Genomic DNA, 57,671 nt, shown 5'->3' with positions numbered 1-57,671 from the left:
TGCTGAGAAATTGAAGGATCTTACGACATGCAGGCAAGTTGAAGCTGAAGCCATGAAGGTGATTAATCATGCTCGGAACTTAACTGTGAGCCGTGGTGAGCTGGTCCAGAATGCACAAACTGCTTTTGCAGATCTGAATACTGAAACTGGAAGTGAATCACTCTTTCATATTCATGATGCTGCATCCAATACATTTCTTGAGATGCACCGTAAGATTGAAGCTGCACTTGCTGGCAATTCGATGATTAAAGGAATCCAGACCGGTATATATGACTTAGACAAAAAGTTAGGCGATGTCGAACCTGGATGTCTAATGGTGGTGGCTGCACGGCCCGCGATGGGTAAAACTACGATGCTCCAGCTCATCGCAAACAATGTAGCAGTCGTACAGAAAAAGCCTACCCTCATCATGTCTGGCGAAATGCCTAAAGAGCAGATTGCCATGCGTCTCTGTTGCGCGATTGCACCGGCAGATATTGGAGTAGTACGCAATTCCCCTCATCTACTACCTAAAGAGGAATTTACAGCATATACAAACGCCGTTGCGATGCTTCAAAAAGTACCGATGTATATCAATGATATGTCTCGTCCCTCGATAGCGAATATCAGGGAATCTATCCGTAAAGTAAAACATCAGTACGGTACCGTTGGTGTGGTACTGGTGGATTACCTTCAGATCATGAAGACTACAAAACAGTTTGCCCGAGAAGATTTAAAAATCGCCTACTTCACTGGTGAACTTAAAGCCATGGCCAAAGAATTTAATTGCGTCATAGTCCTGTTATCTCAGCTCAACCGTGAACTAGAGAAGCGACCAAACAAAAGACCAATGATGTCGGATCTACGCGAATCAGGTGCAATTGAACAAGATGCCGACCAAATTATTTTCTTGTACAGAGACGAAGTTTATAACAAGGAATCTCAATACCGGGGTATTGCTGAGGCTATTGTAGGAAAGAACCGCCACGGCGAAGCTGGTACCGCGTACATGCATGCTCAATTGAAGTACTGCCAATTTACTAATTTAGATCATGAAGCACTTAATCAAATCCAAGGAGCAACAATATGATGTTTGTGGATAACAGTTGTATAGACTCGACTGTATTTAAGAATTCACCTGCTGAAAGATTTAAAAATCTGAAAACCCAAAAAAAAGTAAAAGAGTTCTTCATTAAGCGCCGAGGATATAAGCGCCCAGACTTCAACAGAATGATTGTAGATTTGCGTAACCTTGGATGGTCACATGAGAAAATAGCCTTTGTATTACCAATATCAGGTGCATCTACTGTTAGCGAATGGGCACGTGGTGGAGTACCTAACTATGAAAATGGTGAAGCATTTATTGAACTTTGGAAGAATGAAACCGGGATTGATAGATTCCCACGCGAAGGTGAATGGCAAACATATAAATACGATATTGGTCAATTAGGGTTACTTTAAATATCATTTAAAAGCCCTAAATAGGGCTTTTAAAAATGTTAGTAAGTAGTCATTATTCAGTATTTTTATCGTGTAACAGACAGTAGACTATCATGTAACACACCTTTTTTTATCGTGTAACACCTCAAACAATTATCATGTAACACCCTTAAATTGTCCATTTTTTATCGTGTAACAGTAGATTTTTATATTTTTTGACCAATTTAATAATAATCTCTCATATCTTTGAGGAGAGAAATTGTTAGGCCTGTATTCTGAATTTTTCTTTCATTAGAAATATATTTATTTTTCTCATTTTTATAAGAGTACTGCATCTTTTTTGAATCGATCATTTTGGCTAAGAATTTCTTAACTTCGACCTTATCAACAATACGGTAAGTTGCCTCAAAACTAGGCTCCTTATCAAATGCCACTATATAGCGTCCCCCACCTCTTGGCTTATTTTCCATTTCAATAATATATCCTAACGAGCCCAACAAAATTTTGAATTCCCCTCTCTGTGCTCCGCATATAACTGCATTCATATTATAATTATCTTTGTAAGAGTTACAGCTTAAAAACCAGTAATTATCACCGCTCTTGTTTGGAATCGACTCACTATCAAATAGGGCTAAAGTTAGTAATCCATTCTCTTTAGCTGAAATAAATTTAACTCCATTGATAGATCCTTCTTTAGGTGTCCCATCAGAGTTAAAGATATCAGCTATATCAAATTCTGAAGCTGCCACAGCGATACAATTAAATGCACTAAAGCATGCTAAAGACATTAATACCTTAAGTAAAAATTTATTCATTTCTTTCATTTTTAAAGTGTGATAGTTAATACCATATTATAAAAAAGGAGCTGAAGCTCCTAATTTTATTCTGATAAATCCCACCAGTAACTATTACCCAAGTTCTCAAGCCGTTGCTGTGTTCTTGGTAAATAATCAGGATCAATCATATTCTGCATTTTAGAAAACAGCATACGATCAACTACCAACTTACTGTACCAAAGGTTCTGCAATGGAATATTACTCTTCAATGTATTTGCCACTTCCATCATCCGAGTAGACTCTTTGCCCTCAATTATGTTGTTCCCCATACCTGTGAGCAACATACCCAGCTTCATACTCTGGCCTAATAATGGACCGCTGATAAAGTCTGAGGCACTTCGACCAGTTGGATCTGAAAGCGCAGACATGATGTCACCTAGGAATGAAAGTCCTCCACCTTTAAGAAGTGACTTACCAAAGAAATCTATCGTGAATACAGGCTCCGGATTCTTACCATTGGCCAAGTTCTGAGTCTGGACGATCAATGCACCTGCTAAAGTTTGATAAGCCAGTAGCGAAGCTAGGAACGTCACTCTGCTCTTAATGTCTCCCTGGGCAAAGGCACGATGACCAATACGGAACATATAAGCCAATGGGAAGCCTTTGAACTGGAATAAGGTTCGGCCCAATTCCCCTTGGATAGTTCCGGCTTCACCTAAGTTAATGATGCTGCGCTCACGTACACCGGCCTCAATGATAGCTACGGATTCCTCATTGAAGATATGAGTCTGATACTTCATTGCAGCCTTATAGCGGAAGTCAGCAATGGCGTTCGCACTATCCTGCTTGTCCAATGGCAAAAACTGCTTAATCACATCATCTGGTGCATTAAAAAAATCATTCTGCGAAAGTACCGCCGTCCCATCTTCACGCTTACTTGGCTCCAGCTGCTGCCACAACTGCCAGTCACGTTCGGTAATACCGTTCCCCTGCAGGATCTTAAGATCATCTGCACCAAGATCCTTCCAATCCGTTTTACGGGTCATTTCAGCAAGCTTATTCATATGCACCAGATTAAGCGCTCGTTTCGCTCCTGCGGTGACGGCGTTCAGTCCTGATAGTTTCATAGTTGTTGCAGCAAAAGCCTGCATACGTGCATTAAAGCGGCCTGACTTGGTAGCACTACTGACAATATCAGCATCACCGAAACGGGTCATTGAACCGGCCATTTCGTTAATCCCAAGGCCAAACCGCAATGCTTCATCACGTGTGGCACCCTGTTTCAATTGCTTCATGTATTCAGGGAGGATCGATTTGGTATAGGACAGGCCCAGCATAGGCTAATGGTGCCATCTTGATTAACTTGGCGCTGGAATGTCGTATTAGAAGTACTATTGTGTAGCTCTTGAATAACTCCCCCATCATCCATTGACCGCTCTCGTTTAAGGTAGTTTTGCGATCTGGTTGGAGTCCAATTATCTACCCCTGCGATAATTGAGTTTTGCTGAATATTTGAATCTGATGTTCTGGTATTGATATCTAAAGTGTTCGATTCTGGACCTGGAAGAATAACGCGTTGTTGTTCTGGCTCAAGCTGGTAAAGATCAGAGTCCAATGTATCCAAATTACGGTTAGCGCTATTACCGGGACCAGATAAATCGACTTGAGGTTCAACATACGGCGTTCGGTAAGCACCACCTTCAGAATACTGATAATGCGCCGTAGCCTTGAGGTATTCCAGATCCTCCTTGGTCAATGGAGAAGATAGGGCTTCAAACTCTTCCTGGAGTGACTTCACACTATGCTCATCTGCACTGAGTACAAAAGGCATTGCTTCAATTTCAGCATCAGATTGGGACTTGTAAGCAGGTGGCGCAGTTATATCAGACTCAAACTGTGGGAACTCTGATTCGCTCCCTCGGACTTCAGTAGATCTTACTGAAGCATCTGGACTAACATCACTATAAAGACTTGCGATTTCGTTCCAGCGCTTTTCGTATTTGGCCTTTACTTGTCCTACGGTCATACCATTGAATTGATGACTTGAAGTGATACCTTCTGCAATCTGTCTTGCAGTCTTTTTCTGATTGCCTTTACTCCAGCGTGTGGCCACATCAACAAAAAGCTCATTATCCTTAGCCTTTAAAAATGCTGGTCCACCACCCTCACCAAAGAAATGCAGGTAGTAAAGCTCTAGGCCATTCGGATCTCGATTAAAGTGAGTACGAAAAACCTTGGAGTTATGTTCGTAGTAGTTCAGGCCCGCTTTAATTTGATCATTGCCATCAAACTTGTTCTTACCTCCCATACGGGCAAAGGTGCTATCCAAAGTCTGGAATAAGCCGGTAGCGGAAGATAGTAACTTACCGTTTCTGTCCTTTGGCTGGATTGAAGTGCTGAAGGTGCCACCAGTTTCCAAATGGGAAATGATTAAGGCATCCACTGGATTGATACCCCGTTTAGAGGCTTCCTGGACAATCGTTTTTGTCCACGGTTTTTTATCAAATACAGGGTTAGTCAAGACATCGGCTATTACTGGCGCTTTATGTTCATCAGTATTGATAGCGCTTGGTCTTACAATAGCCTTCGGTGTACCTGTTATTGGTACCACTGGTGTACTGGTTACTACTGCTTTAGGTGTGCCTGTCACTGGTGCTTTTAAGCTGACCAGCTCATCATTCAATGCACTCTCCATTGCACTATCCAATGCATCAAAGTGTGAATTGGCCTCTTTTGCATTAGTTGGGCTAAATGGATTCGTACCCTCTGCATGCTCGATGTTGGCCTGAATATGAGCCGCATCATTCATAGTATCTACATTACTATGGTCTTTAATCTGCTCTGGTCGTAAACGCCCTTTGTTCGCCCACAAGTTGAGTAATAAGGCCATCCCGCCGTTTGCTGCTAATGTGGATGGACTTAAAGCATTTTCCTTTAATGCCTCACCGTATTGAGCGACCTTTTTATTTTCATTGGTTTTAAGAAACGAACCTTCTAAATAATCACCAGCGACCCCTGCCCCAGTAGCCAGCGCAGTAGTGGCCACAGCATCAGCGACCACTGATTTAGCAACGCCGTGGGTAGGAATCGCAAAACTTGCTGCATCTGCAAGCCCTTTAATGGCGCCACCAGTGCGAGCAGTTTTTACATCTGCTCCTTTATTCAATAAATCTGATTTCTCTGCTTCAAAGGTCTGGTATCCAAATAGCCCAGAATTTAATGCTAAACCGGGTACACCGCCTGTACCTAATGTTGTGACGGCGTTCCAACCAATACGAGTGAAGTCTTTAGTCAGGCCATAGGTAAACTCACCTACTCCCCCTAAGTCATCAGGTTTAAAGATCTCAAGGTTTTGCGCTCTTAGTGCCGCTGCTTTCTTATCACCACGTATCAAGGCATCTGGTGCAGTAGCTGCCTCAACAGTACCCATGGCAACACCAGAAACAATACCTAAAGCTCCATCACTAAATCCACCACGCTCACTCTTAGGTTTGAAGCGAGGATCATCCTGATTTAACGTTAATTCGTCATCTGCTAAAAAATCCATATCTACCTCATCGAACCGTAAAAGCTAAACGTTTTTGTCTTTTTTTGTCAGTGGCATCCATGATGTATTTGGTGCCATTCTTGAAGTAATAGACGTATGGATTCTTAGGGTCTTGCTCTAAAGGCAGATCCAAAAAGAAGTCTTTGTCAGATCCACCATAGTTACGGGCATTACGAGAGTTAAAGCTCTCCAGCTGCTCACGGAAAGATTTTTCGCCTACAGTATGAGGTCGCAACACTACCGATTTACTTCCGAAGAATCCCCCTGAAGTGAACTTGCCCCCTGTGACATTCTTAGCTGCTTTATTAAAAAGCTCTTCATCAATGGTCTTGTTTAGAATATTTCCCTTTGAATCGGTGACCTTTTCGGATTTCTGAACCAAATAAGCATAGTTGGCTTTTATTGAATCCAGATAGATTTGAAAGTCTGGTTTACCTGGTGAGGTGATACCGGCTAAATACGCTTCTGTATGCTTTGTTAAGCCACTTTCATCGACCTTGACCAACCCCTTTTCAATCAGATCCTGCCCAGTAACGATCTGGCCAGCAATATCTTGCAGACCTCTGTTATTGAGCGAAGCAGATAAACGATATGCACCACTATCACCAGCAATTCCTTTAATCATGTCTCTGGATGCATTGGCATTGCCTGCGCTGGATTTATAAAGACTGGTAAGCAAACTTAATTTGTCACCTGGTTTGGCTTTTTCCCAGAACTGCTTTAATTCAGATTGTTGCTGTGTCGAGAATGGATTTAAGGATCCTACCGTGCCATTCAATACGTTATTTGCGTGAATAGATTTAATATTCTTAGACAAAGCTGCAATGGCTTCAGGGTTACCACTTAAAATTGCATTGGTAGGTACTACTGTTAGATCCTGACCTGTCTTAATCGAGTAGGCCAAAGTGGAGTTATTTTTCTCATAATTGAGCATGTTCTCATGAGTCTTCGACAGAAGATTCAATTTCCAACTGACATCTTTTGGATTGTCCTGCGCCGTATTTTGAGCTTCTACCCGTCTCTTGCTCAGATAGGCTTCACGTTCATCTGGCCCTAATCTCATGAACTGCTGGACTTCAACCAAAGCTCCACTGTATTGGACAAACTCAGACTCTTTTTCCGTACCCTTAACACGTGCCAAACGAGATTTGATGACGTCTTCACTTGGGATTAAGCCTGTTTCGATGTCTGCTTTCATCTCATTAACAGCATCTTTGGCATCATCATCCAACTGTTTTTGCTGCAATGCAGCCGCACGGTTATTCTGATCCATTTGAGTGAGTGCACGACCACTCCAGTAAACAGCCTGCTCTTGGGTTAAATTGGGATGTTTTGCTATTACAGCTTCAGGAGTCGTTAGTTCAGTAAGCTTTGCATTGTCCGACTTATTTCCTAAATAGAATGCAGCTACATCATTGCTGGAGCGATTATTTTTGTACTCATTAAAAGTATCCTGAACATGAGCCAGAGGTAAGCCTTTAGATTGCGCATACAAAGCTAATCCATTCCAGACCTCTTTTTCAGAAGCATTGGGATTCTTAAGGTAGTTTTCTCGCATGTCCTTGAGCTGGACAATGGCCTGTTGCTGTTCTGACTTCTGTGCGATCGGCAAATACTTGGATGCGCTCTGGTAAGAATGCTGTTCAAAGTAATTATTAAAGCTTTGCTCGAATTGTTTTGGTACGGCAGTCTTATACTGAGTCTTGATTGATTCCAGGCTTTGCTGCCGCTGCTTTACTGCTTCTTCATAAGGAAGCTCACCAGTCTGGATTTTAAGAGTAAGGTCACTGTCTACAACATTGATATCAGCACCAATTTTAGAGGACTGTAAAGCGAAGTCAGCTTTCTCTTTTTTATCTTTTTCCTCTTTACGCGCTTCAAGCACATCATCAACAGCTTTACCAATGCTTCCGAGTCCGGTTATAGGCGTATGTTGTTGCAATGTAGGTCGCGGCATGTTTCGGCCTGATGAACGTGGAATTAATACCATTTTATTCTCAAAGTAGTTTACTCAATACTTCAAAATTAATGGGTTATAACTCCCTAAAAAATGGGTATATACAGCACTAAAAAAAGGAGGTTTTAAAGCCTCCTATTTACTCATTTATATAAAATCAAAAATTCATGTATTCAATGAATTCTCCTATTAACGGGATCTCCCTTACTTATACGTTCTAAAATTTGTTTTACAGAGTCCACTTTCTTTAAAATTAAATTTATTTCAAAACCAAACGAATGCTTGTTCAATAGACGCTTATATTTATTCTCAGGATCGAGATAATACCCCGTAATAATTAAAGCATTCGATATATTGTTGATCCAAGCTAATGCTGTCCTTAAAGAGGAATAATATATATCTTTTGGCTTCGCCATAATTAATAGCAACTGATTTAATTCTTCAAGGTCATTTACTATAACTAATAACTGATGAATAAATTGCTTCTGAAAAAGCTGATTAGAATCTAGATAACGAATATCTTCCTGAAATTTTTTCAATTTTTCTGGAGTGCTTTTACATAGATCAATAGCCCGGTTAATATTGGTTCCTGTAATCGGTTCAAAAAACTTCTTTTTAGATCCCATGTGTAATCCTCCTAAGCTATAAGGTAACGATTAATTCGAGGTATTTCTTTTTCTGTTTTATTAGTCAAATGCATCCAAAGTTCAACAAAGGCAGCGCCGTTGTCATATTTCATGACACTTCCACAGATCCATTCTCTGACTGAGGAAGCCCCTGATATTGGTAATACAAAGGCTATTTTCTCAAGTGTCCACCCCAGATTTTTCAAATCTACAATCATTCTGTTGAGGTCTGGAGCTAAATAGTTTAGCAATCTCTTATTAAAAAAAAGATTTTTAGGTGTGGAGAAGCAGCATAACTCAGCAAATATATTCATAGTTCAGCCCTATCAATTTATCTAATTAGGACTTGGATTAGGTCCACAAAAAATGGGTATATTTTCAATAAAACGCGCGCGTGCGCGAGGGAGACTGTGAAACACCTCTTTTACTCCACTAATTTCACTAAAACTGAATCTTTTTTTAGCTGGCAGCTTGTATATCATTTGCATAATTTTGAGCTTCCACATATCGCTCAGATTTGCGTTCTAAGCGTGAAATAATTTTTAATGTACCTTTAGTTGTTTTTCTAAAGAAAAGCTCACTGTGCTTAAACCAGTAAGAAATTTGACTATATCCATAATCAATCTTTGGGCTAGAAATCAAATCCATTCATAAATTGTGTTTTACCTGTACCTATCATCAAAATAATTCGCCGGCAAGAAATAGATCCAGATAGCTCTCAGAAAGTGATAGATTCTATGGTTAATTCATTGATAGGTTCTGCATCCCAAAAACGGGTACATTCAAAACCCCAAAAACGGGTACATTCAAAACCCCAAAAACGGGTATATTCAAAACCCCAAAAACGGGTATATTCAAAACCCCAATATTGGGAATATTACCGTTTTCGGAATGATCCCAATATTGGGTAGATTTAAATTTTATAAACTTAAGCCAATTCTAAAAACCTTCCCCTCTCTTTAATTTTTTGAACCATATTTTTCTATTTCTATAATCCTCAATTGTAACAAAACCATCAAAAGTGAAATTACCTTCAAAAATATCACTTTTAAAGTGCAAATGCTTATGCCATAAGGATTGTAGAGAAATTAGCCAGCTACGATTGATGCGTGGAATATCGTAAAAGAGAAAGATTGTTTTTTAAGTTTTTTTGTAACAGGAATCCGGTATTTTTAATCGATTTCAGTGACTGCTGTGGAATGTCGTAATTAAGAGTTCCAGTACATCAGAAAAAGAATTCAATCCAGGTTCCAAATCATAGCAAAGTGAAAAGAAGTCACTTTCAAAGTGATAAAAAGTGTAATTTCAAAATTATGATTAAGCCCAGTGCAAAATAAGAAAAGGAGGAATCGAGCACAGCAATACTCCAGATCAGGAGGCCGTGCAGTACTTACCCTCCAACAGCTATCAACTTCTCAATTAAGCCAGGTCAACAATCATGTTTAAACAGAAATATATCATCACTGTAGAAAGTGAGTTACCACCTAGAATATGTCTTGGAGATTCAATCTACGGCGCTACAGTTATTGCATTAGAAAAAAGAGCAATATCCAGATCTTGTAGATTTAGCCTGGTTAACAAAACGCTTCCCGCTTTCTAGACACACCCTCTTAGAAAAATTAGAGCTATTTAATTTAGGTGGAGAAGGTAAGAAATTATATGACACCAATGTTGTTATTCCTTTTCTTAAAACCGATTTTAAAAGTCGACGCGGACGACCAAGGAAGAATTAATGAAACATATAGATCCAAAGCTTAATACCTACACAATGCTATGCATGCGTTATGTATCACCAGTAGTTCACCTAGACACCATTGTCCAAGATTATTTCAAGCATATGGATGTCAAAACGGCGCGTAAGAAAGCTAACTTCCATGAATTGCCATTTCCAGCATTTAAAATCGAGCAATCTGCAAAAGCGCCGTGGATGGTCAGGCTTGAAGATTTTGCTATCTATTTAGATCAACAATACGCCCTGCATCGCCATGATTATGATGCTATGAGTAGGTAGTTGCTCGCATTTTTACAAACCAGAAATAAAATTTCGAATATTTTCAGAATATATAGCTAAATATGCCAAAATATAGTTGTTGGAAAAATCATCCATTAACGGTATAAATACCTCTACAAGATAATTTCATTGGGGTCTTGTATGTCATTCATAATTAAATTGATCTCAGAAAACTGCTCTCTCATTCTAGATGATGGGGATGACTGATAGTTTTCAGGTTATATAGAGATGTTTAAGAAACAATTTAGCAGTGAATTGAATGTAATGTTATGAACCGTTGGATTTGTAGATCTGGAATTTGCGAATTAATTCTAACCAGACTGTTAATACATTTTATTAGAAATCTTTATCTAAATTTATTGAGGTTATACTTTGAAATTAACACATTTTATTATTCATGAAATTGATAAGAAAAATGACAAGCAAGATCCTAGTGATTTGCAGCCAAAGCTTATTCTAGATTCAGACCAGGAATTCCCATTAGATAAATCTGCTTCTATTACATTTTCAACAGGTCTCAGAAAAAAATATACTAATTCAATTAGTGGTTATGGCTGTATAGATAAATCAGAGAATTCAATCTTTCAACTACAATTGCAAGAATATCGTGATGGTAAAATAGACTTTATTAAGCTATCAAAACTACTTGTTGAAAGGTTAATGACCTCATTGGCTGAAGGTCAACAGTTAAAGTGGGCTACAGGTGGTTTAATCGTTTTTTTAGAGTACTTAGAAGATGATAGAACCTATCTACTAATTTCTATGATCAAAGAAAAAAAAGCGATTACATTTGATAGAGCAAATCTTAATTTAGAAGAGTTTTTATCAATTGATTTGGATAAACTTCATGAAGGTGCCCGAATTGATCTAAAAAAATGGGAAGAAGATAAACAGCCTTATGTCTCATTTATTAAAAAGTCTAGTACTAATGTTTCTGATTATTTTAAAGACTCAATCAACTGCGTGAATTATACAGATTCAAAAGTTTATACCGATGCTGTATTTGAAGCCTTAAAAGAATACGCTCCAACTCAAAGCTGGAATACAGAAACAGTTAAAGAGAAAAAAGAAATATTAAAGCAACATCTTATTGATGCTGTTAATAAAAATACAAAAAATGGTGAGCCTGTTGTTTATTTAAAAGAAATATCAGTACTTCTGAACCAAGAAGAACCAGATAGTTTTTATAATTTTTTACGTGAAGAAAGTTTTGAAGTGAGTGATTCATTTCAGCCTGATAGAGGCACAGTTCGTCGCTGGATGAGAGTCACAGTGAAAACAGGCACTATCAATGTAACTTTTAATGTGGCAGACTTCGAGCAAGGAAACATTGTTCTTTCACCAGAAGGTAATTTCATTATTACCAATGTGAGCGAAAAGGCAAAAGAAGAGTTTAATAAAGCTATTAATCAGTAACTTATATGGTACTAAATGGGTCATGACTCAAACAATAAAAGTAGAAAGAAAGTTTGACTTCGTCATTAATTTATTGACGTCGTTAGACAATATTTGCTTTGAAATGGAGTCAAATTCAATCACTGGTTATCTCAGTAAAAGATCTGACCTATCTTTTGAAAACATTCAAGAGCAACTTGAGTCTTTTGGTTTAGATACTTCAGATAATGAGCGAAAGACTGGAAAAATAATAGTACCTTTGACTGGCACAAATATTTTTTATGATTTAGAGCATTATTTAAAAAAGGATAGTCGTAGACTTGACGCTAATCCAACAAAATCTTTTTATATTTATGATCACTCAGTAAAATATACACCAGGCACAACTTGTATTAATAAAGAATTAAATAATATTTTTTTAATTGCTGAGTTATTTTCAAATCTTAAATTGATTTCAGATTTGCATGGTGATGCTGGTAATAGATCTTTTATTATATTTGTTGGAAAGAAAAATTTAAAAATCTATTCAGACTATCATGCGGATGACTTAGCAAGAGATCTTAATCTTATTAAAAACTTCATTCGTGAGTATATACAAAATGATTTTCATCAAGAAGATAGACATTTAGCAGTTATAAATGGCCTGCACGAGTCGTATAAAGAAAATGAAATTTCATTATCAGTATTTCTAAAAGGTTTTGATACTCTTTATAGAATGGTTAAAAGTAACTTCCAGCTTTACATGGATAAGTTTTCTTTTAATGATTTTAAAAATAAGGTAGAAGAGGATCGTAGAGAGTATACCATTAAAATTAATAAAGTTTTTTCCGATATGCAGAACCAATTACTAACATTACCTATTGCTACTGTTTTGGCAGCAGGACAAATGGATAGTATAAACTCTGCAAGTGGCTTTATTAAAAATACTTTAATTATGATAGGCATAATTATTTTTTGCGTATTTGTTTTAATGCAAATTGCGAATCAAAAAATAACACTTAAAGCATTAGATGAAGAAATAAAATTAAGGAAGTTGGCAATGGAGGAAAAAGATGACTCCGATTATAAAACAGATTATTTAAAAGTATATTCAAGCTTAGATAGTCGAGTCATAAAGTTGGATGACAATCTTTCCTTAGTTAAGCAGATAACAATATCCGCTACTGCTTTAGTCCTTCTTGTATTTATTGCCAGATTCTTTATTTGAAAGCCAGTCCAAAAGTTACAGATACTATTCAATTTGAAGTAGCAGATCAGAAGATTGGCTTCTTCCTGGATAAATTAGACAATACTAAAAAATCGTTGGAAGAACGGAAGTAAATTATCTGCAAAGACTATCCCGATGTGTATGCAAAAGAATATGTTCCTGCTCTTCTGAAGCGTTCACCACAATACACTCGAAGATTTGGAGAGCGATCTTAAAAAGGTATTAGACTTTTATAAAGTGAGGGACGACATAAAATGTTAGCAGGCTTACACCTGCCAATATCAGTTCAATTTCCCTTTGACAGAGTAGTCAGTTCTTCCAGGGTTACTAGCTTATAACCGCCTTCGAAATCATTCTGTGCTGGCAACGAATCATCTTTAAACCCCATCCAAGATTCAAGTGTACGGTCATCAGGATGAGTGTAGATCGCCGTAGCACCGTTGCGGTCTATGAACTTCTGGCTACCTTCAATTTCCATTTCAAAGCCATTCCACTCATAGCCAAGTTTAAATAGAAGCTCTTGGGCCTGGTCAAAAATTTCATTAGATGGAGTCTCAATACATAATCTAATCATTTAAGTCTACTCTTCAAAGTTCGCCCAAACTGGTTGAATAAAATACTGTTTATCGGACTCAAAGAGCAAACATATAAGTATTCTATGCTTGGTGATCTCCTCAGCCACTTCTACGGCGCTTTCTATAGACTGGAAGACTTTAGCCAGATCCGGGATTTTTGCATAAGCAGTGTTTACCATGGCTTCTGTTTCCTCAAATACGCTTAAAAATTCATCTGTATCCGGCAAATGAATCACATATCCTTTAAACTCACTACCCTCAGGAAGATTAAGATGTTTCTTTGCTTCCTCAATTGTAATTCTCTCACCTTCTAACTTACGTTCTTGTGCCTGCTTGATGCGCACTTCACGTGAGCCTCTTTGTTTTGCCTGGCCCATTAATATCCCCTTCTACTATTCTGAAATGATTTTACAGTCTTTGGTACTGTCCAATTTTAAAATGTTATAAAGCGCTGTATTGTCTTGAGGCAGTTTAAATTTTACATCCACATTTTTATCGCCAGTGGTTATGTATCTAACAGTTAGAGTATCCGAATTAATCATATTACCTACGATCCCGCATTGAGGGCTTGATTGACCGTGGAAAGCAACTGTTTCAACCTTATTCGTCAAACCACCAATACTTGAAGAGGGAGTTAGATTAAAAACTCTCCCTTGAGTGGCTTTGTAAACAATCTGTTTGCGTGCTTCAATCTGGTCTAGGCTATTAGTTGAAAACTCAAATACAGCTCGTTCTGTAGGTGCCACTTTTAATGCAGGTATACCAATTTTTTTCTTATAAACTTTTAACTTACTGTCACCAGATTCACTACTGATTTCCACAGCTGGAACTTCACCATCAATATCCTTCACAGATGACTCTTTCCACTCTTGAGCAAACGTTAATGATGGAACCAACAAAGACCCAATAACAATAAATTTATTCATCTTATTTATCACAAAAAATTTTATTAGAAATTTAAATATACACGTTCAAGTATATGGCCGAAAGAAAATTTAAGAAGGAGTGCTCAAATTTGACTTTTTTTGCAATCCTTACTTAAACGATGTCTATAATAAAAAACTATATTTATTTTAGACACTTCGGGGAGTAGTTGTGGCCAATTTAACAGATATGGAAGAACTTCTGCAAAGAATTGATAATGAGCAGATCAGAGATTATATGAGAGAAGCTTTAACATGTTATATGACAAAAGCATATCGAGGATGTATTGTCTTAAGTTTTATTGCCTTATTTGATGATATTACTAATAAATTAGAAGTACTAACCCCTATTAATAAAGTAGCACGAGAAATTTATAGTGAGATAAAAAAAAGAAAAGAAGAGCAACAAGTCTATGAAAACTATTTAATTGAACAATTAACAGCAAATAAACTATTGCCTGAGATTGATGCTGTTTTTGCAGGTATTTTAAGAGAATTGAGAAATAAATCGGCTCACCCATCCGGTCACCGCCCAAGCGCAGAAGAAGCTAGATATGTTTTTTTTGAAGTTATAGATAGATTTTTATCAAAACCAATTTTTTCGACAACACATTTAGTTGATGAAATTTTAGAAAGATTAAAAAATACCAACTTCTTTGTAGATGTAAAAATAGATCAAATCGCAGAAGTTGTTAAAGAAGAAGTTTCATCCTTACATGTTCAAGCGTTCCCCGTATTAATCAATAAACTAATAAATCAATTAGAAAAGCAAGAAGATGAAACTCTGCTTAAAAATGTCAGATACTTTATTAACGGATTAGCTAAACTCAACCAAAATGAAGTTAATAATAATCTTAAAAATATTATTGTAAAAGCTAAAAGCGACAATACAGATTTCAATGACTTAATATTAGAAATCATATCCTTACAGCCAGTTATTTTTTTAAATTCAGATAAAACCCCTAAAGCCAGAATTAAAAAAGTGCTTTTAGAAAAATTTGAACTTTCGAATTTATCATTACATCAACAACAGGTTAGACATCCAGCTAATGTTTTAGTAAATCTTTCGAGCGTATACTCAGATAAAGACTTCAAAGATAATTTCTCTGAGATATTAGAAAAATTGTTCAGAAAATCCCCAAATTTAAAATTGTACTCCCCTGTTTTTAAAGACAAGCCTCAAGTTTTTGCAATGTATTTAAAAGAGGTTAAATCTCGATTAGGTTCCAATACATTCGATATAGCAAACGAATGGTGTGAAATGATCCGGGATATTGAAGAGGTTTATCTAAATTATATTGATGATAGACAAGCTTTTGAGATTATTACAGCTATTTCCTACTCTGCCAAAACGGGTGCTTTTAAGGCAGAAAATATTGTGAGAGGTCAGTTTTCTTCAATTTTAGCTACAAAAGACAAAGCTATGAAATACATAAAACTTCATCTGGATGATGCTCAAGCACATTTTAAATCACAAGTTGAAAAAGATTTGCCTAGCTTCCTTAAATCTCAACAAGCTCTCAATTGAGAGCTCCTTTCAGAATGATTGCTTTTCAAGCAAATGGAATTTCTAGAAACAAATAAGTACATTTGAAAATAAGGATACAAATGAGGATACAATTCAATATAGAAAACACATAAACCCATACAAAATAAGGTTTATATAGCTTTGTTCTATCCCCGCAGGGCGCACATATTGAATAACTTAATCCTTCACTTCAGCCAACAATGTTTCAGCTGCAAGCTTGCCCAAATTATTAGAAGCAAGCGGACTATCGCCTGTTAGCAATTTACGATCTCTATGACATTGTCCGGTAATACCAGTGTTCAAAATCTTCACACCGAGTTTTTCAAGGTTCTCACCGACTAACCACGGTAAAGCTCCCGGCATATAACCGATATCAATATTTGCCCCCTTATCTAATGAATCAGGGAATACACAAATTTGATAATCTTTAAAAATATAATTCTCAGGTTGTTCCTCTACTGCCGCAGCCAATAACGAAGCTGGACCATGACATAAAGTAATAATAAATTTGTCTTGTTCAACTGCCCATTTCAGAACTTTTTTGACATCCAAGCTATGTGGAATCTTAGCTAAAACACCATGCCCACCTGGAATAAATACAGCTGCATATGGTGAGTTTTCCCCTACTACATTTTCTAAAATGTCAGCAAGTTTTAGTGGATTTTTTAGTTTATCTGCATATTTATGGAAAGTATCTAATACCACCTGCTCTTGCTTTGGCATTGCCCACATTTCAAGTTTGGCTGGATTACCGGAAAGTGTCGCAACGTCAATTTCAAAACCAGCATTATCTAAATGGAACATTGGCAAAAGCATTTCTACTGGATGGTTTCCTGTAGAAAAGAACTTACCGTTTTGCATCTGGATATAACGCTCATCAGTTGCAATCATTAAGACCTTTTTATTGCCCGTATACGGCGCTGGGTAGGTCGTACCGTCATAATCTGTTTTAGGAGATGTATATTGGCTCAGTGAGTACGGTGATGGGAAGAATGCATTATCTTCTGCCAAATCTGGAGTCGGATTTTTATCATTTGATGCTGGAGTATTCATTGTTACCATCCTTTAGAATTGAAGAACGAAATAACAGCTTTAAGCCGGTTATTATTTCTTAGTAAATGTATATTCAGATCAAGAAACTGATGCAACACGCCAATAGAATTTGGCAATTTTTATATAGAAATAGGCACAATTAATAATTATAAATTTCAGTTTAGGCAAACATGCCGTTCACCTAAACTGTCACAGATTAAATTAAGTATTGATTTCTAAAACGATCTTTCCAATATGGTCACCTTGCTCCATACATGCATGGGCACTTTGTACATCTGAAAAATCATAGGTTTTATAGATTTGCGGTAAACACTTGCCTTGAGCTAAGAGCGGCCATACATGTTCATATAAGGACTGAGCAATCTGTGCTTTTTCTTGGCTATTACGCGCTCGCATCGTTGAGCCAGTAATCGTTGCACGTTTTAAAATCAGTTTTTGTAAATCAAATTCTTTTGCAATTCGCCCTCCCATAAAACCAATAATGACCAGTCGACCATCACGCTTTAATAGATTTAAGTTTTTCGAGAAATACGAACCACCCACAATATCCAAAATCACATCAACACCTTGGTCTTGGGTGTGTTTCAAAATTTCTTGCTCAAAATCTTGGGTTTTATAGTTAATTGCAGTCGTTAAATTAGAGAGTGCTTCAACTTTATCTTCACTTCCAACTGTAGCAAAAGTTTTAATCCCTAAAGCATGGCAAATCGCTAAAGCGGTGGTCCCAATACCACTTGCCCCACCATGAATCAGTGCTGTTTCATTTTCTTTTAAACGGCCGATATCAAACAGATTTGCCCAAACTGTAAAGAATGTTTCCGGAATTGCAGCAGCTTGAGTAAATGTTAGATTTTCAGGTATGGGAAGTACTTGCGTTGCTGTGACAGTACAATACTCTGCATAACCACCACCGTTGGTTAAAGCACAAACCTTGTCTCCAACTTTGAAGTGTTGCACTTGATCACCTACAGCAACTACGACCCCAGCGACTTCAAGACCCGGAATTTGCGTAACACCTTTTGGCATTGGGTATAAGCCCATACGCTGCAATACGTCTGGGCGGTTAATTCCAGCAGCTTTTACCTCAATTAACACTTCATCTGCTTGAGGAACTGGAACATCTGAATCTTGAAGTTTTAAGACCTCAGGTCCGCCAGGAACCGTAATTTCAACAATTTTCATGGTTGTTGGAAGACTCATTGATATGCTCCATGTTTGGTTTATATTTTAAATGTATTGATTTACTTTAATTCATTGAAGATTTAGGTGGAACTCCAAACAGCCGTTTGAACTCTCGACTAAACTGTGAGGCACTTACATACCCTACCTGATAGGCAGCTTCCGCAACACCCATTTGATTATTTAAGATTAAATCACGTGCTTTATGTAATCGAGTAATCTTAATGTACTGTAATGGAGAATAGTTCGTGACTTTCTTAAACACTTGATGAAAAAGAGAGACACTCATTCCTGCTTGTTTAGCAAGTTCCTGAACCGTTAAATTATGATAGTAATCTCTTTGAATAATTTCACAAATTGTATAAATCACACTATTTCGACTTATCATAGCCGAAAGATTTTCGATTAAATCACGGCTACCCGCCTGCAAAACCCTATAAATAAGCTCTCGTTTTATCTGCTCTCCCAATATCGCGGTATCTTGTTTAGAACGAAGTAAATTCAATAAGCGTAAAGCAACCTCAGATATTGCCGCGTTCATGTCTATAATATTTAAACCACAACTGAGCTTTATATCTCTTTTTTCAAGTTCGTCTATAGATAACTGCTGCTCTTTGTTCATTTTAGTGGCTAAATCAGCCATCATTTGTGCTTCAAATTTAATCGCAATTGCCAGCATCGGTTCATTTTCAACCCATGTATCGCAGTCAAAAGGAATAGCAATCGAGATGAGTAAACACTGGCCTTGTTGAAACTGAAAAGTATCTTTCCCGATATAACCACGCTTTACGCCTTGTATCACTAAAACAATTGAAGGCTCTTGTAATACGGCGACAGGCTGTGTGGAATGATCTACCCTCATAAGAGTGATATTTGGAATATAGGTGGGATACAGCCCTTCTTGAGGAGCCAAATATAAAAAAGCCTCTACCAAACTTTTCATCAGATCATTCTGTTGCATTGCTTTATTTTTTACAGGCTATTTAAGATTTACTATATCAATCAAACTAAAAGGAAAAAGCGTTTCTTGGTAGTACTTTGTATAAATAAGCAAGTTAAAACTATTTTTAGGCATAAAAAAACCTAGAAGATTCTAGGTTTTTTCACTTAGTCTGACTATTAAGCAGATAAGTTAAAGAACATTGCTGCAATCAAAATAATGACACCGAGCACAATACGGTACCAAGCAAATACGCGTAGCGTATGGCGCTCAACAAAAAGTACCAGTGCCTTTACTACAAATAAAGCTGCAATAAATGCTGCAACAAAACCAACACCAATATTAATCATATTGTCTGAGGTCAACACATCAGCATTTTTAATTAAGTCAAATGTCGCTGCACCTAACATGGTCGGCATTGCAAGGAAGAACGAAAATTCTGTTGCGGCTTTACGTGATAAACCTGCAAACATCCCGCCTACAATTGTCGCACCTGAACGAGAAGTTCCGGGAATCATCGCAACACATTGAGCAAGACCGACTAAAAGTGCCTGCTTAAACGTGATTTTTGTCGCATCTAGTGTTTTATGCTCAAACTGTTTAGATTCAACCCAGAAAATAATCAGTGCACCAACAATGAGGGCAATCGCAACCACAATTGGGCTAAACAAAACGCTTTTAATAAAATCGACGGCTAAAACACCAATAATCACTGCTGGGAAAAAAGCAATTAATACACTAAAAGCAAAATGACGCGACTCTACATCGCCACTAAAGAAGCCTTTAATCAAGTTAATAATTTTTTGTCGATATAACCAGCATACTGCCAAAATAGCACCTAACTGGATCACTACTTCGAATACACGACCACCATCTGAATGGAAATCGATAATATGACCAAATAAAATCAAATGGCCAGTACTGGAAATTGGTAAAAATTCAGTTAAACCTTCAACAAACCCTAGAAATAGTGCTTTTATAACTTCAAAATTTTCCATCACTTGCTCAAAAAGTTAATCACTAGAAAGGTCTAAAAATTTGTTTTATATCATGAACGAACCAACATTTTGGCCAAGCTCATGTTCAATATCAGATCATTTCTAGCATTTTGGTTATTGCCTTTAATTAAAGACCGATTATTTAAAGTGCAATAATGTATCACATCATTATGACAAACTTAGGTTAACTATCGTAAAAAGATAAAATCTAATCAAAAACAAATCGTCTTCTAGTTATAAATAAAAGCTCTTAAACTTAAGCAAGCCAAGAAACCATCTTAAAACATCAAACAAACATGATATTATTTCAAGCATATGTCATTTATATTTAAAATTTAAACAGAATGAAAAATACTAAAATCAACGCACGTCATCTGATTATCGATCTCTTTCTTTCCTCTGCTTATCCTCAACTTACGATTAAACAAATTTTGGTGGCTGCCAAACTGTTTAACTTAAGTGAAAATGGTATTCGAGTTGCGACAACCCGTTTATTAAATGAAGGTATGATTGAAAGCGTAGAACGCGGAATTTATCAACTTTCACCTTCTACGAAAGATTGGGCAAAAGTAATACTCAATCGTAAAAATGGTATTAAACAAACTAAAGAATGGCAGCAACATTATCTTGCTGTATTTACAGGCACACTGGGCCGTATAGACCGAACTGCTCTTAAAAAGCGTGAACGTGTACTGCGTCAATTTGGTTTTAAAGAATTAGAAACTGGTATTTACATCCGCCCAGACAATTTAGCTTATAGTTTTGAAAAAACCTGTGAGGAGCTTGTTTTAGCTGGGCTAGAGAAAGAAGCAAAAATTTGTATTATTCAGCATTTCGAACCCTCAACGCTTAAGCAAATTTTTTCTTTATGGGATACCAAACAACTCGAAAAAAATTATGAAATGTATAGTCGAGATATCACACACTGGCTTTAAAACTATACTCATCTCTCCTTGAATGATGCCGCAGTTAAAGCCCTTCTTTTAGGTAGGGAAACGATTGCTTTACTCATGAATGATCCCCTATTACCAGCACCATTTGTAAATGAGTCTGCGCGTAATCAATTTGCTCAAGATGTACAGCAGTTAGACGCGATCGGCCAAAAACTTTGGAAAAAAATATATGAACAAGAACTAAATCTATAATCATCTGATTTATTTTTTTACAAACAAATATTTCACTTTTTAATTTTTTATGACTATATTTGTAATATAAAAATATAGATACCGAACTCTAATTTGGGAGAATAACAATGAATACGCAGGTAAGTGTTACGGACCTATTTAGCAGAGAAGAAATACAAGAGCTTACAGAACCTTCAGATGCATATGGTGCTTGGGCGGTTGCCAGCACATGGGCTGTTATTGGCGGAACATTCGCTAGCTTAATAATGATGTGGGACTACTTACCGAGTTGGGGTAAATTATTAGCATGTATGCTTGCCTTAGCAATCTTGGCGGGTCGTCAGTTATGCCTCGCAATTTTAATGCACGACGCGTCTCACAAAAGTCTATTCAAAAATAAAAAAATAAATGATTTCGTAGGTGAATGGCTATGCGCCCGCCCCATCTGGAATGATCTTCAAAAATATCGTGTACATCATGTTCGTCACCATGCAAAAACGTCTACCCCAGATGACCCAGATCTTTCTTTAGTTGCTGGTTTTCCTGTCAGTAAAAAGTCTCTGACTCGTAAATTCTTACGCGACTTAACAGGTATGACTGGCTTAAAGTTTAGCTTAGGTCGAGTTTTAATGGATCTGGATGTCATGAAATGGACTGTTGCCAATGATCAAATCTGGCTAGACCGCAGTCATAAAAATTTCGTTGACTATGCAAAGAGTATTGCAAAAAACAGTACAGGTGCTATTGCAACGAATTTAGCACTTTATGGCGTTTTAAAAGCATTTGGTCAACAACGTTTTTATTGGTTATGGCCTCTGGCTTACTTAACTCCATTCCCACTTTTTTTACGTATTCGCTCTATGGCAGAACACGCTGGTATGCAAACCAGCAATACTGCTTTAACCAATACTCGAACAACACGAGCTGGATGGATTGCGAGAAGTTTTGTTGCGCCAATCCACGTAAACTATCATATGGAACACCATTTAATGGCTTCTGTACCATATTTTAAATTACCGCGTATGCACCAGATATTAAGAAAACGAGGGCATGTTCCAGTCCCGCCTAGCTATTTTGAAGTGATTCACTCACTTTCATCGAAACCATAATCATCAATTTAAGGCATATTAGAAGATCACTTTCAATTTTGTGGTCTTCTTGATGATTCACTTATATCTAAATTTTTTAGTTTTAACTGAGTTCGATAATACTTAGGTGTCACTCCCATCCAGCGTTTAAAAGCGCGAGTGAAATGGGATGTATCTGCATAACCTAAACTTAAAGCCACAGTTTCAATTGATGTCGAACTATTTTCTAAAAGATGATGTGCATATTGTTTTCGAGTTAAATCAACTAATGCTGAGAAACTTGTATTATCGGTTGCCAAGTACCGCTGTAAGCTACGTTCTGACATATTCATCATTTGAGCGACTTGTTTAACTTTTAATATTTCTCCCTGATTATTGATCAATAATTTTTTTATGACTTGGCTAACTTCTGCTTTCCATCCGCTGCGTAACTTCAATTTATCGAGATCTTTTTTACACTGTGCTTTCAGTAAAGGTGCAAGCATCGGGTCGGCCGTTAGGATAGGCTGCGATAAATATTCTTTTGGAAAAATCCAGACATTCTGTTTTTCATTAAATAAACAATCTACACACAATTCGTTTTTTAGTTTTGAAAACCCGACAGGTTCAGACATATTTAACTTAACTGTACCTAAAGAAGATAATCCTGTGAGATGCTTCGCGATTTGAACGAAACCTAATAACAAAAAAATAGTAGCATCTGGACTCAATTGAAAAGCTTTCAAAGGCTGGTGTATAGACCAGTAAATATAATCTTGTTCTTGTTTTAACTCAGGTTTAAAGGCATCACAACGGGCCCCTATAAATTGCTCAAGCATTTTTAAGGCCTCTCCCAAATTTGTACTGACCATGGCCGCCATACCCACTGAACCATAACAAGACACTTTCATTTCCAAAGCCAAATAACCCGCCAATGCTGGCTCATAAGTGAGTTGAATCGCATGCTCAAGTAAGTTATTTAAGGAATTAAATTCAACATACCAATACGGTTTGTTTAATTGTTCTAATGTTATGCCACTTCCATCTAAAAGCTGCTCAGCAGAGATATTCAAGCGCTTAACCATATCGACTAATAAATTAATATAAGTTCCGGGTAATTCTGGGTTCAGGTTTGGTCCACTAGAAATCATAAATATGGCGTCAAATGGTAAAAACTGTCAGTTCATGAACTATGCCATGCTTTTAAATTGATGCATAGTTGTTCAAAACGAAACCCGCTAAATTGCACTAGACAGTACAATTTCTGAAAAGAATACAGGTTACCTTATGAATATTCTGATCGTTCATGCTCATCCAGAGCCACAGTCTTTTACAACATCATTAAAAACCACAGCCCAGCAAACTTTTAAAAAGTTGGGTCATCGTGTAGAAGTTTCTGACTTGTATGCAATGCAATTCAACCCTGTAGCTTTCAAAGAGGATTTTTTAGAACTCAATCAACCCGACTATTTCAATTACGCATTAGAACAACGTAATGCCGCCAAGCAAAACCTTTTAGCACCTGATATCCAAGGGGAAATTGAAAAGGTAAAACGAGCAGATTTGATCATTTTAAACTTCCCTCTTTACTGGACTTCTGTCCCGGCAATTTTAAAAGGATGGATTGATCGCGTATTCGTTTCAGGACTTTTTTATGGCGGAAAGCGTTTTTATAACCACGGTGGTATGGCGGGTAAAAAAGCGATGCTCTGTTTAACACTGGGCGGTAGAACGCATATGTTTGGCGAGAGCTCCATTCACGGACCAATTGAACATTATCTCTCACCCATTCAACGCGGCACCTTGGCTTATACTGGTTTTGAGGTTCTTCCACCATTCATTGCCTACCATGTACCTTATATTAGCCAAGAGGCACGAGAAACTATTCTTGAAGACTATATAACGTACCTTACTCACCTCGACCAGCTAGAACCTTTAAAATTTCCCAAACTTGAAGAATTTGATGAGAAGTTATATCCCCTTTAATGGTATGTTTTAGCTCTAAAAGCAGACTAACCAGACCTATTTCTCATTTTTTGGTTATTCTTTGGAATATAATAGAAGATCTTAACTAGTCTTTAAACCCTCTCAAAAATTGATCAATTGGTAAAAAAATTGCTTAATTTCCACCCATTAATTAAGAATATAAAACTTAATCAATAATATACACATGTAGAGAAACTAGACTTGTCCAGTAAAAATGATAACTAATACTCAATTCATAACCAATCAATTCATATTTTTACAAAAAAATCTTTGGCCATTTTTTTTGGATTTATGACAAAAATGTCATAAATCTAAAGCCTATTAATAATAGATAAAAAATATAAATATCAAATATTTAAAATAATTTAATAATGTAAATATTTCTCCATATTTCATTCATTATTGACATTTTTTGTATAAAAAATGAGTACTCCCCAGTTCATATAACAGATTTACTCTTAGTGTAATTATGCTATTTTTGTTACATGGAGTTATCAAAGCTTTGAAACTTGTAATTAAAAGCTTTGAAGGCAACACAGTTTAAACGGTTTAACTCTGTTACTTTTAAAAAAATGTCTTGAAGTTCAAGGAAAGATTAAAATGAAATTAAAACATCTGAGCACTGCAATGATTTTAGCAACGCTGCCTGCAACTGGGGTTTTTGCAGCAGCTTTGGATCGCTCTGGACAGTCAATGTCCGCATTCTTACAACCAAATAACTACTTCGAAGCAGGTATTTCTGTTTTAGATCCAACAGTAGAGGGTAAAGAAGCTGGGGTAAGTGCAACACGCCGTAATATTAGTGATATGGGAAATGACTACTACTTTCCTAATGCCGCACTAAAACTACAACTTTCTGATAAGTTCTCTTTTGGCTTACTTTACGATCAACCTTTTGGAGCTGACGCTGAATATAGTGGTCAAAACGTATTTGTTTCTGACCCATCTAATACTATTTTAGCTCCAGCAGCCCTAGATAGTATCCGCACAAACACTATTAATACAACTTTTAACAATTTGACTGCAGACCAGCGTGTAGGCGCACTTCTTAAAGCTCAAGGAGTAGACTTAACATCACAAGTAGGTCAGCAACAATATATAGCAACTCTAAATGCCTACAATAATGATCCAACAAAAAAAGCAGTTATTGATGCCGCTGTTAAACAAGGTGTTGCAACACAAGTAGATGCAGGAATAAAACAAATTAATGGTCTACTTGGAACTGGTAATACAAAAGTTAAAGTTGATACTCAAAACTTATCTTTTGTGTTCGGTTTCCAACCAAATCAAAACTGGAATATCTACGCGGGTGGTGTATATCAAACAGTAAAAGGAAATGTAAGTCTCCGCGGACAAGCGTATAGTATTTATAATGGTTACGATGCTGATATTAAAGAAACAGGTGGCGCAGGTTGGTTAGCTGGTGTTGCTTATCAAATACCTGAAATTGCGCTTAAAGCTTCCTTAACCTATCGTTCTGAAATTGATCATGACGTAAATATTCGCGAAAAAATCCCTACACTTTCAGCTTTATCACTTTTAGGACAAGATGCGGCGGCAGCGGCAATTGCTAATAGTTCAGCAGATACAACAATCACGACTCCTCAATCAGTAAACTTTGATTTCCAGACAGGTATCATGGCTAATACGGTTGCGTTTGCCAATGTACGCTGGGTGAACTGGAAAGACTTCTCAATTCAACCATATAAATTCGGTCAACTTTCAAAAGTAGTTGGACCATTAGCAGATCCAAGTCGTCCAAATGGCTTTAACCTAGTTGAATATTCAGACGATCAATGGACAGTGAATGCTGGTGTAGGTCGTAAGCTTAATGAAAAATGGGCAGGTAATGTCTCTGTCGGTTGGGATTCTGGCGCAGGTAACCCGGTGACTACATTAGGCCCAACAGAAGGTTACTGGAACGTAGGTGTAGGCGTTCAATATAGCCCTACTCCACAAACATTTATTGCTGGTGGTGTGAAATACTTCTGGTTGGGTGATGCTAAAGCACAAACTGGTGCACAAGCTGGTAGCGATCAATATGTTGCAGAATTCTCTGATAACAACGCGATCGCCTATGGTTTAAAACTTGGCTATAAATTCTAATTTTCAAACTCATTCATATAAAAAAGGCGCTTTAAGCGCCTTTTTTTATTGTCCATTCTTAAGCAGGAATATTACGCTGCGAAACTGAACGAATTGCTTCTTTTAGGGCATCATATCCATTAATTGCTGGGAACTGTGGGAATTCCGCAATGACGTTGGCAGGTGCATCAAATAAGAAGCCATGATCAGCTTCACCAAGCATGGTTGTGTCATTATATGAATCCCCTGCCGCGATTACACGGAAATTTAAACCGTGAAGCGCTTTAACTGACTCGCGTTTTTGGTCTGGTTGACGAAGTTTATAAGCTGTAATCATCCCATTTTCATCAGTTTCTAATTTGTGACAGAAAATTGTTGGCCAGCCTAATTGCTTCATTAGAGGATGAGCAAACTCATAGAAAGTATCGGACAAAATGACCAGTTGGAAATGATTACTCACCCATTCAACAAACTCTTTGGCACCTGGTAATGGCCCCATCTCGGCAATAACTTCTTGAATATCATTTAGGCCTAGACCATGTTGTTTTAAAATATTCAGACGCTGAGTCATTAAAACATCATAATCGGGAATATCACGAGTTGTTGCTTCTAGTTCTTTAATCCCTGTTTTTTTTGCGAAATTGATCCAGATTTCAGGAACTAAAACTCCTTCAAGATCTAGGCATACGATTTCCATGAATGCTTCCAACGTTGGTTAAAAATTGCTGTATCATACCATTAAGATTTTCAGATTTGCGTTGTTATTGATCAAATCAATTTTATTCATAAGGATTGAAATTAAAGTGCTAAGCAATTTATTCACTATCCTTTAGAATATTTTTCATAACACAATGCGCCCAAGCCTTTTGCCAGGAACACCCATGACCGTTATTCCGACTATTGATATCGTTGATGCTCTCGCGACTGAATATGCAGCTAAAAGCCCACGTGAGATTTTAGAGCTTGCATTAAGCCAACAAGGTGAAATCGCAATTTCTTTCTCTGGAGCAGAAGATGTAGTCTTAATTGATATGGCTTCACGTTTAGGTAAACCCTTCCGTGTTTTTAGTCTTGATACTGGGCGGCTGCATCCTGAAACTTATCAATTTATTGAAACTGTTAGTAAGCACTACAATATTAATATCGAGATTTGCTTCCCGGAATCTGAAGCTGTGCAAAGCATGGTAAATGAAAAAGGCTTATTTAGCTTCTTTAAAGATGGACACCAAGAGTGCTGTGGTATTCGAAAAGTTCAGCCTTTACGTAAGAAACTTGCGACTTTAGATGGTTGGATTACAGGCCAGCGTAAAGATCAAAGTCCGGGTACACGTACTGAAATTCCGGTGGTACAAGCAGATGCTGGTTTCTCTGGTCCGGGTAAGCAACTCATTAAATATAACCCGCTTGCGAACTGGTCTAGTGCTGATGTGTGGAGTTACATCCGCATGATGGAAATTCCATACAACCCTCTACACGAGCGTGGTTTTGTTTCTATTGGCTGTGAGCCATGTACACGTCCAGTACTTCCAAACCAGCATGAACGTGAAGGCCGTTGGTGGTGGGAAGAAGCAACACAAAAAGAATGTGGCTTACATGCAGGCAACTTAAAAAAATAGTCTGGTATAAAAAAACCACTGATGAATCAGTGGTTTTTTTTACAGTTATATCTCGTACACAAAGTCATATTTAATCTGTAATAAACGCTATATACTAAATTTTACGGTTCTATAATTCTAATAAGAGCTCAGTTAAGGGCTTCTTAGAAAAAAGCATGAGGCACAACGAGTTATGCGTCCATTACACCCTATTGATTTTATTTTTCTATCGTTAGAAAAAAGACAACAACCGATGCATGTTGGCGGATTGTTTTTATTTGAAATTCCTGAAAATGCCCCTGAAACTTTTGTTCGTGATTTAGTAGAAGAAATTCGCCAATCAAAAAGTATTCCTGTCCCTCCCTTTAATAACCGTTTAAATGGCTTATTTTGGGATGAAGATGAAGAATTCGATATCGATCATCATTTCCGCCATATTGCCTTGCCTCATCCTGGCCGAATTCGTGAATTACTCGTATATATTTCGCAGCAGCACAGTTCTTTAATTGACCGTGCAAAACCTCTGTGGACCTGCGACATTATTGAAGGGATCGAAGGTAATCGTTTCGCGATGTACTTTAAGATTCATCATGCCATGGTAGATGGCGTTGCGGGTATGCGCTTAATTGAGAAGTCTCTATCAAAAACACCAGAAGAAAAACATGTGGTTCCACTTTGGTGTGTAGAAAGTAAAAGAACAAAACGCTTAAAAGTACCAAAACCAAGTACTAGTAAAATCAAAAGTATTTTAGGAGGCATCAAGTCACAGCTTGAAGTTACTCCGAAGGTCATGCATGAGTTATCACAAACCATCTTTAAAGAAATGGGGAAAAATCCTGACTATGTATCGACTTTTCAGGCGCCAGTTTCAATTTTGAATCAACGCGTAAGCGCTTCACGTCGCTTTGCAGCCCAATCTTTTGAATTAAGTCGCCTTAGAAAGATTTCTAAAGCGCTTGGTGTGACCATTAATGACGTCGTACTTGCTGTATGTTCTGGAGCATTACGTGAATACCTGATTAGCCATAATAGCTTGCCTAAAAAGCCTCTTATTGCGATGGTGCCCGCTTCACTGCGTACAGATGACTCTGACGTAAGTAATCGCATTACGATGATTCTAGCGAATTTGGGGACCCATAAAGACCAGCCTCTAGAACGACTCGAAATTATTCGTCGTAGTATGCAAAATTCAAAGCAACGCTTTAGCCGAATGACTGCAAATGAGATTTTAAACTATAGCGCTGTAGTTTATGGCCCAGCAGGTCTAAACATCATGTCTGGAATGCTTCCTAAGCGTCAGGCATTCAATTTAGTGATTTCTAATGTACCTGGCCCACGTGAGCCACTTTATTGGAATGGTGCGAAATTAGATGCGCTCTACCCTGCTTCTATAGTCATGGATGGGCAAGCGCTTAATATTACGATGACAAGCTATCTGGATAAGCTTGAAGTAGGTTTAACAGCATGTCGAAATGCTTTACCTAAGATGCAAAACCTTTTAACCCATCTTGAAGATGAGATTCAACGGTTTGAAGAAATTATTGAGGAAAAACAGCTGAAACATCATTCAGCAAGTTAAGAAAAATTAAGGGGCTTTGAAATGGCCCCTTATTTTTTAATTGCGCGGCACTGGTTAAGCAACTGATGACATACTGAACGGATCATCGCAGTTGTAATCGGTACTTCTTTACCTTGGTCATTCAACATATAGCAGCTATTTACTGGCGTGCTTTCTAAAACATGTTTAAGACCGTTGCTAATTAGGTTTTCACTTACATTCATGGGTTATACCTCTTATTGTTTGCTAAGACGTTTTAAACAGGGAGAACGTCTACGGCTACTGTATGCAAGTAGTATTTAAAATTCATGAATGAAAGTAAAATTTCAGTTGTAACAAGGATTAAGCGATATCTTGTTACAACTTTAACTTAAAATGATATCGTATTGCTCTTGCGTATATAAATTTTCGACCTGAAATTTAATAACTCTGTTGATAAAGTGCTCTAAATCAGCCACTGCAGGGGCTTCTGCCGTTAATAATCGGTCAATTACAGAAGGATGAGCAACGACAGTAAAGCCACTCGTAGACTCAAATGCACGCGTATATCGTAATATCTCTCGAAATATTTCGTAACACACTGTCTCTGCCGTTTTGACAAAACCAAGCCCCTGACACGTTGGACAAGACTCACATAACAAGTGTTCTAATGATTCACGTGTTCTTTTACGTGTCATTTCGACTAAGCCAAGTTCAGACACCTGTGTGATTTTTGTTTTGGCGTGATCACGTTCAAGCATTTTTTCAAATTGACGCATCACCTCTTCACGATGAATGGCTTCTTGCATGTCAATAAAATCAATAATGATAATACCGCCCAGATTTCTTAGTCTGAGCTGACGTGCGATCACTTGAGTCGCTTCCATATTGGTCTTAAAGACTGTGTCTTCGAGACTACGACCACCGACATATGACCCTGTATTGACATCAATGGTAGTCATGGCTTCTGTCTGGTCAATCATTAGATAACCACCAGACTTTAGAGCAACGCGTGTTTGTAGAGCTTTTTGAATATCTTCTTCGACGTTATAGAGATCGAATAATGGACGTTCACCCGGATAATGAATCAGGCGACTTTGCATATTCGGCACAAATTCATCTACAAACTCACGCAGTTTGCCGTGAATTTCTCTCGAATCGACATAAATCTTTGCTGTTTCTTCGCTTGCCAAATCACGAATAATTCGTTGTGGTAGTGGTAGTTCTTCAAAAATTAAAGAAGGAACTGCAACATCCACTTGTTTACGCTGGATATATTCCCATAGCTTGCTGAGGTAACACATATCTTGCGCAATCTCAGCATCATCTACGCCTTCAGCAGCAGTACGGACAATCACACTACCGGGTAGATTATGCTCTGCCTGAATACCTTCGATGATATTACGTAAGCGTTCACGCTCTTCTTCTGACTCAATACGCTGTGAAACACCAATATGATTACCATACGGCATAAGAACTAAATAGCGAGAAGGAATAGAAAGATCTGTACTTAGACGAGCACCTTTAGTACCGAGCATGTCTTTCATCACCTGAACGGTTAGAATTTGCCCTGGATGAAGTAATTCAAAAACATTAGGAGTTGGCTGTGAACGAGGCCAAACCATATCATTAATATGCAAAAAGGCTGTTCTAGATAATCCGATATCAACAAAAGCCGCTTGCATGCCCGGAAGCACGCGGACAACTTTACCTTTGTAGATATTGCCGACAAGTCCTCGCTTCACTGTACGTTCAACATACAGCTCATTAACAGTTCCATTTTCGATTAATGCCACCCGACACTCCATAGGTGTGACATTAATAAGTAGTTCTTCTGACATACATAAACTCAAAGCATTATAAAATTTTTATTAAAGAGTCAGAGGGACTGTTAATGTCGCTTTGTCCACTATTCATCGACAATGCAATTCAATCAAGAATTATCAACAACCCCTTATGTCTTCACTCTTTTGAATAACTGTGAAAATTCGTACAAAGGAAGCCCTACCACATTACTATAACTTCCTTGAATTTTGGGAATATATTGCGAAGCAATTCCTTGAATTGCATATGCACCGGCCTTCCCTACAGGTTCACCTGTGGCCCAATAATCTTCCATATCTTGCGCAGTCATTGATGCAAACTCAACTTGAGTTTGCACCACTTGACTCAAGATTTGCTGCTGTGTTGCAATACAAATTCCGGAAAACACATCATGCCAACGGCCAGATAATTGTTTCCAGATTTCGAAGGCATGCTGTTTTGAGTCAGGTTTACCAATAATCTGACCATCAAGCCCAAGACTTGTATCGGCAGCAATAACCACGGCATCTGGAAAAATATTTAATACAGCTTGCGCTTTTTCTCTTGCTAAACGTTCAACATATTGATGAACCAGCTCACCATCATGAATAGATTCATCAATATCAGGGCTATAAATTTCAAAATTTAAGCCCAACTGTTGCAACAATTCTCTACGACGCGGAGAACTGGAAGCTAAAACTAAATGCGCCATTTTGCTAAACAATAATAAACAACAGGCCAAGTTAAGATGCTTGTTATTAATGGTTGCCAATGACGAGCAATCGAAAAATGAATGCCCCCCATCGTTTGGGTTACCCACATAAATGCCAAGTGAGCAATAATCACTAAAATGGCAATCGTCCATAAATTAACGAAAGTTAAAATCCGACGTTCACGTATTAAAAAGCGGGTAACAAAGGTAACAATAACAAAACTTAAGGCATTTAAGCCCAAAGGTGCATCAAGCAAAAGGTCTGTAAAAATTCCCATGCCAAATGCAAACCACACTCCACACCATGTTGGTTGGCAAACGACCCAAAACAACATGATCATAAGCATGAACAATGGACGCCAGCCAGAAATATCGTAGGAAAGTGGGTAAACCATGAGCACAGAACCCACGATAACGGAGAGAATAATTCCCCATAGTGGATCTTTACGCTTCTCACGTTTCAGTTTAGCGATCGGCATAAGGTTGCTCCTTCGCTAATGAGTCAGAGAAAAGCACAACCACGTGATGTCCTGTTGCAAGCTGAGCAGCTGGAGTAATATCAATTTCAGCAAACTCACCTGAATTATGACGACGGATTTTAGCCACCGTACCTACTGCATAACCTGCAGGGAAATGCTCACCTAAGCCAGAACTCAATACTTTATCGCCAACCTGAATATTTGCACTAGTTGGAACATATTCCATTTTCAAGCGACCTAAATCACCAGTTCCCGAAACAATCGCACGCATACCTGTACGCTCTAAACGAACAGAGAGTGAATGCTCTTTGTCTGAAAGTAACATCACACGTGAACTATGAGGATATACATTGATGATTTGCCCCATAATCCCTTTATCATCTAGAACCGTTTGACCAACCTTAAGATGATCCATTGAACCGCGGTTAATAATGATAATGTGACGTAGCGGATCGGCATCTGTTCCAATCACTTCGGCAATTTCCATACGACCATCAATAATTAATGGCGTATCAAGTAAACCGCGTAATCGGGTATTTTCAGCAGATAATTCAGACAGTTTCTGCAAACGAACCTGAGCCTGTAACAACTCAGCCTGCATTGCAGTGTTTTCACGGCGCAGTTGTGTTTCAGATTTAGTTTGTTGATTCAGCCATTCTCTCGACAGTACCGGATAGCTTGCAAGCGCATAAATTGGATTATATGCAGCGTACAAGACATCCCTTGCTGGCTGAATTACATAAGGCATGCGCCAATCAAAGAACAGCACAACCAAGCATGTAATGACCGCAATAATGAACGAGCGGAAAGATGGCGGCTGTCTTGAAAAAATATTCGGTTGCACCGCCTAATCCTTAAACTTAACCGACGAAAAGCATGTCATGGTTCGGGTTGTCGAAGAATTCCAATACCTTACCACCACCACGGGTCACGCAAGTAAGAGGATCTTCAGCAACAACAACTGGTAAACCAGTTTCTTGCGCTAATAATTTGTCGAGGTTACGAAGTAACGCACCACCACCTGTCAACACAATACCGCGCTCAGCAATATCAGAAGAAAGTTCAGGAGGAGTTTGTTCAAGAGCAGATTTCACCGCACTTACAATGCTTTGTAATGGGTCAGAAATCGCTTGAGTAATTTCATCAGAAGTTACAGTAATCGCACGAGGTACACCTTCTGCAAGGTTACGGCCACGTACTTCAATTTCTAATGTCGTACCATCAGAAACAGCCATACCTACTTCTTTCTTAATAATTTCAGCTGTGGTTTCACCAATTACGCAACCGTGAGCTTTACGAACATAATTAATGATTTGCTCATCAAATACATCGCCACCAATACGTAAAGAATCGGCATAGACACAACCTTGCAATGAAATAATTGCAATTTCAGTTGTACCACCACCAACATCCACAACCATAGAACCACATGCTTGTTCAACTGGCATGCCAGCACCAATTGCTGCAGCCATTGGCTCTTCAATTAAGCGTACATCACGTGCACCAGCATTAAATACGGCTTCACGAATTGCGCGACGCTCGACCAAAGTTGATTTACATGGTACACATACAACTACACGAGGTGCAGGTGGGAACAAACGTTTTTCGTGAACTTTACCAATGAACTGATTCAACATGGTTTCAGTCACTTCAAAATCTGCAATTACACCGTCTTTCATTGGACGAATTGCAGAAATATTCGCAGGTGTACGGCCTAACATTTGCTTAGCATCTAGCCCTACAGCAGCAACAATTTTTTGTGAACCACTGTGACGAATTGCCACAACTGTTGGTTCATTTAATATAATGCCGCGGCCTGGTGCATAAATAAGTGTATTTGCTGTACCTAAATCAATGGCTAGATCCGGCGAAAACAAGCCAATTAGTCGTTTTAGAATCACGGTTCGTTCTCAGTTAAACTTTCATGTGGATGCAAGGTGGCAACTTTAAACTAAATGTGATGATTTGAACAAGTCAATCGCTTATTATAACGCACGATATTTTGAAAATTTTTAATACTGATTAGGTGATGTTATGTCTACATCGGATGCACAGCATTCAGCAGATTTAAATGCACAAACAGTTTCAGCAATCGCCAATCTTGCTCGATTGTCGCTCAATGATACGCAATCTGCTGAATATGCTCAAAGTCTAAATAAAATTTTAGGCATGATGGAAACCTTAAAAGGCATTGATACGGAAGGCGTAGAACCTTTAAAAAGTCCTTTTGACAATCCTCAACCTTTACGTGCTGATGTGGTAACTGAAAGCAATCATCGAGATGAATACCAAGCAGTTGCGCCTGCAACTCAAGATGGTTTGTATCTTGTTCCTCGCGTGATTGAATAACTTTTACTCAATTAACCCATCTTCCCTATTTTGAATGTAAAGAAATTTTACTCATGACTGATTTACATCGCTTATCAATTCGCGAACTTGCTGAAGGCTTAAGCCAAGCGAAGTTTTCGTCTCGCGAACTGACTGAACACTATTTAAAACGTATTGCTAAAATTGACCCACTGGTAAAAAGCTATGTGACGGTTACACCTGAGCAAGCACTTGCTGAAGCTGACGCAGCCGATGCAGCTTTAAAAGCGGGTAATGCAACTGCTTTAACGGGTATTCCACTTGCTCACAAAGATATCTTTTGTACCAAAGGCATTAAAACCACTGCTGGTTCAAAAATATTAGATAATTTTATTTCTCCTTACGATGCAACTGTTGTTGAAAAAACTAAAGCAGCTGGTCTTGTCACTTTAGGTAAAGTGAACATGGATGAGTTTGCGATGGGTTCAACTTCTGAAAGCTCATATGTAGGCGCAACAAGCAACCCTTGGGCACTTGACCATGTACCTGGTGGTTCATCAGGTGGCTCGGCTGCGGCTGTAGCGGCTGATTTAGCACCATTTGCTACAGGTACCGATACAGGTGGTTCAATTCGCCAACCTGCGTCTTTCTGCGGATTAACAGGCTTAAAACCAACTTATGGTCGTGTATCACGTTTCGGGATCATTGCTTATGCATCATCTTTAGACCAAGCAGGTCCAATGGCACGCTCTGCTGAAGACTGTGCTTACCTCATGAATGTAATTGCAGGCCATGATGCAAAAGACTCAACTTCGGTTAAAAAAGAAGTTGATGACTACGTTGCAAACTTAAATGGCACATCTGTAAAAGGTTTACGTATTGGTATTCCTAAACAGTACTTTAACGTTGCAGGTTTAGATGCCGACATAAAAGCACGTGTTGAAGAATCTTTGAAAAAGCTTGAAGAAATGGGTGCAACGCTTGTTGAGATTGACCTCAACATGACCGAAGCTTATGTACCAACGTATTACCTCATCGCGCCAGCGGAAGCATCTTCTAACTTGTCACGTTATGATGGCGTTCGTTACGGCTACCGCTGTGAAAACCCAGCAGACTTGATGGATCTTTATAAACGTTCTCGTTCAGAAGGCTTTGGTCCAGAAGTTCAACGTCGTATCCTTATTGGTACATACGCGCTTTCTGCAGGTTATTACGATGCTTATTATGTGAAAGCACAGAAAGTACGTCGTTTAATTCAACAAGACTTTTTAAAAGCCTTTGAAAATGTAGATGTGATTGCAGCTCCTTCTGCGCCAACAACTGCATATAAAATCGGTGCGAACTTAAGTCCAACTGAAATGTATTTAGGCGATATCTATACACTTGCAGTGAACTTAGCAGGCTTACCAGCCATTAATGCTCCTGTTGGTTTTGATAAAGACAGCTTACCTGTAGGTTTACAATTAATTGGTAACTACTGGTCAGAATCACAACTGTTGTCAATTATTCATCAATATCAACAAAATACCGATTTCCATACTCAACGTGCGGCAATTGCTGAGGAGAATGCATAATGGCTGAAGCTCAAAAGTTGAAATTGATTGACGGTTGGGAAGTCGTTATTGGTATTGAGATTCACACTCAGCTTGCAACCAATTCTAAAATTTTCTCTGGTTCATCGACTGAATTTGGTCAAGACCCAAATACACAAGCGAGCCTGGTAGACTTAGCAATGCCGGGTGTACTTCCAGTTTTGAATGAAAAAGTGGTTGATCTTGCAATTCGTTTTGGTTTAGGTATTGATGCTTACATCGACCAAGCATCTGTGTTTGCACGTAAGAACTACTTCTACCCTGACTCACCAAAAGGCTATCAAATTAGCCAAATGGATAACCCGATTGTGGGCTTGGGTCACATCGACATTCAACTTGAAGATGGTACGACTAAACGTATTGGCGTAACTCGTGCTCACCTTGAAGAAGATGCGGGTAAGTCTGTACACGACCAATTTGAAGGTATGTCTGGCATTGACTTAAACCGTGCTGGTACGCCTTTGCTTGAAATCGTTTCTGAACCAGACATGCGTTCGGTTGAAGAAGCTGTTGCTTATATCAAAGCGATTCACACATTAGTACGTTGGTTAGGTATTTCTGACGGTAACATGGCAGAAGGTTCATTCCGTGCGGACTGTAACGTGTCTTTACGCCGTCCGGGCCAACCGTTTGGTACACGTTGCGAGCTTAAGAACCTCAACTCATTCCGTTTCATTGAGCAAGCGATCAATGTGGAAATTGAACGCCAAATGGAAATTTTGGAATGGGGTGGCGAGATTGATCAAGAAACTCGTTTGTTCGATCCAAACAAAATGGAAACGCGTTCTATGCGTTCTAAAGAAGAAGCGAATGACTACCGCTACTTCCCTGATCCAGACTTGTTACCAGTAATTATTCCAGATGAGCAAATTGAGGCCATCAAAGCAACTATGCCTGAGTTGCCAGCAGCACGCCGTGCACGCTTTATTGCAGACTTTGGCGTAACTGAATACGACGCACACGTACTTACGCTCTCACGCGAAATGGCGGACTTCTATGAAGCTGTTGTTGCTGCGGCTGGCGGGGCGAAGCAAGGTAAAATTGCTGCAAACTGGGTAATGGGTGAATTCTCTGGTGCTTTAAACAAAGCAGGCCTAGATTTGGCTGACTCACCTGTTTCTGCTGAACAGCTTGGCGGCATGATTGCACGTATTGTTGACAATACCATTAGCGGTAAGATTGCTAAACAAGTCTTTGGTTTTATGTGGGAATCGGAAGGTAAATCTGCCGATGACATTATTGCGGAAAAAGGCTTAAAGCAAGAAACCGATACTGGTGCAATTGAAGCAATCATTAAAGAAGTACTTGCAGCCAATGAAAAAATGGTTGAAGAGTACAAGTCTGGTAAAGAGAAAGCCTTTAATGGTCTTGTTGGTCAAGTCATGAAAGCATCTAAGGGTAAAGCCAACCCTGCGCAAGTCAATGAATTAATGAAAAAATTGATTGGTTAAATCAATCTAATTTAAAAAAACCCGCTTTAGAGCGGGTTTTTATCTATTTTGAAATGCAATGAATCCACAATAATTTTTAAGCTAAAACTATGCTGAACAAGTTACTCATGATAAATAAATTACTTATTACGACCTCTTTATTGTTAATAAACTCGACACTTTTTGCTCAAACGGTTCAAGTCCCAAAGAGTGAAGTAGCATCTATTTTTAAAGCTGCAAATTTCAAAAAAACAAAACATGGCTGGAAAGGTAACTGTGATACTGGTGAAATTATCATTTATAAAGATTTAAATGGCGATGGCTATAAAGATGCGGTTATTCAAGATAGTAGCACTATGTGTTATGGCAATACGGGTGTTGGCTATTATATAGTTTCACAGCAAAAAGATGGTCAATGGAAAAAACTATTTAGCGACTCTGGCATTCCCACCTTTTTGAAAACTAAAGGCAAAGATGGCTGGCCTGATATTGAAAATGGGGGAACAGGCTTCTGTTTTCCTATTTATCGATGGAATGGTAAGGAATACACCCTTAACCGTCGTGAATATGAAGGTAAAGCTTGTGAGTTATAAAAATCAGACCCCATAAATTTAAAAGCCTCGATTTATCGAGGCTTTTTTATATCCCTTATGAAGCACCCTTCGACTAAAGAATGTGCTTTTTGCTAAAAATCATACTTTCATTGTGCTAATTTAAATTAAAAATTGAAATCACTTATATTTTAAAAAGAGAGATAAATCATGTCTAAAAAGATTTTAATGTTAGTTGGTGACTATGCTGAAGACTATGAAACTATGGTTCCTTTCCAGTTCTTAACTGGTTTAGGTTATACCGTACATGCTGTTTGTCCGAATAAAAAGAACGGTGACCATATTGCGACTGCGATTCATGACTTTGAAGGTGAGCAAACTTATAGCGAAAAACGTGGTCACAACTTCGCGATTAACTATGATTTTGATGTCATTAATACCGAAGACTATGTAGGTCTAGTTATTCCGGGTGGCCGTGCGCCAGAGTATTTACGCATGAATGAACGTATTATCGAAATTGTACGTGAATTTGATAGAGTGAAAAAACCAATTGCAGCTGTATGCCACGGTGCTCAGTTACTCGCTGCGGCAGATGTATTAAAAGACCGCCTCTGCTCAGCTTATCCAGCATGTGCGGCCGAAGTAAAACTCGCAGGTGGTCAATATGCAGATATTGCTGTAACTGATGCTGTTACAGATGGACATTTGGTGACAGCACCAGCTTGGCCTGCTCATCCAGCTTGGTTAGCTCAATTTGTGAAAGTATTAGGCGCTACGATTACGATCTAAATAAATCACTTTATCCCGTATACAATAAAGCCTGCACTTAAATAGCAGGCTTTATTATCAAAATAGAAAACTAGATTTTTATCTTGTAATTCCCAGCTTATTCCAAATCTCTGGTGTTAAAAACGTTGTCACCAATTTGTTTAGGTCGATATAGCGTAATGTGCCTTGCAACTGTTGTTTAACGGCTGGGTCTTTAACAATATCTTCACCAGCACTCTGACCTAACTGTTGGAAAGCTTCTCCAACTGCCTTAACACCTTCTGCCTTAATCACAGCTTTAGTTTGGGTAGAACATTGCTCTACAATCACGCGTTGTAAAACCTGAGCCAGTTTTTGGTCTAACTGGTCTTTTTGCTCAGGTGTTACATTACTAAATGCTTTTAAATCGGGATGAGCTGCTAAAGCCGTAAATGTCCACTGAAGCACTGTAGTTTTATCTGAAGCTGTTGTCGCTTTAACAAGACAATCACTGAGCTGATCGACTGTTGGACCCGCCATTGCAATTTGTGTTGTGCCTAGTACAGCCGCCGCCACACATATTGAACGACTCAGATGTGAAAACTTATGGCGAGCAATAGCGTAAAGATGACGTGACATAGGTCTAGCTCCAATAAACAATCTGTTCTTTTTATCACAGAGTCACCAAAGTTACCTGTTATGACTCTGTAACCGCAAAGTAGTTATTTCACCACAGTCTCTATTCGATCAAGCTCCCACACCCCACCTGCTGCCAAGCCTTTACACATCCCTGTCCACATATCCTTAGTGTGTACAAAACTCTTGCCATCCCAGACCCATTCTTCACTTGCCCAGCAGTCCCCAATACCTCGTCCCTTTTGAGAACTGCTGATCATACCGCTATCGAAATCTGAAGCAGACTCGGTCACAAAAGTTGCTTTACCATTTAAAGACTCATCTAGCACCCAAGCTCCATACCCTTCGTTATAGGCGCCTCTCAAGCACAACGTAGTTGCCAGAACTTTTTGATTGGTTAATTTATATAGCTCGATTTCTTGTGGTTCAGCTCCATCACTATTACCGCCATAAACGCCTTCACAAAAGCCGTCTTCTTTCGGATTCGGTTTAGCTGCCATCAGACTACGGTATATTGCTTGGTACTGTTTATTTTTTGGCTGTAGAGTTAAGTAAGGTTTGGTTGCCGTCTTAATACGTTTTACAACTAGTTTTGGCTCAGGCATTAGCACTTGATTTTCATTGGCACTGCCCTTTTTCACTAAAGCACCAACGGTTCCAATACGCTTCTGAAAATCATCCATTTTTAATAACACAGCAGTAATTCCTTCATCAGAAATTTTCCATTGATGCTGCGCATTTTTAAATGTAATTTCAGTTTTCTGTTTAGACTGCTGTAGTAGAGCATTAGCTTGTAAGCTACTTAGTTTACCCATAATTGGCAGCTCAGTACCGTCTACAGTTACCGGTCCTAAGTCTTTGCCATTGATATAAAAATGGATATTTTTAAGCTGATTTGCAGGCATGCTTTGTTCATAGTCAGACAAAGCAAACTCAACTTGCACAGGTTGTTTTGGCCCTGCTTTACGAGTTATTAAAATTGAAGCTGGATTATCACCATTGTCTTCATTTTGATAGCCAGCAGCCTTACAAGTACCTGTATTACTACAATAGATTTCCCATTCTTGATGAGAAAATGAAATGCCTTTAATATCTTGAGCAAAACTATAAGAACTTATTGCTGCTAAACAGCAAATTGAAAGTATATTTTTCATTTTTCCATATCTCTATAAATCTGTTTTTATTATGAAATTAAAAACAGTTTTCTATTTTGAATTACCTTATAGTTTAAAAGAATATGTTAGATTTATATAAGATTTTAAATTGATTACTTTCTAAAAATGAAAAAATTAAATTTTTTATTATGCACGGCATTGGTAAGTCTCACTTCAACTGCTTATGCAGAAGTAAAAAGCTTTACTCCTCTTTTTCCAAAGTTTGATAGCTCTGCTGCAACCCGCAAAGCAGATAATCAGTTCTACGCTCTTGGCGAAGCAAATTTTTTAAACGGCGTTACAGTCCCTTTTTATGGCGTTACTGCACAAAACCCAATGGAGGATGGTTTACTTAAAAATTTTGAAAAATGCACACCTAAAAGCTGCCATTTTAATTTTAAACTCGATACTCAACATGCTAAGCAACTCAAGCTTCTTGCATTACCTGAAATAGGATTAGTACTGGTTCCACGTAACTGGCAAGATGTAGAAGCAAATGCAGGTGCGAATGGAACTGGTTTTGCTTTAGCAATGAGTCCAGATCAAAAACAAGCGATAGAGCTTTATGACTCTTCTTTTTGCGTTGGGTGTGGATTACCAAATGCAACGCTGTATTTTCCTGAACTGTTAAAAGAAAGTGTTGAAGATGATTTTGGCGGATTCAAAGACTCTAAAAAACTCATTAACATCGTTCATCCCTCTAAAAAAGTGGCTTTTTTTAGTTATCAAATTCCACAAGTGAACAATAAAACGCATGGTATTGCAAAATATTATGATGAGGACACGTTCAATTATAAAGAGATTCAAGTCACCTTAGATAAATCGCAGCAGTCTTTGGTTGGCCCTATTCTTAATTTTTATAATGCCACACATTAAATCAATAACCATAAAAAAAACCCGCTTTCGCGGGTTTTCATTTATTTATGCAATGTTGATTCAAAAGCTTTTAAACGCTTGTAAATCGAAAGTAATTCAATAATGGTTTTCCATGAACTAATTAAATATTGGAATGATTCACGAACCTTATCAAATACACCACCAATTTGGTTAATTAAGCCTAACGTCATCTTCCCACTCGCAATTGCAGGGAATAAGACAACTAGACTATATAAAATGTCTAATTGCTTATACCAAGTTGCTACCAAGTTAAAGTAAGCATAATGAAAATAAAGACGGAAATAGTTTGTACGGACTCGACTAAAAAGCTCTTTTAAAGTAGCCGGTTTTGCACGTTCAATATGATCTTCACCATAAACTAGTTCTTTACGATAAGCTGCTTCTACTTTTTGATTGTTAAATTGTAGACCTGGTAATTTAATACCAACCACCATGAGTAGAACTGTACCAAAAGCAGCCCATACAATTGCAGCCCATACCAAAGAGTGGTTTAACTCACCAACAATTGGTAAAACGGGAACGTGTTTAGAAAGTTGAAATAAAATAGGTAAAAACGCGATTAAAATCATCACAGCTTTTACCAGTTCAACACCTAGGTCCTCCATAATAGTCGCAAAACGCATCGTATCTTCTTGCACACGTTGCGAAGCACCTTCAATATGGCGAAGCTTTTCCCAATGTTCCGTGTAGTACTCATTCATTGCCGTACGCCAACGGAATACATAATGACTGGTGAAAAAAGCATTAATTACGGCCAAGGTCACAGCAACCATTGCAATATAAAGAAAAACTAGAGTTTCACTGTATAGTGCTGAGAGGTCTCCACCTCCATCAGAAAGCATTTTTTGAATTAAGTCCCAAAATGGTACATACCATGCATTAATGGCAACACTGACCTGAACACCAAACCAGATATTAAATAAAATAAATGCCGATCCCCAGATAGACCAACGCTGCCACGGATTATTAGAAACAATTTTCCAAAAACCAGCAAACAATGCTGTGGAGACTAAAAACCAGACATAAAACCATAAGAAAGTTGGAGACCAAAAACGGCTAACACCAACAGGTAATTGAGCCTGATGATAGCCTTGAGCAAAGCCGATAAAAGTTCCCCATGTGTTTCCACCTGTGTACCAGAGCACCATATTTAGTGCGATCCAAATAACCGCCGATATAAAAAAATACCGTGGTGACGGAAAAAAAGATTTGAACATTGAGCGTTGTTATCCCTATATTTCTTCAAATTTGCAATGAGGAGAATACTAAAACCTAAACCTTAAAATTGTGAAGGGCAAAGTTTAGAGAATTGTCAGTTTTTCCCGTTTCATTGAAGGATTTGATCGTTTTTTTGTAAATTCATCCTTGTTGCAATTTAATCCGTTTAAATTGCTTTGCATATGACTCCCTTAAGAGCCATATACAGCTTTTATATCATAGCAATATGAGTGTTTAAATCTCTTCTTTACGAACAATATAGCCTTCAAGCTGCATAGCCTGAATTAAAGGTTCCAGATCTGGAGCACTTTTTAACTCAACATCGACACTTACCGCACTTTCTTTTGCGCGACTTGTGGCAGCAAAGCGTTCATGGCGCAGTTCATAAATATTACCTCCCTGCTCAGCAATAATTGCTGTTAAACGTGCTAAAGCCCCCGGATTATCTGGTAATTCAACACGAATACGAACCATACGTCCCGTACGGGTTAAGTGACGCTGTAATACCGAAACCATTACACGTGTATCAATATTGCCCCCAGATAACCCCACGCCGACTTTATGACCTAAAAATAGATCTGGTCGAGACATAATTGCAGCGATACCTGTCGCCCCTGCTCCCTCGCACACTGTTTTTTCAATGTTAAGCAACAGCGCAATCGCTTCTTCAATCATGTCTTCAGTGACTACCACAATATCATCAACATATTCTTTAGCCACTTGGGTCGTAAGCTCACCCGGAGTTTTAACCGCAATACCTTCAGCTACGGTTGAACCTAATGAAACCGCAATTTGATAGTTACAAAGCAATTTCGCCATGCTTGGGTAAACAACCGACTGAACCCCGATTATCTTAATTTTAGGATTTATCGATTTTGCCGCAATCGCAATACCTGAAATGAGACCACCACCGCCAATAGGGACCACCAATATGTCCAAGTCAGGTACGGCACCTAGCATTTCAAGTGCAATGGTGCCTTGACCAGCAATAATTTCAGCATCGTCAAAAGGATGAATAATAGTTAATGATTCTTCTTGGGCAACACGGTGCATTTCAGCAGCAGCTTCTGAAAAGTCTTGTCCATGCAAAATAACCCGTGCACCGTATTCACGTACACGTTGTACCTTTACATTGGGTGTTGATTTAGGCATGACAATGGTTGCAGTTACACCCGTACGCTGAGCATGATAAGCAACGCCTTGTGCATGGTTACCGGCTGAAGCAGCGATTACACCATGTTGCTTTTCTTGCTCAGATAAACTTAAAAGCTTATTTAATGCGCCCCGTTCTTTAAAAGAAGCCGTAAATTGTAGATTTTCAAATTTCAGCCACATTTCTGCCCCTAAAGTTTTAGAAATGGTTTCTGAAAAAACAAAAGGCGTTTTAACCACTAAACCATCTAAACGCTCTGCAGCGGCATGTATATCTTCTAATGTTGGAAACTCATGTTTTAGCTGTTGCTGAATCATCTAATTAATCGGCCTCAATATGTTACAAATCAATTATTTTTTTGAAAATAGCATGAATTTCTCATATCTGTCATGAGTAGTTTTCAGCATAACTCCACTATACAAAAATTTTTGTCAGTACATACAAATCTTTTATTTTTCAATAAAAAAGCCCTTCTCGGGCTTTTATTTAATTTTCATATACTTGCTTTTAATTTATTTTGACTGAGCGCTTAATCCATCGGTAGAGAGATTCTGTTCAGCTATTTTTTCATCAATCGCAAACTGAATATCGGACAGTTTTGCATTTGCTGCCTCAACACCAGCTCGCATAGTAGCTTCACGGCCTTTCACATCAAAAATATGCGCTTTTTCTCTTAAATCCGGTTGAATCACGACATCTGCATATTGAAGTTCTTCAGCAGCTAAACGTCCTTGCATAATATTAATATTTTGGTTAAACAGCCCCCATACATTCGAGGTTTCCGTATAGATCGGTTGAGCCAGAATATCTACAGCAATAATGACATCTGCACCTAAGTCTCGTGCTACTTCAACAGGAACCGGGCTCACTAAACCGCCATCTACATATTCAGATTTACCAATTTTAGTAGGGACAAACATACTTGGTATTGAGGCTGAGGCTCTTACAGCTTGCCCAGTATTACCGTAGTTAAATACTGTTTTGTTACCATGCTTAAGCTCTGTTGCGACCACATACATTGGTATTTTCATTTTTTCGAGTGGTAAATTATTTACTTGCTGATTTACATAGTCTTCAACTTTTTTCCCGTCAAAAAAACCTTTTAAACCAATACTGATATCACGAACGTCACCCGCTTTCATTTTTAATGCGGTATCACGCAGTTCATCAGGTGTTTTTCCACTGGCATAAATTGCCCCAACAATACTACCTGCACTAGTTCCTACAATAAAATCAGGGCGAATACCATGTTGCTCTAAGACTTCAATAACACCAATATGTGCATAACCTCGAGCACCTCCACTACCTAACACCAATGCGACAACTGGTTTTTTATGCTGCTTCTTAAGCTGTGCAAAAGGCTGGTCGACAAAACGTGAATATGCCTCTGCCGTTTGTGGTTTTAAGGCAGATAAGTGTGAGGTGGTCTGGCACCCAGCCAACACCATAGAAAGTCCGAGAACCCACAATTTAAGCTGTTTCATGGCCCATCTTTGCACTATGACATTAATTTCCGAATTGCAATTTTAGTTGCTCGTTTTGTGAAAAGCTGTAGTGAATTTATTTAATTTGTCATGTTTAAATTTTATACTCAAGTGTTTTTATGCTCCATAAAAAAAGCCCCTTATTTCTAAGAGGCTTTTTTGAAAATTACCAAATATCTGAATCGACTTTTTTCTTCAACTCTGGATATTTATTAATTTTAAATTCTGGTTCTTTAATACCTTGTTTTAATTGCTCACGGTAGTCTTTCAATAAAGTACGAGCTACAGGTGTTAACAGTAAAATTGCGACTAAGTTAATAGTAGCCATGATACCCATAAACAAGTCAGCCATTGACCAAACTAATGGAACACTACCAATTGCACCGAAATACACCATCACCAATACAAAAATACGGAAGATGAACATAATTTTCGGGTTGTTATTAATGAACTGCACATTACTTTCCGCATAAGCATAGTTCCCTAATACAGCAGAATAACAGAACAAGAATAATAGAACTGCCAGGAAGTCAGAACCCCAGTGTCCAACTTGAGTCTCTAATGCGCGTTGAGTTAATTCAACACCAACAAAGCCTGCATCATGATAAACACCAGAAACCAAAATGATGATTGCTGTACTTGTACATACAATGAAGGTATCTACGAATACACCAAGCATTTGCACTAAGCCTTGGTTTACAGGATGTTTTACATCAGAAGCAGCGGCAGCATTCGGAGCAGAACCCATACCAGCTTCGTTTGAGAACAAACCACGCTTAATACCCTGCATCATTGCCATTGATATGGCAGCACCGAAGAAACCACCTGCCGCAGCATTGAAATGGAAAGCTTCAGTTACAATGAGTTTTAACACGTCAGGTAAAATTGCATAGTTGCTTAATGCAATATACAACGCAACAGATAGGTAAAGACCCGCTTTTAAAGGTACAAACATTTCTGCAAATTTAGCGATACGTTTAATACCACCAAAAATTGCCAATGCAACCATCACGACAAGTGCAAGACCAACCCAAGAAATTTCTAAATCAACACCACCTAAATGAGCAATAAGATTGGCTTTGTCCCAACCCCATGCATGTGAAGATGCATTTGCAATCGCATTGATTTGAACTGAGTTAAATACGAAACCATAGGTAAAGATTAATGCCAGTGCGAAAACTACACCAAAGGTTTTACTACGTAAACCTTGAGTAATATAGTAAGCCGGTCCACCACGGAACTGTTTGCTCTTGTTGTCTCTCACCTTAAATAGCTGAGCAAGTGTAGACTCAATGAAAGCCGAGCTCATACCAAGAACAGCGGTTACCCACATCCAGAACACTGCACCAGGACCACCAATTGCGATAGCGATTGCTACACCAGCAATGTTACCTACCCCAACACGGCTCGCAAGGCCTGTTACGAACGCCTGAAAAGGAGTAAGACCATGCTCGTCTTCGCCTTCAGTACGACTGCTTTTCATAACACGAATACTTTGCAAGAACATGCGAATTTGCACTGCTCCTGTTAAGACCGTATAAAAAATACCGACAGCCAGCAAGAAAATAACCAGAAAATCCCATAAAGGGTCATTAAAAAATTTTACCCACGACATCAGTGTGGCATTGAGTTGTTCATTCATACTCGGTCCGCTTACGTTCTTGCTAAAGTGCTATTAGCACAAGCCAAAATCTGCAATAAACAAAAAAGCCCCTAGCAATAGGGACTTTTTCAGTACATTTAAGAAAAAACTTTTAATGTCAATTGAATAGCAATTATCGTCACAAGTTTAAGCAACATGATGCCCAGCACTAAGCCTTTGAAGGTCGCATGAGAGAAAGCATCCTTCAAATAAAATGAATTCATCGCATTACTGAACATATTCCCATTTGGGTGAACAGTATGCATCGACTCGGCTACAAACTTGGAAACTAACAAATGACCACCGCTAAATCAGCTCGCTTAATGATTCCCATCAATTAATCGAGTTATAAAAACTGGATTTAAGCCAATAAGCATATTTACATATACTTTTGGGCGAATGTCTAAACTGGATTTAAATTTCAAAGACTGTAACAAGCCATCGCTATGACGCGACTATCTGCGCCCCTTTCTTTGTTATTCAAGAAGAGTGCGTTGAGATGTGTACCAAGCTGTTGTATTTTTTGTGGCTTAGTCGTTGCGTGAGTTAAGTTCATTTTCATGGTCGCAATGGTAATCGCCAATCCTTGTTTCATGAACTGCTTGTTGATGAGCGGTAAACTCATGTAAAGCTCCTTATACCTCGTGTATTTCTCCATTCCTGCACAAAATCCTTTTTGTAAAAGTATTTTGTTATGCAGCCACTACTTTTTCCTAACGTGAGTATGGAGAAATCATACCTGCGTAAAAAAGTCGGTATTATGCAGAAATTTAAAATTTTGTGTATGTTTTTCATTAAAAGATTATGCTCTTTAAGGTTATTTTTCATACAAAACCATTTGTTTTGTACTGTTTTTAAACATATTCTACCTTTTTTCTAATTGAATATTTTTTACTCAAACTTTATTTTCATTTTAATTTAATGACCAAACAAGTCACAATATTTTGTCTATTTAAATCTAAAATGACACTTTCAAACTCTCATTGATTAGACATCTGTCTAAAAGAATCGAGTCATCATACATATAAGGAAATCACTTTTCTAATATTTTTTGTTTATAAATGCATCAATTTTGGCGCACAAAATTAGACTTTTATAAACATTAAACATTGAGAATAAGATCAGGAGTCCTCATGAATCTGGAACAAATCCGCCTTGTTGACGAGGCCATTACCTCTCGACACTCTGTCCGTGCTTTTTTAAACACACCCATTGAGCCCGAAATCATTAAGGATATCTTAAAAGTCGCGAGCCGAGCACCTTCAGGAACCAATACTCAACCGTGGAAAGTCTATGTCGTGACAGGACAAAAACGTGATGAAATGGTAGAGCGTGTTTGTACAGCACAGATTGAGATTTCTAAAAATCCAGAACTTGCAGAACAATATAAAGAAACTTTTGCCTATTATCCTGAAAAATGGATTTCACCTTTTATTGACCGTCGCCGAGAAAATGGCTGGGGTCTTTATGGTCTCTTAGAGATTAAAAAGGGCGAAAAAGAAAAAATGGCTGCACAGCAGTTACGTAACTTCAAACTGTTTGATGCACCAGTCGGAATTTTCTTTACAGTCAATAAAGCAATGGGAATTGGTTCCAAAATGGATATCGCCATGATGATTCAAAATGTCATGGTCGCGGCCAAGGCTCGGGGATTAGACACCTGCCCTCAAGCCGCTTGGAACCATTTCCATCCGTTAGTGTTAGATATTTTAGGCGCAGCAGATGACGAAGAGTTGGTATGTGCAATTGCGCTAGGTCATGCCGACCCTACACACATTGTGAATACCTTTATTACGCCTAGAGAGCCTGTTGAGAATTTTGCAGTTTTTCTTGATTAAAGACTCAAGCAAACCACTCTCTTAAAATCAAGAGAGTGCTTGGCTTTTTGCTTGTCCCGTCGCTTTTAAAACAACAATAAAACCACTTAATGTAAATAGCACCATCATCACTCCCATATTGAGTGATGCGGACCAAATAAGGAAGTTAAGCAGTACACCACCCAATAAACCGCAAGCAAATTGCATACTGCCCATAATTGCACTAGCGGTTCCTGCACGAGCACCTTGCTTTGACATGGCTAGAGCCATGGCATTTGGTCCAGTTAAACCAATTCCTGAAATCGCTAAAAACAGTCCTAACATTACTAGCCATAAAGGTGCTGCAGAAATTAAACCAGCAATCAACACAATACTTGCACCTGTCACCTGTACCATTGAACCTGCTTTTAAACGCTTAGTAATTTCAACACGTGTAGTTAAGTGCTTATTTAAAGATGACATTAACATAATGCCAAAAGCATTCAGTCCAAATACATAAGCAAACTCTTGTTGATTTAGCCCATATTGATCCATAAAAACGGCGGGAGCTGAGCTGATATAACAAAATAGCGCTGCACCTGTTAAACATCCTGCAAACATAGGTAAACGGAAGCTCGCATCTTTGAAAATAGCACCATATAAGGTAGCCACTTGATATAGAGATAATTTGAGCCTCTTATCAGTTGCCAAAGTTTCTTTAAAAAAGAAATGTACACATAGCCAACAAATTGCGCCCACAATTGAAAGCGCAATAAAAATCGCTTGCCATGGAAACCAGATTAAAATCCAGGCCCCAATCATAGGTGCCAAAATAGGCGCTAAACCCATTACAATCATCATGCTAGAAAAAGCTTGTGCCGAACCTTGTACATCTAACCGATCGCGTATAGCAGCACGAGCCATAACCACACCTACACAACCACCTAAAGCTTGTAAAATACGGGCAGCTATTAGACTCCATTCATTTGTAGCGAGCACGCAAAACAAGCTTGCGACTGCATAAAGCGCAAGCCCAAAATAAAGAGGCTTTTTTCGACCGATACGGTCGCTTAAAGGTCCATATACCAGTTGTCCAATAGCTAAACCAAAAAAATAAGCTGGCAATGTGTTTGCTACCATTTGCGTACTCACCCCAAAATCATGGGCCATTTGAGGCAACGCAGGTAAGTACATATCAATGGATAATGGCCCTAAAGCCGTGAGTAAAGCGAGCAACATAATCCAGCCAATAGAATATTGACGCTGGGCTGTTTGTTCAGACATAACGATATTTCATTTTTCAATCATTTGCATACAGACAAGCTTACACTGTCTATCGTATGATTTGTGCAACATTGGTGTAGAAATACGCAAATCCTTTATCACTCAGGTTGATCAGCAAGGACTTCATTTGAAATCTTGGTTTAAACGCCTAAAAAGAGCGACTTATAACACATCATTTATGTATAACGTGCGGATGCTGATTGCCTTTTCAGGAACTGCGTTCGTGCCTTATTTTCTAGGCCATCAATTAGCAACAATTCCCCTCACTTTAGGGGTGGTCGCAGCTGGTTTAAGTGATATTGATGATCGCTTTTCAGTGCGAATCATGAATTTGATTTACACCTATATTGGTTTCTTCATTACTGCCGCTTCCGTGCAATTACTTTTCCCTTATCCAATGCTTTTTGCACTAGGGTTGATTGCCTCTTGTATTGGTTGGATTCTACTCGGGTCACTAGGCCGCCGTTACGCGACAATCTCTTATGGATGTCTGGTTGTTTCGGTTTATACCATGTTGGGGGTTCATTTATTTGACCAATGGTATATTCAGCCAGCGCTTTTAGTTGCGGGAGCAGCATGGTACGGACTTATTGCAACCATTAGCTTTTTATTATTTCCTGTTCGCCAACTTCAAGACAAACTAGCAGCCTCTTATGGTTCGTTAGGTGACTTCCTATTTGCCAAATCCAATTTATTTGATGTTGATATGACTCCTGCCAGTTATCAGCAAAGCATGATTGATCTTTCATTAGAAAATGGCAAATTGATTACTATTTTTAATGATCTTAAAACCGCCCTTTTAACCCGCTTAAAAGGTGACCGAGGACAAAAAGACACTCGCCGTAGCCTACATTATTATTTTGTCGCACAAGATATTCATGAACGTGCAGACTCTGCTCATATCGACTATCAAAAGTTAGCAAAGATTTTTCAGCACAGTGATATTTTATTCAGATTTCAGCGTATTTTGGCGGTTCAGGGTAAAGCCTGCCAAGAGTTGAATGAATGTATTTTACAACGCAAACCATATATCCATAACAAACGTTTTAAACAGAGTTTTGAGAACTTACGCTTATCTTTAGAAAAATTAAGAAAAGATCAACAGTATGACTTGTTATGGGTAAATGCTCTTTTTGCCTTATACCGAAATTTAAAATCTATTGACTCACAATTACTCAACTTAGAAACGGAACAGCATATTCAGTCAGACAAAGTAAAGCAGGCTGAAAACCAACTCAAAGATGATGATTTAAAAGGTTGGAATGATATTGTTGTACGAATAAAACAAAATCTAACCCCTGAATCTGTACTGTTTCGTCATGCCATTCGAGTTTCGATTGTTCTTTTTATTGGATATGTATTTATTCAAACCACCCGAATCGAATATGGCTACTGGATTATGTTGACAGCATTATTTGTTAGCCAACCTAACTTTAACGCGACCAAACGTCGCTTACGTTTACGTATAGTTGGGACATTAGTCGGAATTATTGTCGGACTAAGCGTGGTATTCCTCGTACCTTCCGTAGAAGGACAATTAGTCATGCTGGTCTTAAGCGGCGTACTATTTTTCGAGTTACGCAGTAAGCAATATGCTCAAGCAACCGCTTTCATCACAATTTTGGCATTAATTAACTTTAACTTAGATGGCTCGGCAGTCGCTGCGGCTATTCCTAGATTTGTAGATACCCTAATTGGATGTGCTTTAGCGTGGTTTGGTGTCACCTTTATTTGGCCTGACTGGAAATTCCGTCGCCTACCGCGCAGCATTCGACGCTCTTTACAAGCACAATGTAATTATTTAGCGGAAGTGGTAAAGCAATACCATGAAGGTCATAACCATGCGCTCAATTATCGTATTGTTCGCCGCGCTGCTCATAATACCGATGCTGAAGTCGCCTCGCTTATTTCAACTTTAGCGACAGAGCCTGACTTTGACCCTACTCGCAAGTCAGATATATTTGAATTTTTATGCCTTAATCATACATTTTTAAGTTATATCGCGGCACTTGGAGCACATAGAGAAAAGATTCAGGATCAAGCGGTTCTTAACGTTTTAGATCAAGCATTAGACGATATACAAGGTGCGCTGTTAAGAGATGAAATGCCTGATTTGACAGCACAAAATATGCTTAAGACTATACGTCAGCGTTTAAGCCAAAATGATGAAGATGACCAGAAATCACTCATTATTTTACAGCAGTTATCATTGATGCTAAGTGTTTTGAATCGATTTAGTATGTTGAAACAACGCCTAAGTCATGATCTAGATAATGATGCCAACGAACTTGCATCATTATAAATTTGAGTCGGAATTTAGTATGAAATTGGCATAATATCCTTTCCTGAGTTATGCCAATTAATGCTAAACTTAAAACAGTTTACAATTTGTTATTTGCACTATGACCGCGAAAACTTTATATGCTTATACGCTTCAGCCAGTTCCTTACGAGGTTACAGAAGCTGAACAACGTAATGCACAACTTCTTATCTGGCGCAGCACCAATAAAATCAGCACAAAAATCTGGGCAATTATGGGCGTAATTTTAGCCCTTGCGATTTTAGGTCTTATTTTTATTAAGAACTATTCTACAGTGATTTGCTGGGTAGCCATTGTTGGTGTAGTACTTTATTACCTTGGCCGCACATATGGTTTGGAATGGTACGTTAAGCGTAAGATGAATGAGTTTCCTGTACAGGAAATCAAAGGTATTCGCTTAGGTGTACAACCTCACGGTATCGTAATGCGCCAACAAATGGGATTACAAGAAGGCGTTGGGACCATTGGATGGAAAAACATCTATGAATGGTACAACACCCCTGACTTTATTTTAGTTAACTTTAAAGTAAAAGATCCTAAGGGCCAAGAACAGCAAGGTGCGTATATCTTGCCTAAACGCATGGACTCTAAAAACTTTTCTTTCAATACAATTCGTAAGCATTTGAAAGAAACTGTAGGTGAACCGAAAACTTTATAATTTCACCCCATTAAAAAGCCTCCGTTATAGGAGGTTTTTTATTAAGCTAAAAATAAATGATAATGAAAATTAATATTATCTACAAAATCCATATTATCTACGCAATCTTCGGCTATACTTCGTTACAAGATCTCCATCATATTTACATTTTCGACCATGTTTAAAAAGTTTTTATTTCAAATTCATTGGTTTCTGGGTATTAGTGCTGGCCTCATCTTATCTATTATGGGTGTTACAGGCGCAATTTATTCTTATGATCAACAAATTTTAAAATGGGTAAATACAGATAGTTATGTTGTTCAAGCAGAAAGCACTCCTAAGCTTACCCCTGCTCAACTTTACCAACATTTCGCAACAACCCAGCCAGAAATTAAAATTAATAGCATTACGATTGCCAAAGACCCTACCGCCTCCTCTGTTGTCAATATTGAAAAAGAAGGCGAACGACGTGGCTACAATATGATGGTCAACCCTTATACAGCACAGGTATTGCCTGATGTTAAAGGTCGCGAGTTACTTTTATTAATACAACAAATTCACCGAAACTTAACTGCTGGTGAATTCGGTAAACAAATTACCGGCGCTTGTGCACTAATGCTCATCTATTTTGTTTTGAGCGGATTGTATTTACGTTGGCCAAAAAAGCACTCTGCACGTCAATGGCTTGCTGTTAAACCCAAACTTAAAGGTCGAAATTTTATTTGGGATTTACACGCTGTCGTAGGTACCTGGGTTATTGTTTTTTATCTTCTTTTTGCATGTACAGGTCTATATTGGTCATATGACTGGTGGCGTAGCGGTATGTTCAAAGTATTAGGTGTAGAACAACCTAAAATGCAAGGACATGGCGGAGCTGGACGCAATAAAGACAAATCTTCTGAAACTAAATTAGATAGCACTCAGCTGATTACTGCCCTCAACCAAACCTGGAACGGTTTTAATAATCAAGTTGGACGTGACTATTCAACTTTAACAGTAAACTTACCGAAAAAAGACGATGGAAAAGTTGAATTAAGTTTTGTAGATGCAACGCCACAACACGAGCGTGCACGTAACCAAGCTGTCTATAACTATAAAACTGCCAATATTGAAAAGATGGAGCTTTATGAAGATAAAAAGCTTAATCAAAAAATCATGAGCAGCATGTTACCTGTACATCGTGGCAGCTTTTTTGGACCAGTCTATCAATTTGTAGCAATGCTTGCGTCTTTAGCCATGCCATTATTCTTTGTTACCGGTTGGATGCTTTATCTAAAACGCCGTAAACAGAAAAAATTGACACAGGCAGCTCGTCAGTCTTTAGCTGGTCACTACATTGATGAAAATGCGAAACCTTGGTTAATTACTTATGCCACCCAAACAGGAGTTGCAGAGCAACTTGCGTGGAGTACCGCAACCAGCTTGCAAGAAGCACATCAGCCTGTTCAGGTTAAATCTATACAGCAGTTAACTGAAGCGGATTTACAGGAACATGAACAAATTCTTTTTGTGATCAGTACTTATGGTACTGGAGAGGCACCAGACTTAGCTTCTAATTTTGCAAAAAAGCTATTAAAAACAAAATTAGAGCTTCAGCATCTCAGATATGCCGTATTAGCCTTAGGTTCAAAAGAATACCCAGATACATATTGTAGTTTTGGTCACACTGTAGATGGATGGCTTAAAAACAATGGTGCAAAAGCTTACTTCGATACTATCGAGGTAGATAATGCAAATCCAACAGATATTCAAAACTGGAATCAAGCTCTTGTAAAAGCAACTAAACTAGAGCTGCATGCCGTTAATCTTGAAAAAGTGTTTGATAATTGGACATTACAACAACGTGACTTGCTCAACCCAAATAGTCTAGGGCAACCAGCTTACAATATTGAACTTACAGCAAATCATGAAGCTATATGGCAAGCTGGAGACATTGCTGAAATACAACCGGGTAATAGCCCTGAACGTATTAATGAGTTTTTACAACACCATCATATTCTTAGAAATGCAGTGGTAGACTCGCTACAAATCTCCATTGAAAAAGCGCTTTGGAATAAAAATTTAACGGGTGAGATTGAACCGTTTGCTAATCTGGACCACTTATTAGAACAACTCCCTACTCTACCAACACGAGAATATTCAATTGCTAGTATCCCTTCTCAGCAAGTGCTTCGTTTGGTTGTTCGCCAGCAAACCGATGAATCTGGCCATTTAGGATTAGGATCTGGCTGGCTGACTCAATACACAGAAATTAATCAGAGTATTGCATTACGTATTCGCACCAATGAGTCTTTTCACTTGATCGATGATAATCGTCCAATTATCTGTATTGGTAATGGAACGGGAATCGCGGGTTTAATGAGTTTACTTCATACGCGAACTCGTCATAACTATACTGAAAACTGGCTAATTTTCGGTGAACGCCAACGCGCTCATGATTTCTTCTATGCATCAACCATTGAAGCTTGGCAAACAATGGGAATGTTAAAACGACTTGATTTGGCATTCTCACGGGATCAAGAGCAACGTGTGTATGTTCAAGATATCATTCGACAAAATGCAGTTGAATTTGCCAACTGGATTGAACGTGGCGCAGTTCTTTATGTTTGCGGAAGTATTGAAGGAATGGCTAGCGGAGTAGATCAAGCACTGACTGATATTTTAGGTGAAGAACAAGTTGATGAGCTAAGACAACAAGGTCGTTATCGCCGTGATGTTTATTAAACATCAATAAATAATAAAGCCGAGTAATAGCCGAAAAGCTTTACTCGGCTTTTTATTGCAATCAGCATTGAATTTGGAATGATTTTGCATACACTGTCTGCAATTTAAATTGCAACTCTAAACACAATGCAAGTCAGTAAGTGGATTCGGATTTTCTTGGCCATCATTGGTTCAATTTTATTTTTAGACGGCTTATTTCTAGCTTTCCTAAATAAAATTCATGTAGGCACAATTGTTCCTTTAATCTTAGGGGCATTTTTCTGCCTCTATGCACTATTTTATTATCATCTGGAACGTTTTTTCTTTTATCACTATCGCCTGCATTCAGTTTGGCGTTTCGGATGGTTATGTTTCTGGATCTGGTTGATTGGCTTAGGCTATTTTTTTAGTTTTATTAAAGATAATAAAGATACAGGCCAAAATATTCCAGCGGTGAAAGCAATCATTGTTTTAGGTAGTGGGGTCGAAAATGGACAGCCTTCTGCCATTCTTGCAAAACGCCTTGATACAGCAGCCCCTGTTGCCCTTTCACAACCTCGAGCGAAAGTTGTTTTAACAGGTGGTTTAGACTTTTCAGAGAAAGAACCCGAAGCATTAGTTATGTCTCGTTACCTTGAACAGCACTTTCACATAGCCAAAGAAAGAATGATTCTTGAGGACAAAAGTACAAGTACTGAACTTAACCTTAAAAACAGTAAACCATTACTTGAGCAAGCTCATATTAGTATTGATCAACCTATTGCAATTGTTACAAGTGACTTTCATACCCCAAGAGCTGCAGCTATTGCAAAGAAACAAGGCTATACCCATATTTATACAGTTGCTGCCGAAACTCCTTTAGTCAGTCGCTATAACGCTTGGCTGCGTGAATACTTTGCGTACGCGAGTGGCTGGATTCTAAACGAGTATTAATGTTAGTTCAGAAAGCTGCTATTGCTTTACGGTATGGCAGCTTTCATTAAACGAGAGAGTAATCACAATTTAAAGTAATAAATCTGAACTTAAAAAATTAAGAAAGAGAAAGAGAAAGAGAAAGAGAAAGAGAAAGAGAAAGAGAAAGAGAAGTTTTGACCAACAATAGCAAAGATAAAATAGATAGGAAATATAAATAGCAGAAATGCAAAAAACACTAAATAAATTAGTGCATATAATTTTTTAAATTTGAAAAATTATGGTGGGCGCTGACGGGATCGAACCGCCGACATTCTGCTTGTAAGGCAGACGCTCTACCAACTGAGCTAAGCGCCCTGATTGAAAAAGACAACAACCGAAGTCTTTATACATTACATCCTCTAGATCAGGGAATCAAGAGAATGGCGCAGCGGACGGGGCTCGAACCCGCGACCCCCGGCGTGACAGGCCGGTATTCTAACCAACTGAACTACCGCTGCACTTGCAATACTTTAAAAATAAAGTATGGTCACAAATTATGGTGGGCGCTGACGGGATCGAACCGCCGACATTCTGCTTGTAAGGCAGACGCTCTACCAACTGAGCTAAGCGCCCTGCAAAAGCGTTTTATAAAAGTGGCGCAGCGGACGGGGCTCGAACCCGCGACCCCCGGCGTGACAGGCCGG

Annotated in this window: 51 protein-coding genes, 3 tRNA genes and 3 pseudogenes (1 of these 57 running past the window's edge); 23 read left to right on the top strand and 34 right to left on the bottom strand. The window is 38.4% G+C overall.

Features of this window, described 5'->3' with window-relative positions:
- Positions 1-1,069, top strand: the 3' portion of a protein-coding gene (dnaB, locus tag J678_RS13640) for a replicative DNA helicase (protein ID WP_004739789.1). It extends 299 nt beyond the left edge of the window; the window shows 1,069 of its 1,368 coding nt (coding positions 300-1,368); its start codon lies beyond the left edge, outside the window; its stop codon occupies positions 1,067-1,069.
- Positions 1,066-1,440 (top strand): hypothetical protein, encoded by a 375-nt coding sequence (locus tag J678_RS13635; protein ID WP_004739791.1) that lies wholly within the window; start codon positions 1,066-1,068, stop codon positions 1,438-1,440. Before dnaB ends, J678_RS13635 begins: the two co-directional genes overlap by 4 nt.
- Before the next feature lie 203 nt (positions 1,441-1,643).
- Here the strand turns inward: J678_RS13635 and J678_RS13630 are convergent, their stop codons facing one another.
- From J678_RS13630 to J678_RS13605, 7 genes and pseudogenes are all read right to left on the bottom strand, one after another.
- Positions 1,644-2,243: a hypothetical protein gene (locus tag J678_RS13630; RefSeq protein ID WP_000661776.1), complete on the bottom strand. Its 600-nt coding sequence runs from the start codon at positions 2,241-2,243 to the stop codon at positions 1,644-1,646.
- Between the two features lie 56 nt (positions 2,244-2,299).
- Positions 2,300-3,532: pseudogene (locus J678_RS23545) on the bottom strand (hypothetical protein); the annotation flags it as partial.
- Positions 3,533-3,534: 2 nt separating this feature from the next.
- Positions 3,535-5,742 (bottom strand): annotated as a pseudogene (locus J678_RS13620) (hypothetical protein); the annotation flags it as partial.
- Between the two features lie 7 nt (positions 5,743-5,749).
- Positions 5,750-7,732: a hypothetical protein gene (locus J678_RS13615; protein WP_017393853.1), complete on the bottom strand. Its 1,983-nt coding sequence runs from the start codon at positions 7,730-7,732 to the stop codon at positions 5,750-5,752.
- A gap of 140 nt (positions 7,733-7,872) precedes the next feature.
- A complete protein-coding gene (locus J678_RS13610; RefSeq protein WP_005064446.1) occupies positions 7,873-8,325 on the bottom strand; it encodes a hypothetical protein in 453 nt (150 codons plus the stop codon).
- Positions 8,326-8,336: 11 nt separating this feature from the next.
- The gene (locus J678_RS0104215) at positions 8,337-8,639 is read right to left on the bottom strand and encodes a hypothetical protein (RefSeq protein ID WP_001019822.1); all 303 of its coding nucleotides are present in this window, start codon (positions 8,637-8,639) and stop codon (positions 8,337-8,339) included.
- Positions 8,640-8,784: 145 nt separating this feature from the next.
- Entirely contained in the window at positions 8,785-8,973 is a 189-nt protein-coding gene (locus J678_RS13605; protein ID WP_000364294.1) for a hypothetical protein, read from the bottom strand.
- Between the two features lie 1,084 nt (positions 8,974-10,057).
- On the opposite strand from J678_RS13605, the gene J678_RS13600 reads away from it, so the two are divergent.
- The 3 genes from J678_RS13600 (at position 10,058) to J678_RS23860 (ending at position 12,938) form a co-directional block, all read left to right on the top strand.
- On the top strand, positions 10,058-10,336 hold the full coding sequence (locus J678_RS13600; protein ID WP_017393854.1) for a pyocin activator PrtN family protein: 279 nt from the start codon (positions 10,058-10,060) through the stop codon (positions 10,334-10,336).
- A 372-nt stretch (positions 10,337-10,708) separates the two neighbouring features.
- Positions 10,709-11,752, top strand: a complete 1,044-nt coding sequence (locus J678_RS13595) for a nucleoid-associated protein (protein ID WP_017393855.1) — start codon at positions 10,709-10,711, stop codon at positions 11,750-11,752.
- Between the two features lie 22 nt (positions 11,753-11,774).
- Complete coding sequence (locus J678_RS23860; protein ID WP_017393856.1) at positions 11,775-12,938, top strand: hypothetical protein; 1,164 nt, start codon at positions 11,775-11,777, stop codon at positions 12,936-12,938.
- 286 nt (positions 12,939-13,224) lie between these two features.
- On the opposite strand, the gene J678_RS13585 is transcribed toward J678_RS23860, so the two are convergent.
- Genes J678_RS13585 through J678_RS13575 form a run of 3 tightly spaced genes read right to left on the bottom strand, consistent with a single transcriptional unit; the run spans position 13,225 to position 14,439 of the window.
- On the bottom strand, positions 13,225-13,512 hold the full coding sequence (locus J678_RS13585) for a hypothetical protein (RefSeq protein WP_017393857.1): 288 nt from the start codon (positions 13,510-13,512) through the stop codon (positions 13,225-13,227).
- Between the two features lie 6 nt (positions 13,513-13,518).
- Positions 13,519-13,890, bottom strand: a complete 372-nt coding sequence (locus J678_RS13580) for a hypothetical protein (protein WP_017393858.1) — start codon at positions 13,888-13,890, stop codon at positions 13,519-13,521.
- A gap of 15 nt (positions 13,891-13,905) precedes the next feature.
- Positions 13,906-14,439, bottom strand: coding sequence for a hypothetical protein (locus J678_RS13575; RefSeq protein WP_017393859.1), 534 nt, complete (start codon positions 14,437-14,439; stop codon positions 13,906-13,908).
- Positions 14,440-14,608: 169 nt separating this feature from the next.
- Between J678_RS13575 and J678_RS13570 the strand changes: the two genes are divergently transcribed.
- Entirely contained in the window at positions 14,609-15,964 is a 1,356-nt protein-coding gene (locus tag J678_RS13570; RefSeq protein WP_017393860.1) for a hypothetical protein, read from the top strand.
- Between the two features lie 177 nt (positions 15,965-16,141).
- Here J678_RS13570 and hchA read toward each other — a convergent pair whose 3' ends face one another.
- The 4 genes from hchA to J678_RS13550 all read right to left on the bottom strand — a co-directional run bounded on the left by hchA (position 16,142) and on the right by J678_RS13550 (position 20,134).
- Positions 16,142-17,017, bottom strand: a complete 876-nt coding sequence (gene hchA, locus J678_RS13565; protein ID WP_017393861.1) for a glyoxalase III HchA — start codon at positions 17,015-17,017, stop codon at positions 16,142-16,144.
- 201 nt (positions 17,018-17,218) lie between these two features.
- Positions 17,219-18,217 carry an NAD(P)H-quinone oxidoreductase gene (locus J678_RS13560; RefSeq protein ID WP_017393862.1) on the bottom strand — a complete coding sequence of 333 codons (999 nt, stop codon included), beginning with the start codon at positions 18,215-18,217 and terminating at the stop codon, positions 17,219-17,221.
- Between the two features lie 46 nt (positions 18,218-18,263).
- A complete protein-coding gene (locus J678_RS13555) occupies positions 18,264-19,157 on the bottom strand; it encodes an AraC family transcriptional regulator (RefSeq protein WP_017393863.1) in 894 nt (297 codons plus the stop codon).
- 158 nt (positions 19,158-19,315) lie between these two features.
- On the bottom strand, positions 19,316-20,134 hold the full coding sequence (locus J678_RS13550) for an undecaprenyl-diphosphate phosphatase (RefSeq protein ID WP_017393864.1): 819 nt from the start codon (positions 20,132-20,134) through the stop codon (positions 19,316-19,318).
- 344 nt (positions 20,135-20,478) lie between these two features.
- Here J678_RS13550 and J678_RS0104210 point away from each other — a divergent pair.
- Positions 20,479-21,279 (top strand): annotated as a pseudogene (locus tag J678_RS0104210) (PaaX family transcriptional regulator).
- A 107-nt stretch (positions 21,280-21,386) separates the two neighbouring features.
- On the top strand, positions 21,387-22,367 hold the full coding sequence (locus J678_RS13545) for a fatty acid desaturase family protein (protein WP_017393865.1): 981 nt from the start codon (positions 21,387-21,389) through the stop codon (positions 22,365-22,367).
- A gap of 32 nt (positions 22,368-22,399) precedes the next feature.
- Here J678_RS13545 and J678_RS0104205 read toward each other — a convergent pair whose 3' ends face one another.
- The gene (locus tag J678_RS0104205) at positions 22,400-23,455 is read right to left on the bottom strand and encodes an AraC family transcriptional regulator (protein WP_025466167.1); all 1,056 of its coding nucleotides are present in this window, start codon (positions 23,453-23,455) and stop codon (positions 22,400-22,402) included.
- Between the two features lie 157 nt (positions 23,456-23,612).
- Between J678_RS0104205 and J678_RS13540 the strand changes: the two genes are divergently transcribed.
- Positions 23,613-24,311 (top strand): NAD(P)H-dependent oxidoreductase, encoded by a 699-nt coding sequence (locus tag J678_RS13540; protein ID WP_017393867.1) that lies wholly within the window; start codon positions 23,613-23,615, stop codon positions 24,309-24,311.
- 600 nt (positions 24,312-24,911) lie between these two features.
- Positions 24,912-26,417 carry an outer membrane protein transport protein gene (locus tag J678_RS13535; protein ID WP_002051542.1) on the top strand — a complete coding sequence of 502 codons (1,506 nt, stop codon included), beginning with the start codon at positions 24,912-24,914 and terminating at the stop codon, positions 26,415-26,417.
- Between the two features lie 58 nt (positions 26,418-26,475).
- Here the strand turns inward: J678_RS13535 and thrH are convergent, their stop codons facing one another.
- Entirely contained in the window at positions 26,476-27,093 is a 618-nt protein-coding gene (thrH, locus tag J678_RS13530; RefSeq protein WP_002051289.1) for a bifunctional phosphoserine phosphatase/homoserine phosphotransferase ThrH, read from the bottom strand.
- Between the two features lie 184 nt (positions 27,094-27,277).
- Between thrH and J678_RS13525 the strand changes: the two genes are divergently transcribed.
- On the top strand, positions 27,278-28,012 hold the full coding sequence (locus tag J678_RS13525; protein ID WP_004885416.1) for a phosphoadenylyl-sulfate reductase: 735 nt from the start codon (positions 27,278-27,280) through the stop codon (positions 28,010-28,012).
- 172 nt (positions 28,013-28,184) lie between these two features.
- Positions 28,185-29,570: a WS/DGAT/MGAT family O-acyltransferase gene (locus J678_RS13520; RefSeq protein WP_002051325.1), complete on the top strand. Its 1,386-nt coding sequence runs from the start codon at positions 28,185-28,187 to the stop codon at positions 29,568-29,570.
- 29 nt (positions 29,571-29,599) lie between these two features.
- Here the strand turns inward: J678_RS13520 and J678_RS23125 are convergent, their stop codons facing one another.
- From J678_RS23125 to J678_RS13490, 6 genes are all read right to left on the bottom strand, one after another.
- Positions 29,600-29,773: a PA1571 family protein gene (locus tag J678_RS23125; protein WP_001103036.1), complete on the bottom strand. Its 174-nt coding sequence runs from the start codon at positions 29,771-29,773 to the stop codon at positions 29,600-29,602.
- Positions 29,774-29,914: 141 nt separating this feature from the next.
- The gene (gene rng / locus J678_RS13510) at positions 29,915-31,369 is read right to left on the bottom strand and encodes a ribonuclease G (RefSeq protein WP_031955746.1); all 1,455 of its coding nucleotides are present in this window, start codon (positions 31,367-31,369) and stop codon (positions 29,915-29,917) included.
- Between the two features lie 113 nt (positions 31,370-31,482).
- The gene (locus J678_RS13505) at positions 31,483-32,043 is read right to left on the bottom strand and encodes a Maf-like protein (protein WP_004885414.1); all 561 of its coding nucleotides are present in this window, start codon (positions 32,041-32,043) and stop codon (positions 31,483-31,485) included.
- Positions 32,031-32,522, bottom strand: coding sequence for a rod shape-determining protein MreD (gene mreD / locus J678_RS13500; RefSeq protein WP_002051447.1), 492 nt, complete (start codon positions 32,520-32,522; stop codon positions 32,031-32,033). Before mreD ends, J678_RS13505 begins: the two co-directional genes overlap by 13 nt.
- Positions 32,509-33,366 carry a rod shape-determining protein MreC gene (gene mreC / locus J678_RS13495; protein WP_002051136.1) on the bottom strand — a complete coding sequence of 286 codons (858 nt, stop codon included), beginning with the start codon at positions 33,364-33,366 and terminating at the stop codon, positions 32,509-32,511. Before mreC ends, mreD begins: the two co-directional genes overlap by 14 nt.
- 16 nt (positions 33,367-33,382) lie before the next feature.
- Positions 33,383-34,423 (bottom strand): rod shape-determining protein, encoded by a 1,041-nt coding sequence (locus J678_RS13490; protein WP_000601379.1) that lies wholly within the window; start codon positions 34,421-34,423, stop codon positions 33,383-33,385.
- A 133-nt stretch (positions 34,424-34,556) separates the two neighbouring features.
- Here J678_RS13490 and gatC point away from each other — a divergent pair, with 133 nt between their 5' ends.
- The 5 genes from gatC to J678_RS13465 all read left to right on the top strand — a co-directional run bounded on the left by gatC (position 34,557) and on the right by J678_RS13465 (position 39,191).
- Positions 34,557-34,871 (top strand): Asp-tRNA(Asn)/Glu-tRNA(Gln) amidotransferase subunit GatC, encoded by a 315-nt coding sequence (gene gatC, locus J678_RS13485; RefSeq protein ID WP_000107699.1) that lies wholly within the window; start codon positions 34,557-34,559, stop codon positions 34,869-34,871.
- A gap of 53 nt (positions 34,872-34,924) precedes the next feature.
- A complete protein-coding gene (gatA, locus tag J678_RS13480) occupies positions 34,925-36,403 on the top strand; it encodes an Asp-tRNA(Asn)/Glu-tRNA(Gln) amidotransferase subunit GatA (RefSeq protein ID WP_017393868.1) in 1,479 nt (492 codons plus the stop codon).
- Positions 36,403-37,872 carry an Asp-tRNA(Asn)/Glu-tRNA(Gln) amidotransferase subunit GatB gene (gatB, locus tag J678_RS13475; protein ID WP_004712122.1) on the top strand — a complete coding sequence of 490 codons (1,470 nt, stop codon included), beginning with the start codon at positions 36,403-36,405 and terminating at the stop codon, positions 37,870-37,872. Before gatA ends, gatB begins: the two co-directional genes overlap by 1 nt.
- A 107-nt stretch (positions 37,873-37,979) precedes the next feature.
- The gene (locus J678_RS13470) at positions 37,980-38,444 is read left to right on the top strand and encodes a hypothetical protein (protein WP_025466168.1); all 465 of its coding nucleotides are present in this window, start codon (positions 37,980-37,982) and stop codon (positions 38,442-38,444) included.
- A 168-nt stretch (positions 38,445-38,612) separates the two neighbouring features.
- Complete coding sequence (locus J678_RS13465; protein WP_017393870.1) at positions 38,613-39,191, top strand: DJ-1/PfpI family protein; 579 nt, start codon at positions 38,613-38,615, stop codon at positions 39,189-39,191.
- A gap of 78 nt (positions 39,192-39,269) precedes the next feature.
- Here J678_RS13465 and J678_RS13460 read toward each other — a convergent pair whose 3' ends face one another.
- Together J678_RS13460 and J678_RS13455 are read right to left on the bottom strand one after the other, a co-directional pair.
- The gene (locus J678_RS13460; RefSeq protein WP_004705802.1) at positions 39,270-39,788 is read right to left on the bottom strand and encodes a hypothetical protein; all 519 of its coding nucleotides are present in this window, start codon (positions 39,786-39,788) and stop codon (positions 39,270-39,272) included.
- An 83-nt stretch (positions 39,789-39,871) separates the two neighbouring features.
- Positions 39,872-40,939 (bottom strand): DUF1176 domain-containing protein, encoded by a 1,068-nt coding sequence (locus J678_RS13455; protein WP_017393871.1) that lies wholly within the window; start codon positions 40,937-40,939, stop codon positions 39,872-39,874.
- A 126-nt stretch (positions 40,940-41,065) separates the two neighbouring features.
- On the opposite strand from J678_RS13455, the gene J678_RS13450 reads away from it, so the two are divergent.
- Positions 41,066-41,815, top strand: a complete 750-nt coding sequence (locus tag J678_RS13450; RefSeq protein WP_017393872.1) for a DUF4850 domain-containing protein — start codon at positions 41,066-41,068, stop codon at positions 41,813-41,815.
- 41 nt (positions 41,816-41,856) lie between these two features.
- Here J678_RS13450 and sbmA read toward each other — a convergent pair whose 3' ends face one another.
- The 6 genes from sbmA to J678_RS13425 form a co-directional block, all read right to left on the bottom strand.
- On the bottom strand, positions 41,857-43,053 hold the full coding sequence (sbmA, locus tag J678_RS13445) for a peptide antibiotic transporter SbmA (RefSeq protein WP_017393873.1): 1,197 nt from the start codon (positions 43,051-43,053) through the stop codon (positions 41,857-41,859).
- A 235-nt stretch (positions 43,054-43,288) separates the two neighbouring features.
- Entirely contained in the window at positions 43,289-44,524 is a 1,236-nt protein-coding gene (locus tag J678_RS13440; RefSeq protein WP_032027352.1) for a threonine ammonia-lyase, read from the bottom strand.
- Positions 44,525-44,719: 195 nt separating this feature from the next.
- Entirely contained in the window at positions 44,720-45,691 is a 972-nt protein-coding gene (locus tag J678_RS13435; RefSeq protein WP_017393875.1) for a patatin-like phospholipase family protein, read from the bottom strand.
- Between the two features lie 166 nt (positions 45,692-45,857).
- Positions 45,858-47,333: an alanine/glycine:cation symporter family protein gene (locus J678_RS13430; RefSeq protein WP_002051404.1), complete on the bottom strand. Its 1,476-nt coding sequence runs from the start codon at positions 47,331-47,333 to the stop codon at positions 45,858-45,860.
- Positions 47,334-47,431: 98 nt separating this feature from the next.
- Positions 47,432-47,572, bottom strand: coding sequence for a hypothetical protein (locus J678_RS23120; RefSeq protein WP_079377098.1), 141 nt, complete (start codon positions 47,570-47,572; stop codon positions 47,432-47,434).
- Positions 47,573-47,754: 182 nt separating this feature from the next.
- Entirely contained in the window at positions 47,755-47,958 is a 204-nt protein-coding gene (locus J678_RS13425; RefSeq protein ID WP_002051146.1) for a hypothetical protein, read from the bottom strand.
- Positions 47,959-48,466: 508 nt separating this feature from the next.
- Here J678_RS13425 and J678_RS13420 point away from each other — a divergent pair.
- A complete protein-coding gene (locus J678_RS13420) occupies positions 48,467-49,171 on the top strand; it encodes a nitroreductase (protein WP_017393876.1) in 705 nt (234 codons plus the stop codon).
- 27 nt (positions 49,172-49,198) lie between these two features.
- Here J678_RS13420 and J678_RS13415 read toward each other — a convergent pair whose 3' ends face one another.
- On the bottom strand, positions 49,199-50,413 hold the full coding sequence (locus J678_RS13415) for a multidrug effflux MFS transporter (RefSeq protein WP_000003700.1): 1,215 nt from the start codon (positions 50,411-50,413) through the stop codon (positions 49,199-49,201).
- A gap of 127 nt (positions 50,414-50,540) precedes the next feature.
- Here J678_RS13415 and yccS point away from each other — a divergent pair, with 127 nt between their 5' ends.
- The 4 genes from yccS (at position 50,541) to J678_RS13395 (ending at position 57,006) form a co-directional block, all read left to right on the top strand.
- Positions 50,541-52,715, top strand: coding sequence for a YccS family putative transporter (gene yccS, locus J678_RS13410; protein WP_017393877.1), 2,175 nt, complete (start codon positions 50,541-50,543; stop codon positions 52,713-52,715).
- Between the two features lie 100 nt (positions 52,716-52,815).
- Positions 52,816-53,391: an SdpI family protein gene (locus tag J678_RS13405; RefSeq protein ID WP_002051565.1), complete on the top strand. Its 576-nt coding sequence runs from the start codon at positions 52,816-52,818 to the stop codon at positions 53,389-53,391.
- A gap of 156 nt (positions 53,392-53,547) precedes the next feature.
- Positions 53,548-56,094, top strand: coding sequence for a PepSY domain-containing protein (locus tag J678_RS13400; RefSeq protein ID WP_017393878.1), 2,547 nt, complete (start codon positions 53,548-53,550; stop codon positions 56,092-56,094).
- Positions 56,095-56,220: 126 nt separating this feature from the next.
- Positions 56,221-57,006, top strand: a complete 786-nt coding sequence (locus tag J678_RS13395; RefSeq protein ID WP_017393879.1) for a YdcF family protein — start codon at positions 56,221-56,223, stop codon at positions 57,004-57,006.
- Between the two features lie 260 nt (positions 57,007-57,266).
- Here the strand turns inward: J678_RS13395 and J678_RS13390 are convergent.
- From J678_RS13390 to J678_RS13380, 3 genes are all read right to left on the bottom strand, one after another.
- Positions 57,267-57,342: transfer RNA gene (locus J678_RS13390), tRNA-Val, on the bottom strand.
- A 66-nt stretch (positions 57,343-57,408) separates the two neighbouring features.
- Positions 57,409-57,485, bottom strand: a tRNA-Asp gene (locus J678_RS13385).
- Positions 57,486-57,524: 39 nt separating this feature from the next.
- A tRNA-Val gene (locus tag J678_RS13380) sits at positions 57,525-57,600 on the bottom strand.
- Positions 57,601-57,671: the final 71 nt, after the last annotated feature.

It is taken from the genome of Acinetobacter sp. 1424608, from assembly GCF_000588255.1.
In the GTDB taxonomy this organism is placed as follows: Bacteria; Pseudomonadota; Gammaproteobacteria; order Pseudomonadales; family Moraxellaceae; genus Acinetobacter; species Acinetobacter nosocomialis.
The sequence above is the reverse complement of the archived record's forward strand: the minus strand, read 5'-3'. Positions and strand labels throughout refer to the sequence as shown.

Coding starts and splice junctions, on each gene's coding strand:
- J678_RS13400 (WP_017393878.1), top strand. CDS start 53,548: ATGTTTAAAAAGTTTTTATTTCAAATTCATTGGTTTCTGGGTATTAGT.
- J678_RS13420 (WP_017393876.1), top strand. CDS start 48,467: ATGAATCTGGAACAAATCCGCCTTGTTGACGAGGCCATTACCTCTCGA.
- J678_RS13395 (WP_017393879.1), top strand. CDS start 56,221: ATGCAAGTCAGTAAGTGGATTCGGATTTTCTTGGCCATCATTGGTTCA.
- thrH (WP_002051289.1), bottom strand. CDS start 27,093: ATGGAAATCGTATGCCTAGATCTTGAAGGAGTTTTAGTTCCTGAAATC.
- mreD (WP_002051447.1), bottom strand. CDS start 32,522: ATGCCGATCGCTAAACTGAAACGTGAGAAGCGTAAAGATCCACTATGG.
- gatA (WP_017393868.1), top strand. CDS start 34,925: ATGACTGATTTACATCGCTTATCAATTCGCGAACTTGCTGAAGGCTTA.
- J678_RS13415 (WP_000003700.1), bottom strand. CDS start 50,413: ATGTCTGAACAAACAGCCCAGCGTCAATATTCTATTGGCTGGATTATG.
- J678_RS13460 (WP_004705802.1), bottom strand. CDS start 39,788: ATGTCACGTCATCTTTACGCTATTGCTCGCCATAAGTTTTCACATCTG.
- J678_RS13535 (WP_002051542.1), top strand. CDS start 24,912: ATGAAATTAAAACATCTGAGCACTGCAATGATTTTAGCAACGCTGCCT.
- gatB (WP_004712122.1), top strand. CDS start 36,403: ATGGCTGAAGCTCAAAAGTTGAAATTGATTGACGGTTGGGAAGTCGTT.
- J678_RS13425 (WP_002051146.1), bottom strand. CDS start 47,958: ATGAGTTTACCGCTCATCAACAAGCAGTTCATGAAACAAGGATTGGCG.
- J678_RS13555 (WP_017393863.1), bottom strand. CDS start 19,157: ATGCAACAGAATGATCTGATGAAAAGTTTGGTAGAGGCTTTTTTATAT.
- J678_RS13560 (WP_017393862.1), bottom strand. CDS start 18,217: ATGAGTCTTCCAACAACCATGAAAATTGTTGAAATTACGGTTCCTGGC.
- J678_RS13585 (WP_017393857.1), bottom strand. CDS start 13,512: ATGATTAGATTATGTATTGAGACTCCATCTAATGAAATTTTTGACCAG.
- J678_RS23120 (WP_079377098.1), bottom strand. CDS start 47,572: ATGTTCAGTAATGCGATGAATTCATTTTATTTGAAGGATGCTTTCTCT.
- J678_RS13550 (WP_017393864.1), bottom strand. CDS start 20,134: ATGGAAAATTTTGAAGTTATAAAAGCACTATTTCTAGGGTTTGTTGAA.
- J678_RS13600 (WP_017393854.1), top strand. CDS start 10,058: ATGAAACATATAGATCCAAAGCTTAATACCTACACAATGCTATGCATG.
- J678_RS13525 (WP_004885416.1), top strand. CDS start 27,278: ATGACCGTTATTCCGACTATTGATATCGTTGATGCTCTCGCGACTGAA.
- J678_RS13610 (WP_005064446.1), bottom strand. CDS start 8,325: ATGGGATCTAAAAAGAAGTTTTTTGAACCGATTACAGGAACCAATATT.
- J678_RS13630 (WP_000661776.1), bottom strand. CDS start 2,243: ATGAAAGAAATGAATAAATTTTTACTTAAGGTATTAATGTCTTTAGCA.
- J678_RS13450 (WP_017393872.1), top strand. CDS start 41,066: ATGAAAAAATTAAATTTTTTATTATGCACGGCATTGGTAAGTCTCACT.
- J678_RS13615 (WP_017393853.1), bottom strand. CDS start 7,732: ATGGTATTAATTCCACGTTCATCAGGCCGAAACATGCCGCGACCTACA.
- gatC (WP_000107699.1), top strand. CDS start 34,557: ATGTCTACATCGGATGCACAGCATTCAGCAGATTTAAATGCACAAACA.
- J678_RS13545 (WP_017393865.1), top strand. CDS start 21,387: ATGAATACGCAGGTAAGTGTTACGGACCTATTTAGCAGAGAAGAAATA.
- sbmA (WP_017393873.1), bottom strand. CDS start 43,053: ATGTTCAAATCTTTTTTTCCGTCACCACGGTATTTTTTTATATCGGCG.
- J678_RS0104215 (WP_001019822.1), bottom strand. CDS start 8,639: ATGAATATATTTGCTGAGTTATGCTGCTTCTCCACACCTAAAAATCTT.
- J678_RS23860 (WP_017393856.1), top strand. CDS start 11,775: ATGACTCAAACAATAAAAGTAGAAAGAAAGTTTGACTTCGTCATTAAT.
- J678_RS13430 (WP_002051404.1), bottom strand. CDS start 47,333: ATGAATGAACAACTCAATGCCACACTGATGTCGTGGGTAAAATTTTTT.
- J678_RS13405 (WP_002051565.1), top strand. CDS start 52,816: ATGACCGCGAAAACTTTATATGCTTATACGCTTCAGCCAGTTCCTTAC.
- J678_RS13505 (WP_004885414.1), bottom strand. CDS start 32,043: ATGGCGCATTTAGTTTTAGCTTCCAGTTCTCCGCGTCGTAGAGAATTG.
- J678_RS13440 (WP_032027352.1), bottom strand. CDS start 44,524: ATGATTCAGCAACAGCTAAAACATGAGTTTCCAACATTAGAAGATATA.
- J678_RS13470 (WP_025466168.1), top strand. CDS start 37,980: ATGATAAATAAATTACTTATTACGACCTCTTTATTGTTAATAAACTCG.
- J678_RS13575 (WP_017393859.1), bottom strand. CDS start 14,439: ATGAATAAATTTATTGTTATTGGGTCTTTGTTGGTTCCATCATTAACG.
- J678_RS23125 (WP_001103036.1), bottom strand. CDS start 29,773: ATGAATGTAAGTGAAAACCTAATTAGCAACGGTCTTAAACATGTTTTA.
- J678_RS13455 (WP_017393871.1), bottom strand. CDS start 40,939: ATGAAAAATATACTTTCAATTTGCTGTTTAGCAGCAATAAGTTCTTAT.
- J678_RS13635 (WP_004739791.1), top strand. CDS start 1,066: ATGATGTTTGTGGATAACAGTTGTATAGACTCGACTGTATTTAAGAAT.
- J678_RS13520 (WP_002051325.1), top strand. CDS start 28,185: ATGCGTCCATTACACCCTATTGATTTTATTTTTCTATCGTTAGAAAAA.
- hchA (WP_017393861.1), bottom strand. CDS start 17,017: ATGAATACTCCAGCATCAAATGATAAAAATCCGACTCCAGATTTGGCA.
- J678_RS13465 (WP_017393870.1), top strand. CDS start 38,613: ATGTCTAAAAAGATTTTAATGTTAGTTGGTGACTATGCTGAAGACTAT.
- J678_RS13580 (WP_017393858.1), bottom strand. CDS start 13,890: ATGGGCCAGGCAAAACAAAGAGGCTCACGTGAAGTGCGCATCAAGCAG.
- J678_RS13540 (WP_017393867.1), top strand. CDS start 23,613: ATGAATATTCTGATCGTTCATGCTCATCCAGAGCCACAGTCTTTTACA.
- J678_RS13605 (WP_000364294.1), bottom strand. CDS start 8,973: ATGGATTTGATTTCTAGCCCAAAGATTGATTATGGATATAGTCAAATT.
- rng (WP_031955746.1), bottom strand. CDS start 31,369: ATGTCAGAAGAACTACTTATTAATGTCACACCTATGGAGTGTCGGGTG.
- J678_RS13435 (WP_017393875.1), bottom strand. CDS start 45,691: ATGAAACAGCTTAAATTGTGGGTTCTCGGACTTTCTATGGTGTTGGCT.